49 protein-coding genes, 2 tRNA genes and 1 pseudogene (2 of these 52 only partly in view) are annotated in these 57,671 nt (G+C 60.1%); 12 read left to right on the top strand and 40 right to left on the bottom strand.

What is annotated here, in order from left to right; genetic code table 11:
• The 4 genes from AR306_RS05190 to AR306_RS05175 all read left to right on the top strand — a co-directional run.
• Window positions 1–318, top strand: the final stretch of a protein-coding gene (locus tag AR306_RS05190) for a phosphoadenylyl-sulfate reductase (protein WP_101496473.1). The gene continues 417 nt to the left of window position 1, outside the view; the window shows 318 of its 735 coding nt (coding positions 418–735); its start codon lies beyond the left edge, outside the window; it ends in the stop codon at window positions 316–318.
• A 64-nt stretch (window positions 319–382) separates the two neighbouring features.
• A tRNA-Met gene (locus tag AR306_RS05185) sits at window positions 383–459 on the top strand.
• Window positions 460–531: 72 nt separating this feature from the next.
• A complete protein-coding gene (locus tag AR306_RS05180; protein ID WP_206167964.1) occupies window positions 532–1,461 on the top strand; it encodes a 1,4-dihydroxy-2-naphthoate polyprenyltransferase in 930 nt (309 codons plus the stop codon).
• 9 nt (window positions 1,462–1,470) lie between these two features.
• Window positions 1,471–2,325 carry a bile acid:sodium symporter family protein gene (locus tag AR306_RS05175; protein ID WP_101496472.1) on the top strand — a complete coding sequence of 285 codons (855 nt, stop codon included), beginning with the start codon at window positions 1,471–1,473 and terminating at the stop codon, window positions 2,323–2,325.
• 3 nt (window positions 2,326–2,328) lie between these two features.
• On the opposite strand, the gene AR306_RS05170 is transcribed toward AR306_RS05175, so the two are convergent.
• From AR306_RS05170 to AR306_RS05155, 4 genes are all read right to left on the bottom strand, one after another.
• Window positions 2,329–2,868, bottom strand: coding sequence for a cytochrome b (locus tag AR306_RS05170; RefSeq protein ID WP_101496471.1), 540 nt, complete (start codon window positions 2,866–2,868; stop codon window positions 2,329–2,331).
• Window positions 2,869–2,993: 125 nt separating this feature from the next.
• Window positions 2,994–6,068 (bottom strand): efflux RND transporter permease subunit, encoded by a 3,075-nt coding sequence (locus AR306_RS05165; protein WP_101496470.1) that lies wholly within the window; start codon window positions 6,066–6,068, stop codon window positions 2,994–2,996.
• A complete protein-coding gene (locus AR306_RS05160) occupies window positions 6,065–9,133 on the bottom strand; it encodes an MdtB/MuxB family multidrug efflux RND transporter permease subunit (protein ID WP_101496469.1) in 3,069 nt (1,022 codons plus the stop codon). Before AR306_RS05160 ends, AR306_RS05165 begins: the two co-directional genes overlap by 4 nt.
• Window positions 9,134–9,139: 6 nt before the next feature.
• A complete protein-coding gene (locus tag AR306_RS05155; RefSeq protein WP_133539725.1) occupies window positions 9,140–10,348 on the bottom strand; it encodes an efflux RND transporter periplasmic adaptor subunit in 1,209 nt (402 codons plus the stop codon).
• A gap of 112 nt (window positions 10,349–10,460) precedes the next feature.
• On the opposite strand from AR306_RS05155, the gene AR306_RS05150 reads away from it, so the two are divergent.
• Window positions 10,461–11,054 carry a type I restriction endonuclease subunit R, EcoR124 family gene (locus tag AR306_RS05150; RefSeq protein ID WP_206167963.1) on the top strand — a complete coding sequence of 198 codons (594 nt, stop codon included), beginning with the start codon at window positions 10,461–10,463 and terminating at the stop codon, window positions 11,052–11,054.
• A gap of 88 nt (window positions 11,055–11,142) precedes the next feature.
• On the opposite strand, the pseudogene AR306_RS13710 reads toward AR306_RS05150, so the two are convergent.
• Window positions 11,143–11,301: pseudogene (locus tag AR306_RS13710) on the bottom strand (integrase); the annotation flags it as partial.
• A 182-nt stretch (window positions 11,302–11,483) separates the two neighbouring features.
• Window positions 11,484–11,570: transfer RNA gene (locus AR306_RS05140), tRNA-Leu, on the bottom strand.
• A 298-nt stretch (window positions 11,571–11,868) separates the two neighbouring features.
• Between AR306_RS05140 and AR306_RS05135 the strand changes: the two genes are divergently transcribed.
• Window positions 11,869–12,117, top strand: coding sequence for an Lpp/OprI family alanine-zipper lipoprotein (locus AR306_RS05135; protein ID WP_101496467.1), 249 nt, complete (start codon window positions 11,869–11,871; stop codon window positions 12,115–12,117).
• Between the two features lie 65 nt (window positions 12,118–12,182).
• Here AR306_RS05135 and AR306_RS05130 read toward each other — a convergent pair whose 3' ends face one another.
• The 18 genes from AR306_RS05130 to AR306_RS05045 all read right to left on the bottom strand — a co-directional run bounded on the left by AR306_RS05130 (window position 12,183) and on the right by AR306_RS05045 (window position 34,156).
• The gene (locus AR306_RS05130; RefSeq protein ID WP_101496466.1) at window positions 12,183–12,575 is read right to left on the bottom strand and encodes a DUF2802 domain-containing protein; all 393 of its coding nucleotides are present in this window, start codon (window positions 12,573–12,575) and stop codon (window positions 12,183–12,185) included.
• On the bottom strand, window positions 12,575–13,054 hold the full coding sequence (locus AR306_RS05125) for a chemotaxis protein CheW (RefSeq protein ID WP_101496465.1): 480 nt from the start codon (window positions 13,052–13,054) through the stop codon (window positions 12,575–12,577). Before AR306_RS05125 ends, AR306_RS05130 begins: the two co-directional genes overlap by 1 nt.
• Window positions 13,055–13,142: 88 nt before the next feature.
• A complete protein-coding gene (locus AR306_RS05120; RefSeq protein ID WP_101496464.1) occupies window positions 13,143–13,832 on the bottom strand; it encodes a chemotaxis protein CheW in 690 nt (229 codons plus the stop codon).
• Window positions 13,833–13,952: 120 nt separating this feature from the next.
• Window positions 13,953–14,744: a ParA family protein gene (locus AR306_RS05115; protein WP_101496463.1), complete on the bottom strand. Its 792-nt coding sequence runs from the start codon at window positions 14,742–14,744 to the stop codon at window positions 13,953–13,955.
• Between the two features lie 233 nt (window positions 14,745–14,977).
• Complete coding sequence (gene motD / locus AR306_RS05110; protein WP_101496462.1) at window positions 14,978–15,727, bottom strand: flagellar motor protein MotD; 750 nt, start codon at window positions 15,725–15,727, stop codon at window positions 14,978–14,980.
• A 3-nt stretch (window positions 15,728–15,730) separates the two neighbouring features.
• Window positions 15,731–16,471: a flagellar motor protein gene (locus AR306_RS05105; RefSeq protein WP_101496461.1), complete on the bottom strand. Its 741-nt coding sequence runs from the start codon at window positions 16,469–16,471 to the stop codon at window positions 15,731–15,733.
• The gene (locus AR306_RS05100) at window positions 16,471–17,646 is read right to left on the bottom strand and encodes a protein-glutamate methylesterase/protein-glutamine glutaminase (protein WP_101496460.1); all 1,176 of its coding nucleotides are present in this window, start codon (window positions 17,644–17,646) and stop codon (window positions 16,471–16,473) included. The genes AR306_RS05105 and AR306_RS05100 overlap by 1 nt, the downstream gene beginning before the upstream one ends.
• A gap of 29 nt (window positions 17,647–17,675) precedes the next feature.
• Entirely contained in the window at window positions 17,676–19,808 is a 2,133-nt protein-coding gene (locus AR306_RS05095) for a chemotaxis protein CheA (RefSeq protein WP_101496459.1), read from the bottom strand.
• A 12-nt stretch (window positions 19,809–19,820) separates the two neighbouring features.
• Window positions 19,821–20,609, bottom strand: coding sequence for a protein phosphatase CheZ (locus tag AR306_RS05090; protein ID WP_240622481.1), 789 nt, complete (start codon window positions 20,607–20,609; stop codon window positions 19,821–19,823).
• 23 nt (window positions 20,610–20,632) lie between these two features.
• On the bottom strand, window positions 20,633–21,007 hold the full coding sequence (locus AR306_RS05085; protein ID WP_206167962.1) for a chemotaxis response regulator CheY: 375 nt from the start codon (window positions 21,005–21,007) through the stop codon (window positions 20,633–20,635).
• Between the two features lie 157 nt (window positions 21,008–21,164).
• Window positions 21,165–21,902 (bottom strand): RNA polymerase sigma factor FliA, encoded by a 738-nt coding sequence (locus tag AR306_RS05080; RefSeq protein WP_169926748.1) that lies wholly within the window; start codon window positions 21,900–21,902, stop codon window positions 21,165–21,167.
• A gap of 23 nt (window positions 21,903–21,925) precedes the next feature.
• Window positions 21,926–22,741 carry a MinD/ParA family protein gene (locus tag AR306_RS05075; RefSeq protein ID WP_101496456.1) on the bottom strand — a complete coding sequence of 272 codons (816 nt, stop codon included), beginning with the start codon at window positions 22,739–22,741 and terminating at the stop codon, window positions 21,926–21,928.
• A 45-nt stretch (window positions 22,742–22,786) separates the two neighbouring features.
• Window positions 22,787–24,085: a flagellar biosynthesis protein FlhF gene (flhF, locus tag AR306_RS05070; protein ID WP_101496516.1), complete on the bottom strand. Its 1,299-nt coding sequence runs from the start codon at window positions 24,083–24,085 to the stop codon at window positions 22,787–22,789.
• 21 nt (window positions 24,086–24,106) lie between these two features.
• Entirely contained in the window at window positions 24,107–26,215 is a 2,109-nt protein-coding gene (gene flhA, locus AR306_RS05065) for a flagellar biosynthesis protein FlhA (protein ID WP_407071180.1), read from the bottom strand.
• A gap of 115 nt (window positions 26,216–26,330) precedes the next feature.
• The gene (locus AR306_RS05060) at window positions 26,331–27,608 is read right to left on the bottom strand and encodes an MgtC/SapB family protein (RefSeq protein WP_101496454.1); all 1,278 of its coding nucleotides are present in this window, start codon (window positions 27,606–27,608) and stop codon (window positions 26,331–26,333) included.
• 89 nt (window positions 27,609–27,697) lie between these two features.
• Window positions 27,698–27,985, bottom strand: coding sequence for a DUF1330 domain-containing protein (locus tag AR306_RS05055; RefSeq protein ID WP_101496453.1), 288 nt, complete (start codon window positions 27,983–27,985; stop codon window positions 27,698–27,700).
• A 302-nt stretch (window positions 27,986–28,287) separates the two neighbouring features.
• Window positions 28,288–32,211, bottom strand: coding sequence for an ATP-dependent RNA helicase HrpA (gene hrpA / locus AR306_RS05050; protein ID WP_101496452.1), 3,924 nt, complete (start codon window positions 32,209–32,211; stop codon window positions 28,288–28,290).
• Window positions 32,212–32,764: 553 nt separating this feature from the next.
• A complete protein-coding gene (locus AR306_RS05045; protein ID WP_338066586.1) occupies window positions 32,765–34,156 on the bottom strand; it encodes an efflux transporter outer membrane subunit in 1,392 nt (463 codons plus the stop codon).
• A 519-nt stretch (window positions 34,157–34,675) separates the two neighbouring features.
• Between AR306_RS05045 and yghU the strand changes: the two genes are divergently transcribed.
• Window positions 34,676–35,509 (top strand): glutathione-dependent disulfide-bond oxidoreductase, encoded by an 834-nt coding sequence (gene yghU / locus AR306_RS05040; protein WP_407071178.1) that lies wholly within the window; start codon window positions 34,676–34,678, stop codon window positions 35,507–35,509.
• Window positions 35,510–35,628: 119 nt separating this feature from the next.
• Here the strand turns inward: yghU and lipA are convergent, their stop codons facing one another.
• The 15 genes from lipA to rmuC all read right to left on the bottom strand — a co-directional run bounded on the left by lipA (window position 35,629) and on the right by rmuC (window position 49,511).
• The gene (gene lipA / locus AR306_RS05035) at window positions 35,629–36,609 is read right to left on the bottom strand and encodes a lipoyl synthase (RefSeq protein ID WP_101496449.1); all 981 of its coding nucleotides are present in this window, start codon (window positions 36,607–36,609) and stop codon (window positions 35,629–35,631) included.
• Window positions 36,575–37,261: a lipoyl(octanoyl) transferase LipB gene (gene lipB, locus AR306_RS05030; protein ID WP_101496448.1), complete on the bottom strand. Its 687-nt coding sequence runs from the start codon at window positions 37,259–37,261 to the stop codon at window positions 36,575–36,577. The genes lipA and lipB overlap by 35 nt, the downstream gene beginning before the upstream one ends.
• Window positions 37,261–37,560, bottom strand: coding sequence for a YbeD family protein (locus AR306_RS05025; protein WP_101496447.1), 300 nt, complete (start codon window positions 37,558–37,560; stop codon window positions 37,261–37,263). Before AR306_RS05025 ends, lipB begins: the two co-directional genes overlap by 1 nt.
• A 10-nt stretch (window positions 37,561–37,570) precedes the next feature.
• Window positions 37,571–38,734 (bottom strand): D-alanyl-D-alanine carboxypeptidase family protein, encoded by a 1,164-nt coding sequence (locus AR306_RS05020; protein WP_101496446.1) that lies wholly within the window; start codon window positions 38,732–38,734, stop codon window positions 37,571–37,573.
• A gap of 51 nt (window positions 38,735–38,785) precedes the next feature.
• Window positions 38,786–39,754 (bottom strand): septal ring lytic transglycosylase RlpA family protein, encoded by a 969-nt coding sequence (locus AR306_RS05015; RefSeq protein ID WP_101496445.1) that lies wholly within the window; start codon window positions 39,752–39,754, stop codon window positions 38,786–38,788.
• Window positions 39,754–40,755, bottom strand: coding sequence for a lytic murein transglycosylase B (mltB, locus tag AR306_RS05010; RefSeq protein WP_101496444.1), 1,002 nt, complete (start codon window positions 40,753–40,755; stop codon window positions 39,754–39,756). Before mltB ends, AR306_RS05015 begins: the two co-directional genes overlap by 1 nt.
• Before the next feature lie 14 nt (window positions 40,756–40,769).
• Complete coding sequence (gene rodA, locus AR306_RS05005) at window positions 40,770–41,912, bottom strand: rod shape-determining protein RodA (RefSeq protein ID WP_101496443.1); 1,143 nt, start codon at window positions 41,910–41,912, stop codon at window positions 40,770–40,772.
• A complete protein-coding gene (gene mrdA, locus AR306_RS05000) occupies window positions 41,909–43,813 on the bottom strand; it encodes a penicillin-binding protein 2 (protein WP_101496442.1) in 1,905 nt (634 codons plus the stop codon). The genes rodA and mrdA overlap by 4 nt, the downstream gene beginning before the upstream one ends.
• A gap of 11 nt (window positions 43,814–43,824) precedes the next feature.
• Window positions 43,825–44,292: a 23S rRNA (pseudouridine(1915)-N(3))-methyltransferase RlmH gene (gene rlmH, locus AR306_RS04995; protein ID WP_101496441.1), complete on the bottom strand. Its 468-nt coding sequence runs from the start codon at window positions 44,290–44,292 to the stop codon at window positions 43,825–43,827.
• A complete protein-coding gene (rsfS, locus tag AR306_RS04990) occupies window positions 44,293–44,643 on the bottom strand; it encodes a ribosome silencing factor (RefSeq protein WP_101496440.1) in 351 nt (116 codons plus the stop codon).
• 14 nt (window positions 44,644–44,657) lie between these two features.
• Window positions 44,658–45,308 (bottom strand): nicotinate-nucleotide adenylyltransferase, encoded by a 651-nt coding sequence (gene nadD / locus AR306_RS04985; RefSeq protein WP_101496439.1) that lies wholly within the window; start codon window positions 45,306–45,308, stop codon window positions 44,658–44,660.
• A complete protein-coding gene (locus AR306_RS04980; RefSeq protein WP_101496438.1) occupies window positions 45,301–46,566 on the bottom strand; it encodes a glutamate-5-semialdehyde dehydrogenase in 1,266 nt (421 codons plus the stop codon). Before AR306_RS04980 ends, nadD begins: the two co-directional genes overlap by 8 nt.
• Before the next feature lie 86 nt (window positions 46,567–46,652).
• Entirely contained in the window at window positions 46,653–47,408 is a 756-nt protein-coding gene (locus AR306_RS04975; protein WP_206167961.1) for a TSUP family transporter, read from the bottom strand.
• 130 nt (window positions 47,409–47,538) lie between these two features.
• On the bottom strand, window positions 47,539–47,793 hold the full coding sequence (locus tag AR306_RS04970; RefSeq protein WP_101496437.1) for a DUF2789 domain-containing protein: 255 nt from the start codon (window positions 47,791–47,793) through the stop codon (window positions 47,539–47,541).
• Window positions 47,794–47,972: 179 nt separating this feature from the next.
• Window positions 47,973–49,511, bottom strand: coding sequence for a DNA recombination protein RmuC (gene rmuC / locus AR306_RS04965; protein ID WP_240622480.1), 1,539 nt, complete (start codon window positions 49,509–49,511; stop codon window positions 47,973–47,975).
• A gap of 298 nt (window positions 49,512–49,809) precedes the next feature.
• On the opposite strand from rmuC, the gene AR306_RS04960 reads away from it, so the two are divergent.
• The 5 genes from AR306_RS04960 (at window position 49,810) to nhaD (ending at window position 55,925) form a co-directional block, all read left to right on the top strand.
• Window positions 49,810–50,832: an ABC transporter substrate-binding protein gene (locus AR306_RS04960; RefSeq protein ID WP_101496436.1), complete on the top strand. Its 1,023-nt coding sequence runs from the start codon at window positions 49,810–49,812 to the stop codon at window positions 50,830–50,832.
• 565 nt (window positions 50,833–51,397) lie between these two features.
• The gene (locus AR306_RS04955; protein WP_101496435.1) at window positions 51,398–52,195 is read left to right on the top strand and encodes an ABC transporter permease; all 798 of its coding nucleotides are present in this window, start codon (window positions 51,398–51,400) and stop codon (window positions 52,193–52,195) included.
• Complete coding sequence (locus AR306_RS04950) at window positions 52,192–52,989, top strand: ABC transporter ATP-binding protein (RefSeq protein ID WP_101496434.1); 798 nt, start codon at window positions 52,192–52,194, stop codon at window positions 52,987–52,989. The genes AR306_RS04955 and AR306_RS04950 overlap by 4 nt, the downstream gene beginning before the upstream one ends.
• Window positions 52,986–54,233, top strand: coding sequence for an NnrS family protein (locus tag AR306_RS04945; protein WP_101496433.1), 1,248 nt, complete (start codon window positions 52,986–52,988; stop codon window positions 54,231–54,233). Before AR306_RS04950 ends, AR306_RS04945 begins: the two co-directional genes overlap by 4 nt.
• A 258-nt stretch (window positions 54,234–54,491) precedes the next feature.
• Window positions 54,492–55,925, top strand: coding sequence for a sodium:proton antiporter NhaD (nhaD, locus tag AR306_RS04940; protein WP_101496432.1), 1,434 nt, complete (start codon window positions 54,492–54,494; stop codon window positions 55,923–55,925).
• Between the two features lie 71 nt (window positions 55,926–55,996).
• Here the strand turns inward: nhaD and AR306_RS04935 are convergent, their stop codons facing one another.
• On the bottom strand, window positions 55,997–57,671 hold the 3' portion of the coding sequence (locus AR306_RS04935; protein WP_101496431.1) for a TonB-dependent receptor plug domain-containing protein. 371 nt of this gene lie beyond the right edge of the window; the window shows 1,675 of its 2,046 coding nt (coding positions 372–2,046); its start codon lies beyond the right edge, outside the window; it ends in the stop codon at window positions 55,997–55,999.

The following is a 57,671-nucleotide window of genomic DNA, read 5'->3' as shown; positions in this document are numbered from 1 at the left end:
CGCCGCGACCAGAGCCCCGGCACCCGCAGCCAGGTAGCCGAAGTTGAGCTGGATACCACTTTTGCGTCCAGCGAGCGGCCGCTATACAAATTCAACCCGCTGGCCAACATGACCAGTGAGGAAATCTGGGCCTATATCCGCATGCTCGAACTGCCCTACAACAAGCTGCACGAGCAGGGCTATATCAGCATCGGCTGCGAACCCTGCACCCGCCCGGTGCTGCCCAACCAGCACGAACGTGAAGGTCGCTGGTGGTGGGAAGAAGCCACGCACAAGGAGTGCGGGCTGCATGCCGGCAACCTTGAAAGCGATCGCTGAAAGCATTTTCAGTCAGGGGCTTGACAGCCCGAAAACGCATCATTAGAATGCGCGTCCATTGATTGGCTACATAGCTCAGTTGGTTAGAGCGCAGCATTCATAATGCTGATGTCCCAGGTTCAAGTCCCGGTGTAGCCACCATATATTTAAAAGGGCCAGCATTAATTTGCTGGCCCTTTTTTTATGGTTTGAATTCTGAGTCGCCCCGAGCCAATGAGATCCATAAGCAGCACTGTATGCCCCTGGCTGGATGCCTGCCGCCCGAAAACCCTGCCTCTGGCCTGCATGTCGATACTGGTCGGCGGCGCCCTGGCCTTGTCTGCCGGTTCGTTTTCCTGGCCGGTGCTGGCACTTTCATTCTGGACTGCCGGCCTGTTGCAGGTTCTGTCGAACCTTGCCAATGACTATGGTGACGGCTTACGCGGAGTGGATGACAGTAATCGTCTGGGGCCGGTACGCGCCCTGCAAAGCGGTATGCTGACCCCGGCCCAGCTCCGGCTGTCGCTGTTTGTCGTAGCGGTTCTGGCCGTGGCCAGCGGGTTGTGGCTGATCCGTGTTGCCGGTCTGGATACTGCCGACCTGCTGGTTTTCACCCTGCTGGGCGTACTGTCCATCATCGCCGCGCTCACCTATACCCTGGGCCGCAAGCCTTATGGCTATGCCGGGCTGGGTGATGTCTCGGTATGGCTGTTCTTTGGCTGCCTGGGTGTGCTGGGCAGTTACTACCTGCATGGAGCCCCGTTGCATGCCGGGCTACTTTTGCCCGCCAGTGCCTGCGGCTTTCTCGCCGTAGCGGTGTTGAACGTGAACAACATGCGTGACATCGACAACGACCGGCGTCATGGCAAGTACACACTGGCCGTACGTCTGGGGCTGCCAAAAGCCCGCCTGTACCACCAGGCCCTGCTGCTGTCAGCCGTTGCGCTGTTTTTGGGTTACCTGGCCAACAACCGCATGGCGGCTTTCTATCCGCTTATGTTTCTGCTGATATCGGTTCCGGCTTACCGGCATGCCCGGGCCGTCCGCCGTGCCCCCACGCCCGGCCACATGGCCCCCCTGTTGCCAGCGATGGTGGGCTGCAGCGTGCTGGTCAACAGCGGCTTCAGCCTGATCCTGCTGGTACAGGCCCTGCTGGCCGCATAAGGAAAAACAATGCCGATCAATACCATTCTGCTGCCGCTGTGCCTTGCGCTGATGATGCTGGTGGTCGGCAGTGGCCTGGAGCCGGGGCATTTCAGGCCGCTCTGGCACAAACCCAAAGCCGCGCTCAGCGGCCTGCTGGCCCAGTTGCTGCTATTGCCGGCGCTGGCCTGGTTGCTGATCGTCCTGTTTAAGCTGCACGGTGCTCTGGCAATCGGCCTGCTGCTGGTGGCGGCAGCACCCGGCGGAGCCACCTCCAACCTGTTCAGCCATCTGGCACGTGGTGACGTGGCGCTGTCAGTCGCCCTGACTGCCTGCATGGGTCTGCTGGCCCCGTTCTGGATGCCATGGGCGGTACAGCTGCAACTGGGCTGGTTGGGCAGCAGTGCGGCATTCAAACTGTCTCTGCAGCAATCGGTGATGCAGCTGTTGCTGGTGACTGCCCTGCCCCTGTTGCTGGGCATGCTGTGGCGGCACATGGCCAAAAGCTGGGTCAGCCGTCACGAGCAACACCTCAAGAGGTTTGCCCTGCTGGTGTTATTGCTGATGATTTCCGCACTGGTGGCCGGCAACCTTCCAGCCCTGTCGACTGGCGCAACCCTGCAGGCAGCCATGCTGGTGACCCTGCTGGCAATGATGGCCCTGCTGATGGGCTTTTTGTTTGCCCGGTTACTGCGGCTTGATACGACGCAGGCCCGCACGCTGAGTTTTGAAACCGGCGTACAGAACGCCGGCATTGCCATGCTGGTGGCCTTCTCCCAGCTGCAACTGCCCGAAGCAGGGATGGTCGCCCTGCTCTACGGCTTGCTGATGAATATTCCTGCATTGCTGGCGCTGCTGGCGTTCAGCCGCAGCACCAGCCAATAACAGTCAGCCTCTCCGCGGCCACATGCTTTCAAACACACCATCATGGTCAAGCCACTTGTGCTTGAGCGCCATCAGGATGTGGCCGGCAATCATGGCACCACAAAACCAGGCCAGGCCAACGTGCAGCCATTTGGCTGCGTCATACAAGTCCGGCGCAGGCGCAACCAGCGGCGGCATCTGGAACAACCACAGGAACATCACAGGCTTGTCTGCCACCGAGCTCCACAACCAACCCGACAGGGGCAGGGCTACCAGCGCCACCACATAGATGGCCAGATGTCCCAGCTTGGCGGCCTGCTGCATTGCCGGGCTAATGCTGTCTGGCAATCCGGGAGAACCATGCAACAATCGCCAGACAATGCGCAGCGGCACCAGAACCACCAGCGTGATGGCCAGCGCCTTGTGTGTGATCGTCAAACCATGCTCCGGATTGATCCAGTCCCTGGCATATACCGCCAGCATGCCCGCCGACCACACCGCCAGCCAGATGGCAGCTGTCAGCCAGTGCAGAACCCGTGCCGGCTTGTTGTAGCTGTGATGCATTGTGTATTCTCCCGCTATCAAAATGTGCGGCCAGTCTACACAGCGCATCAATGAATGATTATCCGGGCAAAAAGGAATCAATGGTGCATCAGGACAACAATAGACATTAAGCCGGGCATGGCAACTCAGTCAGCCGTTGCCGACTCTGCCAGGCCTTTCCTGCGCTCAAAGCGCCGGCCCAGCCGGTCAAAGAACAGATAAACCGCAGGCGTGCTGTACAGCGTCAACAACTGGCTGAGCAGCAAACCGCCGACAATGGCCAGCCCCAGCGGCTGGCGCGTTTCACTGCCCTCGGCACCGCCGATCAGCAAGGGCAAGGCTCCCAGGATGGCAGCCAGAGTGGTCATCATGATCGGCCGGAAGCGCTGCACCGCCGCCAGCACAATCGCCTCCCGCGGTGCCTTGCCATCATCGCGTTGCAGATGCAGGGCAAAGTCGATCATCAGGATGGCGTTTTTCTTGACGATACCGATCAGCAGGAACAACCCCAGCAACGAAATCAGGCTGAACTGCCCGCCGGTCAGCTGGATGGCCAGCAATGCCCCCACGCCGGCCGACGGCAGGGTCGAGAGAATCGTCAGCGGATGCACATAGCTTTCATAGAGCACCCCCAGCACCAGGTACACAATGACGATGGCGATCAGCAACATGTAGCCCTGGCTGTTCTGCGACTGACTGAAAAAACCGGCGGTGCCGCCCAGCTTGCCCTGCACTTCGGTCGGCAGGGCTATCCGCGCCATGGCCTGCTCAATCGCCGCACTGGCCTGATCCAGACTGACACCTTCAGCCAGGGCAAAGCCGATGCTTTCCACCGCAAACTGGCCGTCATGCTGGACACTGTCGTTTTGCAAGCTGGCCTCCCAGCGGGTGAAGGCCGACAGTGGGATACGCTCCCCGTCGCTGCCAATGACCATGATCTGTTCCAGCACCTTGGGCGAGCCGGCAAACTCGGGATCGATCTCCAGCACCACGCTGTACTGGTTCAGCGTTTCATAAATGGTCGAGACCTGCCGCTGGCTGAAGGCGTTGTTGAGCAGCGCGGTCACCGTGGCCATATCCACGCCCAGACGGGCCGCCTGCGCACGGTCAATATCCAGGGTCAGCTGCTGGGCTCCGCGCCCTTCGCGGCTGTCAATGTCGGTCAGTTCCGGCAGGGCACGCAAGGCATCGCGCACTTTTGGCTGCCACTCGCGCAGGTCCTCCAGCTCGCTGGCCAGCAGTACGTATTCGTGCTGGGTATTGCCGCCCTCACGCCCGCCCAGCCACAGGTCCTGCTCGGGTGACAGGAACAGTCGCGAGCCGGGAATTTTCGGTATCTGATTGCGCAGGCGGTTGACCACGGCCTGCGCATCCGCCCGCTCGGCCACCGGGTTCAGGCGCACGATCAGGAAGGCATTGCTGCCGCCGCTGATGAAGCCGGCCACACTCTGCACATCCTTGTCCTTGAGCAACGCCTGGCGGTATTGCTCCATTTTCGGGCGCATGGTGTGGTAGGACAGGCCATCATCGCCACGGATATGGCCACGCAGCTGGCCGGTATCCTGTTGCGGCATGAAGGTTTTCGGCACCGCCATAAACAGCCAGACATTGGCCGCCAGCGTCAGCAGCAGGCCCAGCAGCATCCAGCGCTGATAGTTCAGCGTCCACATCAGGCTGCGCCGATAAGCAGCGAGCACCCGCGCGCCCCAGCGCTGCAGGGCATTGGGTGCTGGCTGCTGCTCTTCCACCCGCAGCCAGCGGGCACACATCATGGGTGTCAGGGTCACCGACACCAATAGCGAGATCAGGATGGCAGCCGTCAGGGTGATGGAAAACTCGCGAAACAGCCGCTCGACAATGCCGCCCATGAACAGGATGGATACAAATACCACCACCAGCGACAGGTTCATCGACAGCAGGGTAAAGCCGACCTCTTTGGCACCCAGCAATGCCGCCTGCATGGGTTTGAGGCCCAGCCGGATGTGCCGGGCGATATTCTCCAGCACCACAATCGCGTCATCCACCACCAGCCCGGTGGCGATGATCAGCGCCATCAGCGACAGGTTGTTGAGGGAAAAGCCCAACAGGTACATCACGGAAAAGCTGCCGATCAGCGATACCGGCACGGCAAAGGCCGGAATCACCGCCGCACGCCAGTGTCCCAAAAACAGCAGCACCACCACAATCACCAGCGCCGTGGCGATCAGCAACGAGCGTTCGGCCTCATGCAGGGTCGCGGTAATCACCGGCGAGCGGTCCATCGCCACCTGCAGCTGCACCGCAGCCGGCAGCACCGCCTGCAAGCCGGGAAGCTCGGCCTTGATGTCATCAATGGTGGCAATGATGTTGGCATTGGCCTGACGGTTGATCACCAGCAGCACCGCACTCTGATCATTGAAAAAACCGTTGTTGTAGCGGTTTTCGACATCATCGGAAATTCGCGCCACATCACTCAGACGCAGAATGGCACCATCACGCTCACGGATGATCAGTGGCGCATAGTCGGCGGCCTGATACAACTGGTCATTGGCCTGGATCTGCCAGTGCCGGCTGCCCTGCTCCACCTGGCCCTTGGGGCGCTGCTGGTTGGCGCTGGCAATGGCATCACGCACTTCGTCCAGCGCCACGCCATAATGTTCCAGCAAACGCGGTTCCAGCTCGACACGCACGGCCGGCAGCGATGCACCACCGACCTGCACATCACCCACCCCCTGCACCTGCAACAGTTTCTGTCCAACGATCGACTCGGCCAGGTCATACAGCTCGCCGCGCCCCAGTACGTCACTGGTCAGCGCCAGCACCATGATCGGCGACTGGGTCGGGTTGACCTTGCGGTAGGTCGGCATGCTGCGCATGCCGCTGGGCAACAGCTCGCGGGCGGCATTGATCGCTGCCTGCACCTCGCGGGCGGCAGCATTGATGTCACGGTCCAGATCGAACTGGATCATCACCCGGGTGCTGCCCTGGGAGCTGCGGCTGCTCATCTGGGTGATGCCGGCAATGCTGCCCAGCGCCCGCTCCAGCGGCGTCGCCACGGTGGCCGCCATCACCTGCGGGCTGGCCCCCGGCAGGCTGGCCTGCACGGTTATCACCGGAAAGTCCATGTCCGGCAGCGGTGCGACCGGCAACAGGCGAAAGCCGAGAATGCCCGCCAGCACAATCGCCACACTCAGCAGCATGGTCGCTACCGGGCGGCGGATGAAAGGCGCGGACAGGTTCACGCCAGCTGCTCCTGCGCCTGCTTGTTGGCCGGGCTGATGCGGTCAAAGAACAGGTAGATGACCGGCGTAGTATAGAGCGTCAGCACCTGGCTCAGCAGCAAACCACCGACCATCACCAGCCCCAGCGGCTGGCGCAGCTCGGCACCAGAGCCGGTGGCCAGCATCAGCGGCACGGCGGCAAACAGCGCCGCCAGGGTGGTCATCAAAATCGGCCGGAAACGCAACATGGCCGCCTGATAGATCGCCTCTTCGGCACTCATGCCCTGATGCCGCTCGGCCTCCAGCGCAAAGTCGATCATCATGATGGCGTTTTTCTTGACGATGCCGATCAGCAAGATGATGCCGATCACCGCGATCATGCTCAGGTCATTGCCGGTCAGCACCAGCGCCAGCAAGGCACCGATCGCCGCTGACGGCAAGGTCGAGAGAATGGTCACCGGGTGGATGTAGCTCTCATAGAGCACGCCCAGCACCAGATACATGGTCACCACCGCCGCCAGAATCAACCACAGCGTACTGGACAGCGAGGCGCGAAAGGCAGCCGCCGCCCCCTGAAAATGGCTCTGGATGGCCTCGGGCATTTCCAGTTGCTGCTGGGCCTGCTCGATCACCGTGACAGCGTCACCCAATGACACACCGGGCGCCAGGTTGAACGACACGGTAATCGCCGGAAACTGTCCAATGTGGTTGAGCACCAGCGGCGCGGACTTTTCTTCAATGCGCACCAGGCTGGCCAGTCGCACTGCCTGTCCGGCGCTGCCACGCACATGCACGTCCTGCAGGCGCGCCTGCGCATCGGCCGGGTCACCCATTGCTTCCAGCACCACACGGTACTGGCTGGTCTGCGTGAAGATGGTGGATATCTGCCGCTGCCCGAACGCATCGTACAGAGCATCGGTAATGGTACTGACGCTGATGCCCAGACGTCCGGCCTGGTCGCGATCAATGTCCAGATAATATTGCAACCCGTCGGCCAGCTGGTCGCTGGCTACGTCACGCAATTGCGGTTGCTGCTGCAGATGCTCGACCAATTGCGGCGTCCAGCTTTCCAGCAACTGCGGATCGGCCGACTCCAGGCTGAACTGGAACTGGGTACGGCTGACCCGGTCTTCGATGCTCAGGTCCTGCACCGGCTGCAGATACAGCTGGATGCCCATCACCCGGTCCAGCTGCGGGCGCAGGCGTTCGATGATCTGGCCGGCGCTCTCGCTACGTTCGGCAAAAGGCACCAGATTGATCAGCAAACGACCGGTATTCAGCGTCGGATTGTTGCCGTCCACGCCGATCTGGGTCGAAACGGACTGCACCGCCGGGTCCTGCAACAGCACTTCAGTCAGGCGCTGCTGGCGCTCGCTCATGGCGGCAAAGGAAATGCTCTGCGGCGCTTCGGAAATGCCCTGAATCACACCGGTGTCCTGCTCGGGGAAAAACCCCTTGGGCACGGCAATCCACAGCAGCGCGGTCACGATAAAAGTCGCTACCGCCACCAGCAGCGTCAACGCCTGATGCCGCAACACCCAGCCAAGGCTTTTGCCATAAGCGGCAATGATGCGGGTCAACCAGTCTTCCTGCGCTTGCTCCTGTTTGCCAGGCTTGAGCAGACGGGCACACATCATTGGCGTCAGCGTCAGGGAAATGACCAGCGAAATCAGGATCGCCACCGCCAGTGTGATGGCGAATTCGCGAAACAGCCGCCCGACCACATCCTGCATGAACAACAGGGGAATCAGTACCGCAATCAGCGAAAACGTCAGCGAAATCAGGGTAAAGGTGATCTGCTTGGCGCCCTTGAGCGCAGCATTCAGCGGCGTCTCGCCTTCTTCGATATGGCGGGCGATGTTTTCCAACATGACGATGGCGTCATCGACAACAAAACCGGTGGCGATGGTCAGCGCCATCAGTGTCAGGTTGTTCAGCGAAAAGCCGGCCAGATACATCACGCCAAAGGTGCCGATCAGCGACAGCGGCACGACAATCGACGGGATCAGCGTGGCGCTGAGTTTTTTCAGGAACAGGAAGGTCACCAACACCACCAGCACGATCGCCAGCACCAGCTCGAACTGCACATCTTTCACTGCCGCACGGATGGTTTGCGTGCGGTCGGTCAGTACGCTCACTTCGATGCCGGTCGGCATGCTGGCGACAATCGCCGGCAACAGGGCCTCAATACGTTCGACCACCTCGATCACATTGGCACCGGGCTGGCGCTGGATGTTGAGCAACACCGCCTGCTGCCGGTTGGCCCAGGCTGCCAGGCGCTCGTTTTCCGCGCCTTCGATGATGTTCGCCACATCGGCCAGACGCAGCACGCGGCCATCCTCATGTTTGAGGATCAGGCTGGCGTAATCCTCGGCACTGCGCAGCTGGTCATTGGCATCCAGCTGGGTAATGCGCGAAGGCCCGTCAATGCTGCCCTTGGGCTGGTTGACGTTGGCCCGGGTGATCAGGCTGCGCACTTCCGCCAGCGTCAGCCCGGCTGCAGCCAGCGCCTGCGGGTTGGCGCGGATACGCACGGCCGGGCGCTGGCCGCCGCCCAGACTGACCAGCCCCACCCCGCTGATCTGGGCGATTTTTTGCGCCATGCGCGTATCCACCAGGTCATTCACCTCCGGCAGCGGAATGCTGTCCGAGGTGATGGCCAGCGTCAGGATCGGGCTGTCTGCCGGGTTCACCTTGTTATACACCGGCGGTGCCGGCAGGTCGCCGGGCAGCAGGTTGGTGGCAGCATTGATCGCCGCCTGCACTTCCTGCTCGGCCACATCCAGCGACACCTCCAGGCTGAAGCGCAAGCTGATCACCGAAGCACCGCCCGAGCTGTTTGACGACATCTGTTCCAGCCCCGGCATCTGGCCGAACTGGCGTTCCAGTGGCGCGGTCACCGCGCTGTTCATGACCTGCGGGCTGGCACCCGGATACAGCGTCATCACCCGGATGGTCGGATAGTCCACCTGCGGCAACGCCGCCACCGGCAGTAATTGATAGGCAAGCACGCCCAACAGGAACAGCGCCACCATCGTCAATGTGGTGGCCACCGGACGCAGGATGAAAATACGGGAAAAATTCATGATGTGTTACTGCGGGCTGCGGCCGGCAGGATTATCCCGCCGGGCTGCCCCGTCCGGGCCATCTACGATTGGTGCCTGCGCTGCCGGTTCGCTGCTGCCATCGGCACGGATCACCTCGACCTTGCCGCCATCCTTGAGACGGTCAACCCCCTCAAGCACCACCCGCTCCCCCGCCTGCAAACCGCTGGTGACCAGGGTAAACTCGGCACCCCCCAGTCCCGTCTGCACCGGACGCATCCGCGCCTTGAGCTCCTCATCGACCACCCAGACAAAGCGTCCCTGGTTGCCAAACTGCAGCGCGTCATTGGGCACTTTCAGCACATTGTCATGCACCGCCAGTTGCAGGCGCACATTGACAAACTGCTGTGGAAACAGGCTGTTGTCTTCATTGGTGAAGCGGGCCTTGAGTCGCACGGTACCAGTATTGGCATCAACCTGGTTGTCCATGCTGTCAAACACGCCGGCAGCCAGCAGGCGCTGTTCGTCACGGCTCCAGGCCTCGACCGGTAACGGCTCTTCACTGCTGTCCAGAGCCTGCAACAGCTCCGGCAGGTATTGCTCGGCCAGGGTAAAACTGACCGCTATCGGCTGCTGCTGGGTGATGGTCGCCAGTACCGTGCTGCCCGCAGCCACGTTGTTGCCCACATCGACCGCGCGCAAGCCCAGACGGCCGGCAATCGGTGCGGTAATGCGACTGTATTCAACGTCCAGCCTGGCAGCATCACGCTGGGCTTCGCGCACCTTGAGCGTACCGCGCAACTGGCTGACCTGGGCCTGTTGCTGCTCAAGGGTCTGCTTGGCGATCGACTCATCCCTGATCAGGTTCTGATAGCGGCGCAGGTCCTGTTCGGCCTGCTGCAACTGGGCAGCGGTTTCCTGCAACGCCCCCTCCGCCTGCAACAATGCCGCCTGATAACTGCGGTCATCCAGCCGCGCCAGCACATCGCCCTGCTGCACCTGTTGCCCCTCGGCAAACAGCACCTCACGCAAAATACCGCTAACCTGGCTGGTGAGCTCGGTGCTGTTCCAGGCCGTCACCGTGCCCAGCGCCTTGATGGTACGGGCAAATTCGCCCTGCTCCAGCTGGTGTACGCTGACAGGCACCGCCTCCATCATGAAACCGCCACGCATGCCCATGGCCGGACGCCCTGCCGGCTGGGCCTGTTGACCCGGGCCAAACTGCTGCCAGCCCCAGTACCCCCCGGCCGCAAGCATAATGAGCACCAGCCAGAAACCGAATTTACGCAACAAAGATGAAGAGGAAGCAGAAGTTCGAGACACAACAGTCCAGCCCGTCAAATGAAATGCTGTAGAAGATAGCAGGCCATTGAAAAATATTCAGTGTGTTTACACTGCATTTACCCGCCTGTCCGCCCGATATTTCCTGCAAACCCACGGCAGTTGCAAAGATCACATTGACTGGAACGATGTGGTGTTTGAGGTGGACTTGCTCAAGTCGCAGGAAATCAACCTAGACTACATCCTTGAGCTGATTTTCGAGAAAAACAAACAGAACAAGGACAAATCTGCCCTGCTGGATGAAGTGCGCCGCCTGATCCGCTCCAGCCTTGGCAACCGCGCCAAGGAAAGCCTGGTGGTAGATTTCATCAACCAGGCCGACCTGGACCAGATCCCCGACAAGCCGGCCATCATTGAAGCCTTCTTTAGCTTTGCCCAAACCGAGCAAAAACGCGAAGCCGAAGAGCTGATTGCCAGCGAAGGCCTCAACGAAGCCGCCGCCAAACGCTACCTGCTGAACTCGCTCAAGCGTGAATACGCCAGCGACCACGGCACCGAGCTGAACGAAGCCCTGCCCAAAATAAGCCCGCTGAACCCGCAATACCTGACCAAGAAGCAGACGGTGTTCGAGAAAATTGCGGCCTTTGTGGAGAAGTTTAAGGGCGTGGGTGGGGAGGTTTGACCGATTAAAGGCCATAAAGCCCATAAAAGGCCAACGGAAGGGCCTTAAGGGCAAAGGAGCTACCCTCAAAAGGCTGCATGGCAAAAAGCTATGCAGTCTCCTTCCAGAGTGCCGAAAACTCATAAGGCGTCATGTACTCAGCCCGGCTCTGGTCCAGGTAATCAGCCCACCACTGGCATATTTTCAATCGTTCCTCCCAGTGTTCGGCCTTGTGTATGTAAGCCGCACGCACGCCATTGCGCTCCTGAGGGTAAACTCATTTGTCGAACCGGCCCTACCCCTAAAACCACCCTTATTATCTCGGGCTGTCCAGACATTCCAAAAAAACCATCTGACACCACCGGACACAAAAAAGCCCCGTAGAGACAGGGCTTTGGCGGTATTCATGGTACATCCTGAGATGCCCTGACAGAGTATGCAGTAATAAAATGGTGCCCGAAACCGGAATCGAACCGGTACGAAGTTGCCTTCGAGGGATTTTAAGTCCCTTGCGTCTACCTATTCCGCCATTCGGGCTGAATGACGCGCCATGCTGATGAATGGCAACAGGCGCAAAAATATATAGTGTTTGCCCGACAAGTTCAAGCTGATCGGCAAACAAGCAGTTAGCGGGCCCGGCAATGCTGCCATCTGCACATGGCAACATCGTGGAAAAACCGGCTGCATGCCGTTTTATCGGCTGCATCACAAACCGCTTCTGTTTGCTCAGGAACCAGTTTACTTACGCATGCAAAAGGGTAATATACGCAGTAGTCAGTCTGCATTGATGCGGACTGCTTTCCATGGAAAAACCCAACTCTCAAAGGGGAAAAAAATGAAAACAGCTCTGAAACTTTCTGCTCTGGCCCTGGCTGGCGTTCTGGCTACCGGTTGCTCCCTGACCAAAGAAGCCGATGCCCGCATCACTGCTTCTGAAGATGCAGCTGCCCGCGCCCAGGCTCGTGCTGACGAAGCGTACAACAAGGCCAACGAAGCCCTGTCCGCTGCCCAGCGCGCTCAGCAAACCGCTGACGAAGCCAACGAGCGTGCACTGCGCATGCTGGAAAAAGCCAGCCGCAAGTAATATTGCAGCCAGCAAAAAAGCCGACTTTCGAGTCGGCTTTTTTATGTCTGCGATAAACCGGCCTGTTACTTCTTGCCGTGAATCCGCTGCAGCAGTTCCGCTTCGGAATGCGACAGGCCGCAGGCCTGCTGCAAATCTTCGGTGGTGGCGCCCAGCCCTACCAGCCGGGCCGCTTCGATAAACGATAAGCTGCCCGGATCGCGCTGTTCGAGTTGCAACAGCTTGTCCGGCATCGGTGCAAACTGTTCGCGCAACTCATGCAGCTCCTTGCCCATTTGCATGCTGCCGGACAGGTAGTTGTCCAGACGACGGGCCAGGTTATCCTGCTGTCGCTCCTGCTTGTGCAGCGACTGTGCCAGCTGTTCCTGCAATGCCTGTATTTTCCGGTTTTGCCAATACAGGGCATAACCGCCAGCCAGCGCCAGCAGCAGGATCGTCACCAGCAGGCCGTACAGCATCAGAAATCATCCAGCTCCGCCCACTCCTGTGCGGTCATCATCTTTTCCAGATCAACCAGGATGAGCAGTTCGTCATTTTTGTTACAGACGCCCTGAATGAACTTGGCCGCCTCTTCATTGCCGACATTGGGTGTGGTTTCAATTTCGGACTGACGCAGATAAACCACCTCAGCCACGCTATCAACCAGGATGCCGACCACTTGTCTGTCCGCTTCAATGATGACAATGCGCGTATTGTCGGTGACCCCCGCTGACGGCAGGCCGAAGCGCTGCCGGGTATCAATCACGGTCACCACATTACCGCGCAGGTTGATGATGCCCAGCACATAGCCGGGAGCACCGGGGACCGGCGCTATTTCGGAATAGCGCAAGACTTCCTGCACTTGCATGACATTGATGCCATAGGTTTCCTCTTCCAGACGGAAGGTAACCCACTGCAAGACAGGATCTTCAGAACTGTTCGCAGATGTAATGTTCATTCATTTCTACCCTTGTCTCAAACCGGCTGCCTTGAATGACAGGCCGTAGTATTGGTTGTTATCGGCTGTTTGTACAGTAGCTTGATAGTCAGTCTGTCGTTGCCTGTGCGTTTTCCCTTGCACTGACCTGCTGCGCCAATGCCTGGACATCCAGCAGTGCGCACATGTGTTCGATAATGGTACCGGCCAGCCATTGCCGCCCTGTCCGGCGAGTGCGCCATTTGACCGCATCCGGCTGCAGGCGGACTGATTCATAAACCGCATTGACGGCCAGCCCCCAGGAATGGCCATCAATGGAAATGACAAAACGAAAACCGTCCCTCAGCTTGTCGTGATAGCGCTCCGGCATGACCCAGCGCGCCGTATCCAGCACTTTCAGATTGCCGACCGGCGTCGGCATCATACCGATAAACCAGTCGGGCTGGGCAAAAATGGGCGTAATTTCCTCTCCCTCCAGCGGGTAAATGCTACCCAGGCATACCAGGGGGACGGCCAGTTTCAAGCCGGCAACCTCAAACAGCAGGCATTCGAAGGGCTGGTCTGTCCATTCGGGCAGAGCCTCGGCCGGGGATGCCGCCGGAACAGCCGCCGGCATTTCGTCCGGTTCTGGCACCACCGGAGTGGTCAACGTCGGCAAAATGACGATCTGTTCTTCACGTTCTTGCAACAGCAATGACGGCGAATGCTCGGCCGGTTCTTCCTGCAGCACGGTCTGTACCTCCTGGAGCAGGCCGTCAAGGTAGTTTTGCAGTGCCGTTTGCGACTTGTGCGGCTTCATCACTCTGTTCCTGATTGCATATCGGTTCGCTGTATTTTATTGCATGGGCATTCCCGTTGGCCGCCATGCATTACCCCTGCGTTAACAGGGGATAGCGGTGAAATCACGGCCTGCACCGGCTCAAGCGCTCTGTTCAATCTGCATCGACTGCTGCAGCAAATGCTTGAGCAGCACCCGGTAGGCCAGTACGCCCCGGCTGTTCTTGTCCTGCACCGAAGGCACCAGGCCGGCGCGGCTGGCATCACGCAGCCGCGTATCAATCGGAATGTACGCCTGCCACAGATGTTCGTTGTACTGGTTGCGCAGATAGCGCAGCGTTGACAGGGACGCCTGAGTACGGCGGTCGAACATGGTGGGCACAATGCTGTAAGGCAACGGCTGCCGGCGCGAGCGGTTGACCATGTGCAGGGTGTTGATCATGCTCTCCAGGCCCTTGATGGCCAGAAACTCGGTCTGCACCGGGATGACCAGCAGCTCGCTGGCGGCCAGTGCATTGACCATCAGCACGCCCAGCAACGGCGGGTTGTCGAGCAGGGCAAAGTCAAACTCGCCGGACAGATGCTCCAGCGCCTTGCTGACCACCAGTCCCAGCCCGCCCTGGCCCAGTGACTGGCGCTCGAGCACTGCTACTGCGGTACTCGAAGGCATCAGGCTGATCCGCTCGTGGCTGGTTTCCAGCAGCAGGCTGCGCGGCAGTTCGGGGTCCACTTTGCCGCCGGCGGTAAACAGGTCATAGCAGCTGTTTTCCAGGGTATCGGGGTCATAGCCGAAATAGCTGGTCAGTGACCCGTGCGGGTCAAGATCAACCACCAGCACCCGGCGTCCGGCATCAGCCAGCAAGCCGGCCAGCGCGACGGTGGTGGTGGTCTTGCCGACGCCACCTTTCTGGTTTGCCACGGCCCAAACTTTCATACTTCATCTCCAGCGCAACAGGTACGGCGTCATGTTTATGACGTTACCTTCCTGTCATGATCCCATTGAGCCATCTCAAGCAAGCTGCATGCCAACTGCATGGGCAGCCGCCATGCCGTCAATGTCGGGCTGATGCGAAAAAGGGGCATTCCAGCACGGCAGGTCCGGCCTGGCAGCCGCCGGCATAGCTCCCTCCACGCCATGGTAAAGCGGCTGGTAACCGGTGCCGGACATCACTCAGACGCAAAGCCTCGCATATGCCGGCCTTCGGTGTTGCGCGAAATGATCAGGACCACCCGGCGGTTTTTGGCCCGCCCTTCGGCGGTGCTGTTATCGGCAACCGGCTGAAACTCGCCATAGCCGACAGCTGCCAGGCGCTCGGGAGCCACTCCATCCAGCGCCAGCATGCGCACGATACTGGCTGCACGTGCCGCTGACAGCTCCCAGTTGGTCGGATACAGGGCAGTACGAATGGGCAGGTTGTCGGTGAAGCCCTCAACCTGGATGGGGTTGTCATAAGGTGCCAGGATCTTTGCTATTTTTTCGACAATATCAAAGCCTTCCTGACGGGGAACAGCATCTGCCAAGGGGAACAGCAGGTTCGAGCTGAGTTCAAGCTCCAGCCAGAGCTCGTTGGCACGGACGTGCAACTGTCCGTCGCCGAGCAGGCTGGAAAACTCTTCCCGGATCTCGTCGGCAATCCGCGCCAGAGGCTCCTTTTCGGTTTCCCCTTCCTGCTCCCCTCCTTCGGCATCGACACCACGCACATTTTCCTGGCCGATCGGAATCGGTTTGATCGATTTGTCCTGCTGGCTGAAAATCCCTTCCATTGCTTCAGATAGTACTTTGTACTTGCCTTCGTTGACCGAAGAGATCGAGTACATCACGACAAAGAATGCAAACAGCAGGGTGATGAAGTCCGCATAGGACACCAGCCAGCGCTCATGGCTGGGCGGATCATCCTGGCGTCTTCTGCGTGCCATGGCCTACTCCAGAAAACCCTGGAGCTTCATTTCAATGGAGCGCGGGTTCTCCCCGTCGGCAATCGACAGCAACCCTTCCAGCATCATTTCCCGGTAACGTGACTGGCGCAATACGACTGTCTTGATCTTCCCCGCCAGCGGCAGCAGGATCAGGTTGGCTACCGCCACGCCATAAATAGTCGCGACAAAGGCAACGGCGATGCCGGTGCCCAGCTGCGAAGGGTCGGCCAGGTTGCCCATGACATGGATCAGCCCCATGACGGCACCGATGATGCCGACGGTGGGTGCATATCCGCCCATGCTTTCATAGATCCTGGCTGCCTGCAGGTCACGGCTTTCCTGGGTGTAGAAATCCACCTCGAGCACACTGCGGATGTTTTCCGGCTCGGCTCCGTCGACCAACAGCTGAAGCCCCTTGCGGGCATAGGGATCAGGCTCCGCGTCGGCGATTGACTCAAGCCCGAGCAAACCGTCCTTGCGCGCCACCATACTCCAGCCAATGATGCTGTTGATGCCGCGCTGCATGTCGGTGACCGGAGGGAAAAAAGCCCAGCGCAGCAACTGCAAACCACGCTTGAAATGGCTGACGGGAGTTTGCAACAGCGCCGCGCCCAGGGTGCCACCAAATACAATCAGCGCTGCCGGACCGTTGATCAGTGCGCCTATGTGGCCACCTTCAAGGAAATTGCCGCCAATGATGGCAATGAATGCCATGGCCAGTCCGATCAGGCTGAGAATATCCATCAGATGCAAGCCTCTGCCAGGGACGGGCCGACGTCGTTGAGTGAAACTATCTGGTCAGCCAGGCCGGCCTTGACCACGGCCATCGGCATGCCATAGATCACACAGCTGGCTTCGTCCTGTGCCCAGACCTGGCTGCCGGCCGCTTTCAGCAAGCGGGCACCTTCGCGTCCGTCCGAACCCATGCCGGTCAGCACCACTGCCAGTACCTTGTCCTGGTAAACCTTGGCCGCCGAGCCAAAGGTGACATCGACGCTGGGCTTGTAATTGAGGCGCTCGTCACCGGGCAGGATGCGCACCTGGCCACGGGTATCAATCATCATCTGCTTGCCGCCAGGTGCCAGCAAGGCAAGCCCCGGTCGCAGGATATCGCCGTCTTCGGCTTCCTTCACGCTGATGTTGCACAGCTTGTCGAGCCGGTCGGCAAACGCCCGGGTAAAGGTACCGGGCATGTGCTGGACCAGTACGATCGGGGCGGGAAAACTGGCCGGCAAGGCTGTCAACACCTGTTGCAAGGCAACCGGGCCACCTGTCGAGGTTCCGATGGCCACCAGTTTGTAGGCCCGGCGCTGGGCTTTAACCGCAGCGCCGGCAGCGGGCCCCGCTGCCGGTACGTCCGCAGCCGGCATGTCTGCGAGCGGTGTGCGGGTGGTGCGCAGGCTCCGGGCAGTGCCCGCGCTTGCCGTCACCGCTGCCGCAGCGGGACGCGCCACAGACGGTGTTGTCACCGGAGCCGTGCTGCGTAGCGACGACAACGTCCGCTGGCCAAGCCCCCCGCGATTGGTTCGTGCCAGTGCCTGGACCTTGTCACACAGCATCTGCCGGACTTTTTGCGGATTGCGGGAAATATCCTCGAAATTTTTCGGCAGATAATCAACCGCGCCCGCTTCCAGCGCATCCAGGGTTACTCGCGCCCCCTCATGGGTCAGCGAAGAAAACATCAATACCGGGGTCGGACAACGCTGCATGATCTGCCGTACGGCGGAAATTCCGTCCATGACCGGCATTTCGTAGTCCATGGTGATCACGTCCGGGCGCAACTCAAGAGTTTTGTCGATCGCCTCCTGGCCATTGCTGGCAGTGCCCACCACCTCGATACGGGAGTCGGCCGCCAGGATCTCGCTCAACCGGCGACGGAAAAAACCCGAATCATCAACAATCAAGACTTTTACAGCCATTCACCTTTTCCTTAAAACTGGACCAGCATTCAGGCGTAGTGTTTCAGCACCCCGGGCACATCCAGGATCAGGGCAATGCGGCCGTCACCGGTAATGGTTGCACCGGACATGCCGGGGGTTCCCTGCAAACCACGCCCCAGCGGCTTGATCACCACTTCTTCCTGCCCGATCAGCTGATCGACGACAAAGCCGACGCGCTTGTCACCGACACTGACCAGCACCACATGGCCATCTTTTTGCTGTTCGTGCCGACGCTCCGGCTGCAGCCAGCGGCTGAGATAAAACAGCGGCAGCGCCTTGTTGCGCACAATCACCACTTCCTGGCCGTCAACAATGTTGGTGCGCGACAGGTCCAGATGGAAGATTTCATTGACGTTGACCAGCGGGAAGGCAAAGGCATGCTCATTCAGCATCACCATCAGGGTCGGCATGATCGCCAGCGTCAAGGGAACCTTGATGACCACCTGCGAGCCTTCGCCCGGCTTGGAATACACATTGACGCTGCCGTTGAGCTGGGCAATCTTGGTGTTGACCACATCCATGCCCACGCCACGTCCGGACACGTCGGAGATTTCCGTCTTGGTGGAGAAACCCGGTGCAAAAATCAGGTTATAGCACTCCAGCTCGGTCAGGCGGTCGGCCGCATCCTTGTCCAGCATGCCCTTTTCCACTGCTTTGGCACGTAGCACATCGGCATTCATGCCCTTGCCGTCATCGGTGATCATCAGCAGGATATGATCGCCCTCCTGGGCAGCGGACAACACCACCTTGCCGGTACGGCTCTTGCCGGCGGCTTCGCGCTCGTCCGGCATTTCAATACCGTGGTCCACGGAGTTGCGCACCAGGTGCACCAGCGGGTCGGCCAGTGCTTCAACCAGGTTTTTATCGAGGTCGGTATCTTCACCCACCAGCTCCAGGCTGATTTCCTTTTTCAGGCTGCGCGCCATGTCACGCACCAGTCGCGGAAAGCGGCCAAACACCTTCTTGATCGGCTGCATGCGTGTTTTCATCACGGCAGATTGCAGATCAGCCGTGACCACATCCAGGTTGGACACGGCCTTGGCCATGTCCTCGTCTTCACTGTCCAGGCCGAGGCGAACCAGCCGGTTACGCACCAGCACCAGCTCGCCAACCATGTTCATGATGTCATCAAGGCGGGCAGTATCGACCCGTACAGTGGTCTCTTCAACCGGAGCTGACGAAGAGTTGCGTGTCGCGGCAGGAGCTGCCGAAGAGTTGCGTGTCGCGACAGGAGCTGCCGGCGCTGCCTTGGCAACCGGTGCGGCAGACTTTTGCTGGCTGGCAGCCGGGGTGGCAGCGCCATCATTTGCCATGGGGCGCACCTGGAAGCGACCCTTGCCATGCAGCTGGTCAAGCAGGGACTCAAATTCGTCATCAGTGATTTCATCACTGTCTGGCTTCTGCTCCTCGCCGGCGCTGGCTGCGGCGGTATCCGCTACGTTTTCCACTCCGCCGAACTTGCCTTCGCCGTGGAGCTGGTCGAGCAATGCCTCAAATTCATCTTCGGTAATTTCATCGCCCGTGGCAGCCTCTGTAGCGGCCGGGGCAACAGCTGTGGCCGCCGGCCCGCGACCCTCGCCATGCAGCTGGTCGAGCAGCGCCTCGAACTCATCTTCACTGATAATGTCACTGGCATCACCGGGAGCCGGCTCCGGCGGTTCCGGAGAACTCATGGCCAGCATCTGTTCGAATTCGCGATCGGCTTCGTCGACTTCTTCTGCCGTCTCCTCGGCCACGGCAGGCTGGGCAGACTCGGGCTCGGCCAGAATGGCCAGCTGCTCCAGCAGCGCGGCCGGAGCCGGGGTAACCTCGGTACGCTCGCGCACCTGATGAAACATGCTGTTGACGTTGTCGAGCGCTTCCAGCACCACATCCATCAGCTCCGCGCTGACCCGGCGCTCACCCTTGCGCAGGATGTCAAATACGTTTTCAGCCACATGACAACACTCAACCAGCTCGTTGAGCTGCAAAAAGCCGGCACCGCCCTTGACCGTATGAAAGCCACGGAAGATCGCATTCAGCAAGTTCATGTCGTCCGGGGAACTCTCCAGTTCAACCAGCTGCTCGGACAACAGCTCGAGAATTTCTCCGGCTTCCACCAAAAAATCCTGGAGAATTTCTTCATCGGCTTCGAAGCTCATCGCAAGCTCTCCTTACAGCCCTAAGCTGGATAATAAATCGTCGACATCAACCTGATTAGATACGACATCTTCTCCTTTATCGGCACGAATCTGCGGACCTTCACCCCTGGAGTCACTTTGTCGGGGCTGACTGCTTTTTTGCAGGGTTTCCGGGTCGTGCTCTATGCCAGCAACCAGATCAACGGTTCTGGCCATGCCGCCCATGCGGGCTAGGCTGTCTTCCACATAGCCAATCAGCTCGGTGACACGCTTGATCACCTGGCCGGTCAGGTCCTGAAAGCTCTGGGCTGTCAGTATGTCATTGAGATGGGCCGACATCTGGTCACTGTCGTGCAGGCTGCGCAGCAAAAAGGCCTCGACACGGCGCGCCAGGTCCCTGAATTCGTCCAGCGGCATTTCGCGCCGGGTAAATCGCTGCCAGTCAGCGGTCAGGCTTTGTGCTTCATAACTGATGTAGTTGACCAGCGGAGCGCTGGCCTCAACCAGGTCCATCGTGTCATTGGCTGCTTTTTCCGTCATGTTCATGACATAGTTCAGCCGTTCGTTGACATCGTTGATCTGCGACATTTCCTGTGCATGGGGAGTGCCGCTCTCGATCTGCAGATCCAGAATGGCGCTGTGCAACTCTCGCGTCAGCTTGGCCACTTCCTCGTACAGGCTCTGGTTGCGGATGTCATTGATTTGGTCAACCAGCTGTGCTGCGGCCGCCCAGTCACCGGCAGCCAGGTGCTCTTGCAGGCGCCCGGCATGCTGTTCTACGGCCTGTTGCAAACGGGCCTGTATGCTCTCGTATTGTGTCACGGCCAACCCCGAATCGGACCGCATCAACCGTTGACGCGCTCAAAAATCTTCTCGATCTTGTCCTGCAACGCTTGTGCAGTAAAAGGCTTGACCACATATCCGTTGACGCCGGCCTGGGCCGCTTCGATGATCTGGTCCCGCTTGGCTTCGGCCGTAACCATCAGCACCGGCAAATGCTTGAGACGCTCATCGGCCCGGACTGCGCGCAGCAGGTCGATGCCGGTCATCTGCGGCATGTTCCAGTCGGTCACCAGAAAATCGAAGTTGCCGCTTTGCAGCATAGGCAATGCGGTGGAACCGTCATCGGCTTCCTCGGTATTGGTAAAGCCGAGGTCACGCAAGAGGTTCTTGATGATCCGCCTCATTGTTGAAAAGTCATCAACAATCAGGATTTTCATGTTCTTGTTCAAGCAAACCTCCAAATGTTTAATCTGCCGGCAGTGTCCGACGTATATATATCATTGGTATCCATTAACAGCCTTGATCCCTGTTGGTTTTCCACCCGGCGGCACTGCCTGCCATTCCGGCCCCCTTGCAACCATCAGCCAGAGAAATCTAGGAGCCGGAGCGCCAGTCTGACAGGCGGCTGCGCAAACGCGCCGCGCACTGGCTGTGCAGCTGGCTCACCCGGGATTCGCTGACACCCAGTACCTGGCCGATTTCCTTCAGGTTCAGTTCTTCGTTGTAATACAACGAAAGCACCAGACGCTCCCGCTCCGGCAACCCGTCAATCGCTTCGGCCAGCGCCTCACGAAAGCGCTCATCTTCCGTGGCGTAACCCGGTTCATGACTCTGCCCATACTTGGGCTCCGGCGCGCCATCTTCCATCAGATCATCGAAGCTGAACAGCCGGCTTCCCCTTGTATCGGCCAACATCCGATAATATTCATCCAGATCGACACCCAGTTCTTTGGCCACCTCGCGATCGGTCGCATCGCGCCCGGTGCGCTTCTCCACTTCCCTGACTGCATCACCGACCATACGGGTGTTGCGGTGCACCGAACGTGGTGCCCAGTCGCCCTTGCGCACCTCGTCGAGCATGGCACCACGGATGCGGATGCCGACAAAGGTTTCAAAGCTGGCACCCTTGCTGGCGTCAAATTTCCTGGCCGCTTCCAGCAGGCCGATCATGCCGGCCTGGATCAAATCTTCGACCTGGACGCTGGCCGGCAGACGGGCCAGCATGTGGTAGGCAATGCGCTTGACCAGAGTAGCGTGCTGCTCAAGCAGGCGGGATTGCTCATCCCCTCCGCTTGCCCGGTTGTACATCTGCAGTCCGCTGGAAAATGCCATTACCTTACCTTGCTTCCATATATTTACGAGCCGATCAGCCGGTCGACAAAAAACTCCAGATGCCCCCGCGGCGTATCTGTCAGCGGCCAGGCATCGACCTTTTGTGCAATGGCGCGAAACGCCTGGGACGCCTTGCTGCGCGGATAGGCCTCGTACACGGGACGCTGGCGCTGAACGGCCTTGCGCACCATCTCGTCATAGGGCACGGCACCCAGATACTGCAAGGCCACATCATCAAGAAAACGTTCGGTCACATTCACCAGCTTGTTGTACAGGTTGCGCCCTTCCTGGGGAGTATGCGTCATATTCGCCAGCACCCGGAACCGGGTGATGCCAAACTGCTTGTTGAGCAATTTGATCAGCGCATAGGCATCGGTGATCGACGTCGGCTCGTCACACACCACCAGAACGACTTCCTGGGCTGCGCGGACAAAGCTGAGGACGGAATCGCCAATGCCGGCGGCGGTATCAATCACCAGCACATCCAGATTGTCACCCAGCTCACTGAAGGCCTGAATCAGCCCGGCATGCTGCAAGGGTGTCATCGAGACCAGGTCCTGCGTTCCGGAGGACGCCGGTACAATCTTGATGCCACCCGGCCCTGTCAGCAATACATCACGCAGGTCGCACTCACCGGCCATGACTTCGCTCAGGGTCCGCTTGGGCTCGAGGCCGAGCAGTACGTCAACGTTGGCCAGGCCAAAGTCGGCATCCAGCAGGATGACCCGGCGACCCAGCCCGGCCAGGGCCACGGACAGGTTGACGGAAACGTTGGTTTTACCCACGCCGCCCTTGCCTCCGGTTACTGCAATTACTTGAACAGGGTTCTTGTTTGACATCTACTCTGTACCTTAAAAACATTCAGTCAGTTGGCGGCCGGCTGTTCAGACCACATGACGTGCCTTTTGGCAAACACCCGCATACAGTTCGGCCATGACCTCCTCACCGGGTTCGTCCGGGTTTTGCATGCGTACCGCCCGGCTGACCAGCTGATGACTTCGAGAGACTTGAATGTCATCAGGAATTTTAGGACCGTCGGTAGTATAAGCTACTGCGAGGCCTTGGCCAATTGCCATGCCCAGCACTTCACCCATGCTGACGGCTTCATCCAGCTTGGTGATGATGCAGCCGGCCAGTCCGCAACGCTTGTAGGCATGCCAGGCAGCCTTCAGCACTTGCGCCTGGCTGGTGGCCGCCAGTACCAGATAATTGCGGATCGGCAGCTTGCGGCTGGTCAGATTGTCCAGCTGCAGCGTCAGTTGCGGATCACTGGCCGGCAGCCCGGCGGTGTCGACCAGCACGATCCGTTTTTTCGCCAGCGGCAACAGTGCCTGTTCCAGCGACTGACCGGCCTCGACATGGCTGACCGGCACATTGAGGATGCGGCCAAGAGTCTTCAGTTGCTCTTGCGCACCAATACGGTAACTGTCCATGCTGACGATCGCGATGTTCTGCGCACCATGTTCCAGCACATAGCGCGCTGCCAGCTTGGCCAGCGTGGTGGTCTTGCCCATACCGGCCGGGCCGACCAGGGCAATCACCCCGCCCTGCATGACCGGTTCGTCCTTTGGTGTCTGCACGGAGCGGGCCAGCAACGCCAACACCATCTTCCAGGCCTGACGCGGCTGCAGATCCTGCGGAATTTTTTTCATGAGGCTGCTGATGACATCTGCAGGCAGGCCCATCTGCTGCAGCTTGCGCCATAGCGCGGCCTGCCCCGGCTGCTGCTGACGCAAACCCTGCCAGCCCATGTTGCCCATTTGTAGCTCGATCAGTTCGCGCAGCCCCATCAGCTCGGAGCGCATTTGCGCCAGCTCCTGCTGATCGGCAGCGCTGCGTGACTGCGCCGGGTTTTCGTCCGGGCGCAAGCGCGCAACCTCGGCGGTATGCTCCAGCACGCTGTCAAGCAGTTGACGGTCACGACCACCGGCAGCGATCTGCGCCCGCTGTTCAAAGTCGGTTTTGGCACTGAGGATTTTCTGGCTGGTTTTGCGCAATTCGGCTTCCAGCTCGGGGTTGGCACGGGCCGGCAACGGCTGGGCACTGTAATCCAGTGCCGCAGTCAACTCGACACCACCGGCCAGACGGCGCGTGGACAGGATGGCGGCGTCAGCCCCCAGTTCTTCCTTCACGCGGTTCATTGCCTGACGCATGTCGGCGGCAAAAAAACGTTTGACTTGCATGGCCATGATTGTGCCCCTTGTTTAGTTCTGGCCTACCGTCGCAACGATAGTGACCTGTTTGTTGTCCGGAATCTCCTGGTAGGCCAGTACATGCATATTGGGTACGGCCATACGGGCAAAGCGCGACATCATGGCCCTGATCTGGCCGGCGACCAGCAAAATAACCGGCTGGCCCTGCATTTCCTGACGTTGCGCCGCCTCTACCAGAGACTGCTGCAGTTTCTCGGCCATGCCAGGTTCCAGCAAAATTCCGCCTTCGCCACCCTGACCAGCCTGCTGCAAACTATTAAGCAATATTTGTTCCAACCTTGGCTCAAGGGTGATCACCGGCAGCTCGGAGTCAAGCCCGACAATGCTTTGCACGATGGCACGGGATAAAGACACCCGTACTGCCGCAACCATGGCGGCGGGATCTTGACTCTTGGCCGAAGCATTGGCGATCGCCTCGGCAATGGTACGAATGTCGCGCACCGGCACTTGTTCCTGCAGCAGGTTCTGCAGGATCTTCAACAAAGTCGACAGGGATACCATGCCCGGCACCAGTTCCTCCGCCAGCTTGGGCGAGCTCTTGGCCAGCACCTGCATCAGTTGTTGCACCTCTTCATGGCCGATCAGCTCGTGGGAATGCTTGCCCAACACCTGATTGAGATGGGTTGCCACCACCGTGCTGGCATCGACCACGGTATAGCCGAGCGACTGTGCCTGGTCACGCTGGTTCGGCTCGATCCACACGGCCTCCAGGCCAAACGCCGGATCAACGGTCGCCAAACCATTGACGGTGCCAAATACCTGACCGGGGTTGATCGCCAGCTCTCGCTCCGGGTACACCTCCGCCTCGGCCACAGTGACGCCCATCAGCGTCAGGCGATAGGCATTGGGGTTGAGGTCAAGGTTGTCACGGATGTGCACCGACGGCATCAGGAAGCCCAGGTCCTGCGACAGCTTCTTGCGCACGCCCTTGATGCGGGTCAGCAGCTGGCCACCCTGGTTGCGGTCCACCAGCGGAATCAGCCGGTAACCGACCTCAAGACCCACCATGTCCACCGGCGTCACATCATCCCAGCCCAGCTCACGCTGCTCAGGCTGTACTGCCGCAGGCAACTGATCAGCCTGCTGGGCTGCCTGCAATTCCTTGCTACCGCCCTCTTCCGCCTTGCCGCGACGCCAGATCCAGTAAGCACCACCGGCAGCCAGCAGGCCCAGACCGATGAAGGACACATGCGGCATGCCCGGCACGGCACCCATCGCCATGAGGATCGCGGCCGAAATGGCCAGCGCCTTGGGCGAACTGAACATCTGGCGCTGGATCTGCTGGCCCATGTCTTCGGCGGTGGTCACGCGGGTCACCATCACCGCTGCCGCCGTGGACAACAACAGGCCGGGGATCTGCGCCACCAGACCGTCACCGATAGTCAGCAGCGAGTACACCACGCCGGCGTCCTTGAATGCCATGGAGTGCTGGGCCATGCCGATGGCAATGCCGCCAAGCAGGTTGATGAACAGGATCAACAAACCGGCAATGGCGTCACCGCGCACAAACTTGCTGGCACCATCCATCGAGCCGTAAAAGTCGGCCTCCTGGGCCACCTCGGCACGGCGGGTCTTGGCTTCGTTCTGGTCGATAATGCCGGCGTTGAGGTCGGCGTCGATGGCCATCTGCTTGCCGGGCATGGCATCCAGGGTAAAACGGGCGCTGACTTCGGAAATACGCCCGGCACCCTTGGTCACCACCACAAAGTTGATGATCATCAGGATGGCAAACACCACGGCACCGACCACATAGTTGCCGCCGACCACCACGTCGCCAAAGGCCTGAATCACCTTGCCCGCCGCGTCACCGCCCTGGTGGCCATGCAGCAGCACCACCCGGGTCGAGGCCACGTTGAGCGCCAGCCGCATCAGGGTGGCGACCAGCAAAATGGTCGGGAAAGCGGCAAAATCCAGCGGACGCATGGCGTACACACACACCAGCAGCACCACAATGGCCAGCGCGATGTTGAAGGTGAAGAAAACGTCGAGCAAAAACGGCGGAATGGGCAGCGTCATCATGCCCAGGATTACCAGCAACAGTACCGGAACCCCCAGGTTGCCCTGCCTGAGTATCGATACGCCACTGCGCATGCCTGTCATCACCTGTGTACGATCCACGCTTCACTCTCCAAAAAAACAGCGCCAACTAACTGGCGGATTGTCATCATGGATATGCAAAGCAAGAAGTGTTCCAGAGACAGCCCTGTTGTTCAGGCTAACCGAAAAATAGCCCAACCCCTGCCGCCAGCATGGCCAGAACCAGCACCAGACTGGCGCGGCGTGCCAGTGGCCAGCCGCCAACCACCAACACAATACCGGCCTTGACCGCCGTGTTGGTCATCGCAGCCAACAGGATGCCGCGCACGGCAACCTCGCTGGCCAGCCCGTCCCGGGCCTGCTGTGCCAGCGCAATGGTGATTGCATCGACATCGGCAATGCCGGCAAACAGTGCCAGCACATAGACCCCCTCATTGCCAAACCACTGCTCGGCTCCGCGTGACAGCATGAAGACAAGTGTCAGCACCAGCGCCATGACGATGGCTTGCTGCAAATCCATCGGGTTGCTGAGCGCCGGCTGGCCGCATTCCGTTTGTTCGCCCTTGTGCCTCCACAGCAGCCAGCACACCGCCAGCAAAGGCACCAAACCCAGCCCGATGATGCCGGGTAACAGGGGTAACAGCAGCGCCCGGTTGACCACAGCCACTTCCAGCAACAAGCGCGGAGCCATGGTGCCACATGCCAGCACAATACCTGCGGCCAGCAAGGTGGTACGCCCGCTACCCAGTCGCGCCATGCGTGAAAAAGCCAGGGTCAGGGCCGTGCTGGAGGTCAGGCCGCCAAGTAGCGCTGTCAACACCAGACCAACCCGGTCACCCAGCACCCGCACGGCAAAATAGCCGACAAAACTGATGCCGGCAATCAACAGCACCAGCCAGCCAATCACCTGCGGATTAAGGCTGTCCCACGGCCCCATCGCCTCGTTGGGTAACAGCGGCAAAACCACCAGCACAATTACCAGCATTTGCAGCGAAGCGTTCAGCTCCAGGCGGGTCAGGCTGCGTAGCAGGGCATGAATATGCTCCTTGGTTCCGAGCAGAACGGCGGTAATAACGGCGGCAACAGCGGCCTCCAGATAAAAGCCGTATACCGCCAGGGCACCAAGCAGAAAAGCCAGCAACGCCGCCACTTCGGTGGTTGCACCCAGGTCGCCGGTGGCCTTGCTGGTGTGGATGTAGCCGACAATCAACAACGCCGCCACACCCAGCAATGCTGCCGCCAGAAATAGCGGCGAGGACAGGATTGCCAGCTGCGCCACCACCCCTCCGGCCAGTCCGAGCAAACCAAAGGTGCGAATGCCGGTTACGGTCTGGTCATCGATTTCTTCGTGGCGCTCCTCATCCAGGTTCTGCGAACGCCAGCCACGCTCAAAGCCGATGACCAACCCGACCGCCAGCGCGATCAGCATGCCAACCAGTTCAGTGCCGTAATTCATTGGCAATGTCCTTTGTCAAAAACCCGATAGCGATGTGGTTTCAGGCATCCTATTGAAGTGCTGGCAGAAGTCATGCAAAAACTGGAAAGCTACGCTTCATAGGATAGCAAAAGCACTTCCGCCGCCTGCTGTCGAAGCGGAATAAGCGATTGATAGGCTGTCGAAGAAAACCAGCTGTCGAGCGCAGCAAGATCCGGAAACCTGATGACGACAATGTCCGGGTGCGGGCTTTCGCCGGCAAGTGCAGCCACCTGTTTGCCACGAAAGACAAGCTCGCCTCCCCAGGGGGCCACTGTCGCGGGGACTTTACTGCAATATTCAGCCCACAGCTCAGGGTTCTTCACCGTGATTTGCCCAACGATATATGCGTTACTCATATGCGGAGATTCCAGGGGGATTGAGTAAAGAGAGGCAGCGCCGCACTCTGTGGCAAATAGTGAGCGCAACGAGAAACTTATCCTAGACCAGTCCGGTTTAGCCGGTCCATCCCTCCAAAGCAGCAAGCAGCTATCAGGGCTGGCCAAGGTCTGTGCCAGGCATCAGCACCTGTGACGCAGCATGCTTCGGTGCGGGTGGCCATTGTGCGAATAAATTCGCACCTACGATTGTGCCCAGTCAGCCGCAGCACAGACCTTGACCGGCCCCAACCACCGCCCTGCAAACCGCTCCCCCAAAAACATCAAGCCCCAACTTCAGCCCACTGCTTCGCCAATCTCTTATCCGACACCGGCAAACGCGTCCCCAACTGCTGCGCAAACAACGACACCCGATATTCCTCCAGCATCCAGCGATACAGCTGCAGGGCAGGATCGTATTTGCCTTCTTTCTGGTGCTTGTCCAGCCGGTCGCGGTATTGCTGCTGGTAGCCGTTCAGCTCCAGCGTCCATACGCGGTCTTTTTGCAACTGGCTGCCGAGCTTGTCGAGGCGCTGTTCGATGCCCTTGAGGTAGCGCGGGTATTCCTGCAGCCACTGGGCGGGCACTTCGCGCACAAAGCCGGGGTAAATCAGCGCCGCCAACTGGCTTTTGATGTCGTTGAGAGCAACTGCCATTTGCAGGTCGATACGACCCTTGAAGCGCTTTTTCAGCTCGTGCCAGCGCTGCAAAATGTCACGCAGGCGCTTGATTAGCTGTTCGGCCTGCTCGACTACCGATCCCCTGTGCTGTTCGGCCAGTTGCTGCACTGCACCGGCGTTACGTGGCAACTGCTTGAGGTCGGCCAGCGCCAGCTGTTCGGCACAGGCCAGCAGCACGTCTTCGGCCAAGGCATCGATGCGGCCCAGATCGCGATACAGCAAGGTGAGCTGATTGTCGCGCTGCAACAGTTCACGCACATAGTTGCCCGGTTCGCTCCACTGCTGCACCAGCAGGCGTTGCAGGGCGCGGCGGTGTTCGTGATCGGCCTGCGCCTGACTGGCAAACTGGCCTTCCTGCACCTCGCCGTCACGGTCGATCAGCGCCGGGAATACGGTCATTTCCAGTCCGGCGACTTTCTGCTGTTTGAAACTGTCCAGCTCGAAGCTTTTGGTATCCAGTTCCTGCGCCTGCCGCTGTTGCTGCTGCTCGCGCAACTGCCCCAGCGCCTGCTGGCTGGCGGTGCCGAAACGCCCCAGCAGTTCACTCAGGTCGCGGCTCTCGCCCATGCGTTTGCCCTTGGCATCCAGCACCTCGATGTTCATTTTCAAATGCCGTTCGATGCCGTGCCAGGCTTCATCCCAGGCGTCATCCGATATGCGCACGCCGGTCATACGCAAGAGCTGATGCCCCAAGGCAGCGGTCAGGTCGCCCTCGCCAAAGGGCATTTTTTCCAGTGCGGCACGGACAAAGTCCGGCACTGGCACAAAGTTCTTGCGCAGCGCCTTGGGCAGCTGGCGCACCAGCGCGATACACAACTGTTCCAGCAGGCCGGGCACCAGCCATTGCAAGCGTGCCGGCGGGATCTGCAACAACACAGGTACCGGCACGCTGAGGGTGACACCGTCACGCGGGTGGCCCGGTTCGAATTCATAGCTGAGCGGCAGTTTCAGGCCGTCCCAGTTCAGGTGATCCGGATACTGCTCTTCGGTGACTTCACTGGCTTCACGCTGCAGCACGTCCTCGGCGGTCATGTGCAGCAGCTTGGGCTGTTTGGCACTTTCGCGCTTGTACCAGCGCTCAAAACTGGCGGTCTGGTAGATGTCGGCCGGCAGGTGACGCTCATAGAAGGCGAACAGCACTTCTTCGTCGGCAAGGATGTCGCGGCGACGTGCCTTGGCTTCCAGCTCGTCCAGTTGCTCCAGCAGTTTGCGGTTGGCAGCCAGACAGGCAGCACGGCTGAGGATTTCGCCACCGACCAGTCCTTCACGAATCAGCAGTTCCCGCGCCAGCTCCGGCTCTATGGGACCGTAATGCACGGCGCGGCGACCGACCAGAATCAGTCCGTACAGGGTGATCTGCTCATAGGCCACCGCCTGCCCGCGCTTTTTCTCCCAGTGCGGCTCCAGATATGTGCGCTTGAGCAGGTGCGGCGCGGCCTGCTCCGCCCACAGCGGATCGATACGCGCCACCAGCCGGGCATACAGGCGGGTGGTTTCCACCAACTCGGCAGCCATGATCCATTGCGGTTTCTTGCGGCCAAGACCGGTGGACGGGTGAATCAGAAAGCGTTTTTGCCGTGCGCCGAGATAGTCGTTGTCTTCGCTTTTCTGGCCGATATGACTGAGCAGGCCGGTCAGCAGAGCCTTGTGCAGGCCGTCGTAACTGGCCGGCTCGTCATTGAAGGCCAGCTGCAACTCGCGGCAGATCAGCAACAGCTGGCGGTGGGCATCGCGCCACTCCAGCATGCGCAGGAAATTGACATAGTTCTGGCGACACCAGCGCCGCGCACCGCTGCTGCCCTGCTCCTGGCGCTGTTGTTCAAACTCGCGCCACAGGTTGATCAGGGCGGCAAAGTCGGAATCCGGGTCCTTCCATTGCGCATGGGCCTGATCGGCGGCCTGCTGTTTGTCCGCCGGACGCACTCGCGCATCTTGCGTAGAGAGCGCACTGGCGACAATCAGCACCTCGCGCAAACTGCCCTGCTCGGCCGCGGCCAGCAGCATGCGCCCGACCCTCGGGTCGATCGGCAGCCGCGCCAATTGGCGGCCCAGCGGGGTCAGCTCGTTGGCGCTGGTGACGGCCTGCAATTCCTGCAAGGTGGTGAAGCCGTCGGTGATGGCACGGCCTTCCGGCGGTTCGATAAAAGGAAAGTCTTCAATGGCACCCAGACGCAAATGCAGCATCTGCAAAATCACTGCCGCCAGATTGGTGCGCAGGATTTCCGGATCGGTGAATTCCGCACGCGACAGGTAATCGCTCTCGCTGTACAGACGGATGCAGATACCGGCCTCGACCCGTCCGCAGCGCCCCTGACGCTGGTTGGCGCTGGCTTGCGAAACGGCTTCAACCGGCAGGCGCTGCACTTTGGCGCGGTAGCTGTAGCGGCTGATGCGGGCCGTGCCGCTGTCGATCACATAGCGGATACCGGGCACGGTCAGCGAGGTTTCCGCCACGTTGGTAGCCAATACGATTTTGCGGCCCGACTGCGGCTGAAAGATTTTTTGCTGCTCGGCAGGCGACAGCCGCGCATACAGCGGCAGCACCATGCTGTGCTTAAGTTGCGCCTTGCGCAGCACCTCGGCGCAATCGCGGATTTCGCGCTCGCCGGGCAGAAACACCAGCACATCGCCGGGCAGGCGTTTCTGGCTGCGCTCATGCTGTCCGATTTCCTCCAGCGCACGCAGAATGCCCTGCTCCACGCTGAGGTCTTCTTCCAGTGCCTGCCCTTCGGCATCACGCTCGCCGAGCAGCGGGCGATACCAGGTCTCCACCGGATAGGTACGCCCCGACACCTCGATGATCGGCGCATCGTCAAAGTGCTTCGAGAAGCGCTCAAGGTCGATGGTGGCCGAGGTGATGATGACTTTCAGATCCGGTCGCTTGGGCAGGATCTGTTTGATATAGCCGAGCAGAAAGTCGATGTTGAGGCTGCGTTCGTGCGCCTCGTCGATGATCAATGTGTCGTAGCGTTGCAGAAAGCGGTCATGGGCAGTTTCCGCCAGCAGGATGCCGTCGGTCATCAGCTTGACCAGCGTCTGCTCGTTACTGTAATCCTCGTGACGGACCTGAAAACCCACCAGTCCGCCCAGCGGCGTGTGCAATTCTTCGGCAATCCGTGTGGCGACGCTGCGCGCCGCCAATCGTCGTGGCTGGGTGTGGCCTATTAGCCCCTGCACGCCACGCCCCAGCTCCAGACAGAGCTTGGGCAGCTGGGTGGTCTTGCCCGAGCCGGTCTCGCCGGCAATCACCAGTACCTGATGCTGTTCCAGTGCTTTTTTAATACTGTCGCGGTGTTCGGCAATCGGCAGCTGGTCGTCATAGTCGATACGCGGCAGGCTGGCGCGGCGGCGTTCGGCCAGAGCTACCGAATCAAGCAGGCGCTGCTGCAGTTGTTGTTCGCGTTGGGCATCCGGTTTTTTGCGTAACTGCTGCCATTGGCGGCGCAACGGAAACTGGTCGCGCAGCATGGCGTTAGGCAGCAATTGGTTGAAATCCCTGGAACGGCTTGGGCTATCGGTTTGGGGCATGGAATGGAAAGACCGGACAACTGAAAAGGGGCTATTGTCGCAGAAAGTGGCGGCAACGGGAAAACTGCTGCTACAAACAACTGTGCGAAGGGGCTTACCCCTGAGGCTGCATCAAAGCATATCGCTCCCGTCTGCGAATTCATTCGCACATGACGCTCATCACCTAGGTTTCCCAACAGCTGTCCGAATAAATTCGGACCTACACTGAGGCACCGGAGAGAGTAGCTCAGTCTGCTACTAGTAAATCAGCAATCCACAATAGCTGTGGATAACCCTGTGGATGATCTGATGAAAAGTCCGGCTGGTGACCTGAACTCAAGGCCGTTAAACAATCTGGCTATTTTCTGATCACCCGCATCTATTTATTGCAAATCAATGACTTACATCAGCATGACAACTGCAAATAAAAAATCCGGAAGTCAAGCCCTGACCGCTCAGCCACTTTATAATGGGTGTGCACAACAATAAGCATGCTGCTGAAAAAACATCGCACAACGCCCATATTCAGGCGGTTTCAAAGCGGTTTAATAACCCCGGAGACAAGCTAAAGCTGCTATTGCGCCGTGGGAGTATCAGCAGCATCCCAGCCACCGCCCAGCGCGCTGATCAGTTGCACGCTGGCGGTCAGGCGGCTGGCCTGCAAGCCAAGCAAGGTACGCTCGGCACTGTGGGCAGTGGTCATGGCATTGCTGACCACCGTAAAGTCGACCAGACCGGCGGCATACTGGTTTTCGATCAGGCGCAAGGCATCGCGGGCCGATTCCAGCGCTTCGGCCTGAACGGCATATTCCTGCTCCAGGCTGGCCAGTTGCACCAGGGTATCTTCAACTTCGGCAATGGCTTCCAGGGTGGCCTGGCGATAGCCGGCAACCTGCTGGTCATAGGCCGCCTCGGCCTGCTGCAGTTTGGCCCGCCGGGCACCGGCATCAAACAGGCGCAGGTCAAGCTGCGGCCCCAAGGACCAGAAGCGGTTGGGCGTGCTGATCAGACCCGACCAGGCATCGGCACGGTAGCCGCCGCTGGCACTGAAGCCGAAGGTGGGAAAATAGGCGGTTTTGGCCACGCCGATCTCGGCATTGGCGGCCATCACCCGCTGCTCGGCGGCGGCAATGTCCGGGCGGCGCTCAAGCAGGCTGGACGGCAGGGTTTGCGGCAGCGCCGGCATGGCCGGCAACCCGTCAACAGCTGCCAGCCCGAAGCCGCTGGCCGGCCGGCCGAGCAGCACGGCAATGGCATGGGCGCTGCGTGCCCGCTGGCTGTGCAGGTCGAGCTGCTGAGCCTCGGTGCTTTTCAGCTGGGTCAGCGCCTGGCTGACATCGGCACGGGTTACCATGCCCGCCTGGTAGCGATTTTCACTGATGCGCAGCACCCGCTGGTAGGCATCGATATTGGCAGCGGTAATGCGCAGCTGCTCATCCAGGCTGCGCAGCTGGATGTAGTTTTGCGCCAGCAGACTTTGCTGGCTCAACCGCAGTGCCGCCCAGTCGGCAGCACTGGCGTCCAGCCGGGCCTGGCCGGCTTCCACCTGGCGGCGTACTTGCCCCCATACATCCAGTTGCCAGCCCAGGCCGAGCTGGACATTACGATTGTTGCCGATGTCGCCACCGGCCTGTTGCGCGCGGGTATCACCGGCTTGCGCGTCCAGCTGCGGATACAGCGCCGAGCGGCTGCCGCCCAGCGCGGCCCGCGCTTCGCGCCAGGCCGCTTCGGCGGCGATCAGGTTCTGGTTGTCCTGTTCCAGTTGCTGCAACAGTGCGGCCAGTACCGGATCATCAAAGTTTGCCCACCAGTTGCCGGCATCGGCCCGGCCCGGCTGGGCGACTTTCCAGCCGTCCGCTGCCGCAAAGGCTTCCGGCACTGCCTGCTCCGGCCGTACGTAATCCGGGCCGAGCATGCAGCCTGACACGGCCAGCATGACCACCAATGCAACACCTGTTTTCAACACCTGGTTTCTCCCGTACCTGCCTGTGCAAATGCGGCATAGCATAGCGGATTACGGCCAGCGGGCCGTACCGTTTACCGCTACTTTACCTATCAGGACATTGGCGGCCATCAGGCAGCTAGTGGCCTGTACGACTAATTTCATTAGTCAATTTCGGCGTCTGAGGCTCCGATGCTGCGTTGCTGTTCCTCGCCATAGCCCCGCTATGACTCGTCACAGCGCCTTGCCTCGAAACCTCAGCCATCCGAACTTGAGTTAACGAACTAGCCGTTCAGGCCACTAGAAGCTGCAGCCAAGGCACTGCCACAAACTCCATGCAATCAGCCGGTTTCGTTTGTGCCATGTCATCACAACAAGCATGGCTGTTAGCATCTTTGCATTATGTCCGGACGGGCGGCTCTGCTAGTCTTGATGCATGCACTGTTGGACAGGCGTGGGGGCACCCGCCTGCGAAATCACTACAAGCAGTAGCGATGGCAACATCTCCGCATCCTGCTTGCCCACTACAAGGAGCACCGAATCATGAACACAGCCTACACCCCGCCCCGGATCTGGCAGCATGAAGAGAAGGACGACAACAAGTATGCCAGCATCAACCGCCCCACGGCCGGTGCGCGTTTTGAACAGGAACTGCCGGTTGGCCAGCACCCGCTGCAGCTGTATTCGCTGGCCACGCCCAACGGCCAGAAAGCGGCCATCATGCTGGAAGAGCTGCTGGAACTGGGCGTTACCGGAGCCGAATATGATGCCTGGCTGATCGATATCGGCAAGGGCGACCAGTTCGGCAGTGACTTTGTCGCCATCAACCCCAACTCGAAGATCCCTGCCCTGCTGGACCGAAGTGTCAACCCGGCGCTGCCGGTGTTCGAGTCCGGCTCGATCCTGCTGTATCTGGCGGAGAAGTTCGGCCATTTCATCCCTGCGGACCATGCCGGACGCACCCGTTGCCTGAACTGGCTGTTCTGGCAGATGGGCGCGGCACCCTATCTGGGTGGCGGCTTTGGTCATTTCTATGTCTATGCCGGCGAAAAATACGAATACGCCATCAACCGCTTCACCATGGAAGCCAAGCGCCAGCTGGACGTGCTGAACCGGCATCTGGCCGACAACCGCTACATGGCCGGCGACGAATACAGCATTGCCGACATGGCAATCTGGCCCTGGTACGGTGGTGTGGCGACCGGTGCGGTGTACGATGCGGCCGAGTTTCTGCAGGCCCACGAATACACCCATGTATTGCGCTGGCAGGAGCAGATCGCCAAACGCCCTGGAGTACAGCGTGGCCGGCTGGTCAACCGTGGCGAAGGCGGACTGCGCGAGCGCCACAGCGCGGCAGATTTTGACGGTTTGGTTTGATCCACCCCGGCAGCCAAGGCCCGGACAAGACGAAGCCCGCAAATTTGCGGGCTTCGTCTTGTGGCACTGATCAAAATCGGGACTCGCAGAGCGCAAGCCCCGCCTATCGGAAAGGCCGGTCAGCCTTCCTGCAGCAGATCTCCGGATTGCTGGTCGGCATGGTACGAGGAGCGTACCAGCGGGCCGGAGGCGACATTCTTGAAGCCCATTTTCATGCCTTCGTCGGCAAACCAGGCAAAGGTGTCCGGGTGTACATAGCGCTGCACCGGCATGTGGTCACGCGAGGGCTGCAGATACTGACCGAGCGTCAGCATGTCGATGTTGTGCTCGCGCATGCGCTGCATGACCTCGATCACTTCCTCGTCGGTCTCGCCCAGCCCCAGCATCAGGCCGGACTTGGTCGGCACATGCGGCACCAGCTGCTTGAAGCGCTCCAGTAAATCCAGCGACCATTCGAAGTCGGAACCGGGTCGCGCCGCACGGTACAGACGGGGCACGGTTTCCAGGTTGTGATTGAACACGTCCGGCGGCGTGGCGGCGGTGATTTCCAGCGCGATATCCATGCGGCCACGGTAGTCGGGCACCAGCGTCTCGATCTGGATTGTCGGTGACAGGGCGCGAATTTCGCGTACGCAATCGGCAAAGTGCTGGGCACCGCCATCACGCAGGTCGTCACGGTCCACCGAGGTGATCACCACATAGCGCAGACGCATGTCGGCAATTGCACGGGCCAGGTTGACCGGCTCGTTGACATCCAGCGGATTCGGGCGGCCATGACCGACGTCGCAGAACGGACAGCGGCGGGTGCAGATGTCGCCCATGATCATGAAGGTTGCCGTACCGCTGGAGAAACACTCGCCCAGGTTCGGGCAGGAAGCTTCCTCGCATACGCTGTGCAACTTGTGCTTGCGCAAGGTTTGCTTGATACCTTCGACTTCCGGAGACACCGGTACCTTGACGCGAATCCAGTCCGGCTTGCGCAGCACTTCATCGGCAGGGATCACCTTGACCGGAATGCGCGCCAGCTTGTCGGCACCACGGAGTTTGACGCCGGTTTCTACAGCACTACGGCGGGTTGCCGCTGCAGGTTGTTCGCTCATGACTGTCTATTTCACCTGTTAAAAATTCATGGGTTGAATGCCCCAGGGCGCCGGCCAGGATAGTGGCCAGCTCGCGTCCCGCCTGTTCAACACTTGTCGCGATACCGGTTTCGTCAGCCAGTTGCGTCATGCGCAGGCCCTGATAGCCGCAGGGATTGATGCGGCGAAACGGCTCAAGATCCATGGCGACATTGAGCGCCAGGCCATGAAAGGAACAGCCGCGACGGATACGCAGGCCAAGCGAGGCAATCTTGGCATCATTCACATAGACGCCCGGTGCGTCGGCTTTGGCACGGGATGTCACATTATAGCCGGCCAGCAGCTGCACCAGGCTGTTTTCAATCAAGCTGACCAGATCCCTCACGCCGACGCCCTGCCGGCGCACGTCGATCAGGATATAGGCAACCAGCTGGCCCGGACCATGGTAGGTGACCTGGCCGCCACGGTCCACCTGCACCACCGGAATATCGCCAGGAAACAGCAGGTGCTCGGCCTTGCCGGCCTGCCCCTGGGTGAAAACCGGCGGGTGCTCCAGCAGCCAGATCTCGTCGGGTGTTTCGGCGTCACGCCGGTCGGTGAAGTCCTGCATGGCATGCCAGGCCGGCTCGTAGTCGACCCGGCCCAGCCAGCGCACCCGCAGCGGATGCTCCATCACAGCACCATGCGGACTTTGCCGGTCTGGCGCAGGGCCTCGTTGAGGCCGCTCAGATGTTCTTCACTGTGTGCCGTGATGCGCACCCGTACCGAGCAGAAGCGGCCGTTGCTGCTCAGCTGCTGGTCGGCGGTGGCCGGGTCGAACTCCGGCGCATGGGCACACACCACATCCAGCACGGTCTGCACATAGTCGTCGCCGTGATCGCCGATGATCTTGACCGGATACTGTTCGCAGGGAAATTCGATTTTGGGCTGCTCTTCTGCCGTCGCGCCCAGGTCGGTGATGTTGACTTGCATGCCGGGTTCCTCAGTTGAACAGGTTGAAGATGAACAGGCGCAGGCTGTCCCAGATACGCTTGAAGATGCCGCCCTGCTCCACGTCATTGAGGGCGACCAGATCAGCACTGTGCAGCAGCTCGCCATCAAGACGGATTTCCACCTTGCCCAGCGGCTGGCCGGCCCGGACCGGAGCGACAAGACGGTCGTTCATGACCGCTTCGGCTGTCATCTTGTCCGCCTTGCCACGCGGCACCACCAGTGACAGGTCGCTGGCCAGGCCGGCATCCACCTGGGCCTGTTTGCCTTTCCAGACCTGTCCGGACGTCAGGGCCACACCCTTCTTGTAAAAGGTGCGGCTTTCAAAGAAACGGAAACCGTAGGTCAGCAATTTCTGCGTCTCGGCAGCGCGGCTGGCTTCATCACGCGCACCAAACACCACCGAAATCAGGCGCATGTTATCGCGTACCGCCGAAGCCACGAGGCAATAGCCGGCTTCTTCGGTATGGCCGGTTTTCAGGCCGTCCACGGTGCTGTCACGCCACAGCAGCAGGTTGCGGTTCTGCTGGCGGATGCCATTCCAGAGAAATTCCTTTTGCGCGTAGATGGCGTAATGCTCGGGATCTTCGTCAATGATGGCGCGGGCCAGCCGGGCCATATCATGGGCCGAGGAATAATGCTCCGGGTCCGGCAGGCCGGTGGCATTGCGAAACGAGCTGTTGTGCAGCTGCAGGCTGCGTGCCTGCTGGTTCATCATGTCGGCGAAGGCTTCTTCGCTGCCGGCGATATATTCGGCCATGGCCACGCTGGCGTCATTGCCGGACTGGATGATGATGCCATGCAGCAGGTCATCGACCGAGACCTGCTTGCCCACCTCGATGAACATGCGCGAACCGCCGGTGCGCCAGGCTTTCTCGCTGACGGTGACCAGATCCTGTTCGCCGATCTGGCCGTTGCGGATTTCCTTGGTGGCGATGTAGGCCGTCATCAGCTTGGTCAGACTGGCCGGGGGCAGCGCTTCGTCGGCATTATGCTCAACCAGAACCTGGCCCGTGGCCGCATCCATCAGTACATAAGACTTGGCCGCCAAGGGCGGCATGGCCGGAATGGCAGCCTGCGCTGCAGCCACCGAGCCGGTAAACACCACGGAAGCGGTAACCAGTGCGACACGTGCCAGTTGTTTCAAATCGATCATTTTTTACACACCACATCCTGAAATTCTTGAAGTTCTTTGTCTGACTGCCAGTCAGTCGATATTGACCAGTGTCGGGCTGCCCAGCCCGGCCAGCTGGACCTGCTGGCGGATGGTGTCAGCCTGTTTTGCATCCGATAGCGGCCCGATACGCACCCGGTGCAGCACCTGCTGGTCACGCACCACCGAACTGACCTTGACCTGCGATGCCGTCACGGCACCGAGCTTGTCACGCAGCAGCTGGGCGGCGTCCGGGTTGGCAAAGGCGCCCACCTGCAAATAGATGCCACGGCTTTCCGCCTGCGGCGTCACGTCCAGCGGCAGCAACGCGCCGGCATGCTGCTGAACTGGTGGCACATAAACCTCGACAGCAGTTTGCCGTACAGGTTCAGGTGCTTTTTGTGCGGTTCCCGTCACCACCGGCGGTTTCTGTCCGCGCTCGGCCCACCACTGCTCCGGGTTGATGCCCTCGACCTTGACCCGGGCCACGCCCTGTTCGGCGTAACCGAGCTTCTTGGCGGCGGCAAACGACAGGTCGATGATGCGGTCGGAGTAGAACGGCCCGCGGTCATTGACGCGCAGGGTGACACTGCGGCCATTGTCCAGATTGGTCACCTTGACGTAGCTGGGCAGCGGCAGGGTCTTGTGCGCGGCGGTCATGCCGTAGAGATCATAGGTTTCGCCGTTGGCGGTATGCAGGCCATGGAACTTGGTGCCATACCAGGATGCCGTACCGCTCTCCCGGTAATTGTGCGCGCTTTGTATCGGATAGTACTTCTTGCCCAGCACCACATAGGGCGAAGCCTTGACCGGCCCGTAATGCGGCATCGGCGTGGCATCCGGAATACCGGATACGTCCTTGTCCCACCAGGGGGCGCCGTCATTCTTCGACTGTTTGTAAGGTGCCGATGGTGCCGGTTTGGTGGCAACGGTCTCACGCTTGGCCGGCTTGCTGCCGCAGCCGTGCAACGCCAGCCCGGCAGCCAGCAACAAGCTGCCGGTCAGCAAACGGATGGAAGTCATTATCGGGTTTCCTTGAATTCACTGGCCAGTGTTTCGGCCAGCTGGGTCACGGCCATGGCATACATTTCGCTACGATTATAGCGGGTTATTGCCTGGAAGTTGGGCAAACCCAGCCAGTATTCAACCCCGGATTCGCCATCGAAGCGAAATGCCGTCACGCGGGTTTTCCCCGCAACCTTCTGCTGTGCCTGCCAGCCCAATGCCTTGAGTTCTTTCATGCTATGCTTCGGGTCCAGCCCGCCGGTCAGCCCCTGTTCGGCCTGTTCATTCTTCAGGGTGGCCGGTACTGCCACTTTCTGCCCCGGCTGCCAGCCGTGCTCGATGAAATAGTTGGCCACGCTGCCAATGGCATCTTCGGCATCGGTCCAGATATTGATACGGCCATCGCCGTTGAAGTCCACGGCATAGGCGCGGAAGCTGCCCGGCATGAACTGCGGCAGGCCCATGGCGCCGGCGTAGGAGCCTTTCAGGCTGGCCGGTTCAAGCTGTTCCTCACGGGTCAGCAGCAGGAACTGCTTGAGCTGGCCACGGAAGAATGGTGCCCGAGGCGGGTAATCGAAGGCCAGTGTGGACAGCGCATCCAGCACGGAGTAACGCCCGGTGTTGCCGCCATAGAAGGTCTCGACACCGATGATGGCAACGATGAACTCGGCCGGCACGCCGTATTCTTTTTCGGCACGTGCCAGGGCCTCTTCATTTTCCGCCCAGAACTGCAAACCCTTGTCGATGCGCTGGCGCGTCAAGAAAATCGGCCGGTATTCCTTCCAGGGCTTGACCCGTTCGGCGGGGCGGGAAATGGCATCAAGAATGCCCTGCTGTTTGTGCGCAAGGGCAAATACCTGTTGCAGACGTTCTTCCGTGAAGCCGAACTCATCGCGCATTTCGGCCATTAGCTCCAGCGCCAGCGGATGCCGCGCATAGTCTGCCGCCTGTGCACCGGCCAGCATGCCGGCCGAAACCAGCACAGCGGCCAGCAGTTTTTTTCCGGTTGTAAAAACCATGGGTCAAAAAGCTCCTAAGTCTGGGCGATCCACTTGCGATGGGTGTGGACAGCCATGAGAATGCCAAAACTGGATAACAGGGTGACAATCGAGGTGCCACCATAGCTGATGAACGGCAAGGGGATGCCAACCACCGGCAACAAGCCGCTGACCATGCCGATATTGACAAATACATAGATGAAAAACGTCAGCGTCAGCGAGCCGGCCAGCAACTTGCCGAATACCGTCTGCGCATGCAGCGTGATGTAGAGTGCGCGAAACACCAGCAACAGATAACCCAGCAGCAGCAGGCAGACGCCGACCAGGCCGAACTCTTCAGCCAGCACGGCGATGATGAAGTCGGTATGGCTTTCCGGCAGAAAGTCCAGATGCGACTGGGTACCGAGCAACCAGCCCTTGCCCAGTACACCACCGGAGCCGATCGCCGCCTTGGACTGGATGATATTCCAGCCGCTGCCCAGCGGGTCACTTTCCGGGTTGAGAAAGGTCAGCACGCGCTGCTTCTGGTACGAGCGCATGAAGAAATTCCACATGACAAAACCGGCCGGCACCACCGCCGCCAGCGCCGCCAGAATCCAGCGCCAGCGCAAGCCACCGAGAAACAGCACAAACAGGCCGGACATCAGCACCAACAGCGCGGTACCCAGGTCCGGCTGGCGGGCAATCAGCAAAAAGGGTACGACAATCAGCACCAGGCTAATGGCGATATGCTTGAAACTGGGCGGCAAATTGTGGCGTGCCACATACCAGGCCAGCGTCAACGGCATGAAAATCTTCATCAGTTCGGCCGGCTGAAAGCGCATCACCCCGGGAATGTTGATCCAGCGGGTAGCACCCATGGCCTTGTGCCCCATGATTTCCACCACCAGCAACAGCCCGACCCCGACCAGGTAGGCCGGTGCCGCCCAGCGGGCCATCAGGCGTGGATCGATCTGGGCTATCACCATCATCGCCAAACAACCGATGCCAAACGAGCTGAGCTGTTTGGTCAGCAGGGCCTCGCTTTTACTGCCGGCCGAATACAGGATGAAGATGCCACCGGCACCCACCAGCAGCAACAACAGCACCAGCCAGCCATCGATATGGATGCGCTGCAAGAAAGGCGTGCGTGCCTGGAACACGTCGCCCTGGCTGAGTGTCCGGTCAAAGCGGCTCATTGTCCTGCCTCCTGCCCGGCCAGCGCCGGCGCATCCGCGTTGGTCTCTGCCTCTTGTGCAGCGTCCGTTTCTTCCGGCAGCAGCCAGGCATCCAGTACCGCCCGGGCCACCGGCGCGGCAACAGACGAGCCGGACTCACCATTTTCCACCATCACGGAAACCGCAATCTCCGGCTTGTCGGCCGGCGCATAGGCAACGAACAGGGCATGGTCACGATGGCGCTCCTGGACCTTGTTGCGGTCGTACCTTTCACCCTGCTTGATCGCCACCACCTGGGCAGTGCCGCTTTTGCCGGCAATCCGGTAGGGTGAGTCCTTGCCGGTAGCGCGCGCGGTACCCCGTTCTCCATGCATCACCGCCTCCATTGCCTGGCGGGCATGCTCCCAGTGCAACGGGTTGGCCAGCTGGATGTCCGGATACGGATCTTCATCCACCACCGGCTCACCACCCACCGTGCGCGCCAGATGGGGCTTTGCCCACTTGCCGCGGGATGCAACCAGCGCGGTGGCCTGCGCCAGCTGCAACGGCGTGCTTTGCATGTAACCCTGGCCAATGCCGAGAATCAGCGTCTCGCCCGGGTACCAGACCTGCCGGTAACGGTCGCGCTTCCACTGGCGCGACGGCATCAGGCCGGCGCTTTCCTCGAACATGTCCAGCGCAACCCGGCGGCCGAAACCGAACAGGGTCATGTATTCGTGCAGCCGGTCGACGCCCAGCTTGTGGGCCAGGTCGTAAAAATAGGTATCGTTGGAACGTGCCACAGCCAGCTCCAGTCCGACCCAGCCGTCGCCGTTACGGTTCCAGTTGCGGTATTTGTGGCTGTTGTTGGGCAGCTGGTAATAGCCGGGGTCATAGACCCGTGTTGCCGGCGTGATCACCCCGGCATCCAGCCCGGCCAGCACCACCATCGGCTTGATGGTGGAACCGGGCGGATAAAGCCCGCGCAACACCCGGTTATACAGCGGCTGGTCGATCGAGTCGCGCAGCTCGGCATAGGCCTTGAAACCGATACCGGTGACAAAGGGGTTGGGGTCGTAGCTGGGCTCGCTGACCATCGCCAGCACCTCGCCGTTGTTGGGGTCCAGCGCGACAATGGCACCACGCCGGCCGGCCAGCGCGTTCTTGGCAGCCTGCTGCAGCTTGATGTCGAGCGACAGATAGATATCCTGCCCGCTTTGCGGCTCGACCCGCTTCAACACCCGCAAAACACGGCCACGGGCATTGGTTTCCACTTCTTCGTAACCGACCTTGCCATGCAGCTGGTCTTCATAGAAGCGCTCGACACCGAGCTTGCCGGTATGGTGGGTACCGCTGTACTGGACAGTATCGAGACGTTTCAGGTCATTTTCATTGATGCGCCCGACATAGCCGACGGTGTGGGCAAACTGCTCGCCAAACGGGTAGTGGCGCACCATTTGCGCCTCCACCTCGACACCCGGCAGGCGGTACTGGTTGACGGCAATACGGGCTATCTGCTCTTCCGTCAGCTCGAACAGCACCGGCACCGGCTCGAAGGGACGACGACCCTGTTCGACCCGCTTGACGAAGGCATCCAGCTCCTGTTCGTCCAGCTCCAGGATATCGATGATGTCGGCCAGCACCTGTTTCCAGCTGCCGGCGCGTTCGCGGGTCAGGGTCAGACTGAAACTCGGCCGGTTGTCGGCCAGCACCACGCCATTGCGGTCATAGATCAGGCCCCGGGTCGGCGGCAGCGACTGCACATGGATGCGATTGTTCTCGGCCAGGGTCGAATGGTGCTCGTACTGCATCACCTGCAGAAAGTACATCCGCGCAATCAGCACTGCAGTCAACAGCAAGACAAAGGCTGCCGTCACCACCAGGCGGCGGCGAATCAGCCGCTGGTCGCGTTGATGGTCTTTGAGGCGGATGGCTGGCGGCATTGGTTCAGTACTTATTTGTGATAGGGATGACCACTGAGAATGGTACAGGCACGGTACAGTTGCTCGCCGACCACGATGCGCACCAGCGGATGCGGCAAGGTCAGCGGCGACAGTGACCACTGCTGCTCGCTGCGCGCCTGCACCTGCGGCGCCAGTCCTTCCGGGCCACCGATCATCAGGTTGACGGTGCGGGCATCCAGTCGCCAGCGATCCAGCTCGGCCGCCAGCTGCTCGGAGCTCCAGGGTTTGCCATTGACCTCAAGCGTGACAATCCGTTCCCCGGGCAGCACTTTGCCCAGCATGGCATCCCCTTCCTGCTGGATCAGGCGCCGCACGTCAGCATTCTTCTTGCGGGTGACCAGCGGAATCTCAACCAGTTCCAGCTGGATCTCTGCCGGCAGCCGCTTGACGTACTCGCGCCAGCCTTCCTCTACCCAGCCCGGCATTTTGCTGCCCACGGCAATCAGGCGGATGCGCACTCAGATCGCATCCTGGCCACGGTTCTGCTCGGCTCCCTGCCACAGGCGCTCCAGGTCATAGAAGCTGCGGGTCTCTTCCTGCATGACATGCACCACCACCTCGTCCAGGTCAATCAGCGCCCACTCGCCGACGCTCAGGCCTTCATTGCCCAGCGGCTGGATACCGTTTTCCTTGGCTTTTTCAATAACCGCCTGTGCCAGCGCCTTGACGTGACGTCCGGACGTACCACTGGCAATCACCATGTAGTCAGTAATGCTGGTTTTGTCGCGGACATCAATCTGAACGATGTCTTTGGCCTTGCCTTCTTCCAGCTCGGCAATCAGGGTTGTCACCAGTTGTTCGATTTGCATAAAACTCACTTGATTCAAATGGAATGAATGGCCCCGTACAGGCCATGCTGCTGAATGTAATCCCGGACCGCATCCGGTACCAGAAAACGTATGTTGCGTTGCTCCGCCAGGGCACCGCGAATGGCTGTGGCCGAAACCGGCAGCGGCGGCTGCTCAAGCAGCGCAATCTGCCCGCCCGGCCCCTGCAGCCCGGAGTGGTGCGCCACCTGCCGCTGCTGCAACAGCTGTTGCAATGCATCCGGCAAGGCAGCCGGCATGTCGGGGCGCTGCAATACCAGCAGGTGGCAATGCAGCAGGACTTCCTGCCAGCGGTGCCAGCCCGGCAACCCGGCAAAGGCATCCTGCCCCAGAATGAAATACAGTTGCGCCTGTGACGGCAATTCCTCGCGTAGCGACACCAGAGTGTCAATGCTCCACGAAGGCCCTTCCCGCCTCAACTCACGATCATCCACGCTCAGGCCGGCAACGCCTTCGACGGCCAGCCGGACCATGTCCAGCCGCTGCTGCGCACCCACCATGGGCGTGGCACGGTGCGGCGGTACCGCACCCGGAATCAGGCGGACCTCATCCAGTTCACAGTCTTCCAGCACCTCGATGGCGCTGCGCAAATGACCTATGTGTACCGGATCGAAGGTTCCTCCCAGAATGCCGATTTTTTTAGCCACGAATGTGTCCGTCGCCAAACACCACGTATTTTTCACTGGTCAGGCCGAGCAGGCCGACAGGGCCCCGGGCGTGCAGCTTGTCGGTGGAAATGCCGATTTCTGCACCCAGGCCGTATTCGAAACCGTCGGCAAAACGGGTCGAGGCGTTGACCATCACCGAGCTGGAGTCCACTTCGGTGAGGAAGCGCCGTGCCGTGGTGAAGTTTTCGGTGATGATGCTGTCGGTATGCTGCGAGCCGTGGCGGTTGATATGGGCAATCGCCTCGTCAACCGAGTCCAGAATGCGGATCGCCAGCACCGGCGCATTGTATTCTTCGTCCCAGTCCTGCTCGGTGGCGGCAACCATGTCGCCGGCAAACAGTTCCAGGCAGCGCGGACAACCACGCAGTTCGACACCCTTGTCCTGCAGTACTTTCACCAGCGGGCGCAGCACGCTCTCAACCTGGGAGTTATGCACCAGCAGGGTTTCCATGGCGTTACAGGGCGCATAACGCTGGGTCTTGGCGTTGTCGGCAACACGAATGGCTTTTTCAGCATCGGCGTCCACGTCCACATAGACGTGGCAAACACCGTCCAGATGCTTGATCACCGGCACCTTGGCCTCACGCGAGATACGTTCGATCAGGCCCTTGCCGCCGCGCGGCACAATAACGTCCACGTACTCGGGCATGGTGATCAGCGCACCCACGGCGGCACGGTCGGTGGTTTCCACCACCTGCACGGCACTGGCCGGCAGGCCGGCAGTTTCCAGACCCCGGTCCAGGCATTCGGCAATGGCACGGTTGGAGTGGATGGCCTCGGAGCCGCCACGCAGAATGGTCGCGTTACCGGACTTCAGGCACAGGCTGGCCGCTTCGATGGTCACGTTCGGACGGGATTCGTAGATGATGCCGATCACGCCCAGCGGCACGCGCATCTTGCCCAGCTGGATGCCGGACGGCACATAACGCATGTCCTGGATCTCGCCGATCGGGTCCGGCAGGGTGGCGACCTGGCGCAGGCCCTCGATCATCTCGTCGATGCGCGCCGGGGTCAGTTCCAGGCGGTCAAGCATGGCATCATCCAGGCCATTGGCACGGCCGGCGTCCATGTCCTTGCCATTGGCCTCCAGCAGGCTGGCACGGGCGGCGTCCAGTTCATCGGCGGCAGCCAGCAGGGCCCGATTCTTCTGTGCGGTCGGCGCACTGGCCAGCACACGGGAAGCTTCACGGGCAGCCTGTCCCAGGCGCTGCATGTAGGCTAAAACGTCATCAGTCATGGAAATCCTCACCCTGCACATGAACAAATGCGGGATTATACCGTTGTGCGGCGCTAAACGCACCGCCGATGTCGCGCCCTGTCCGGCTACAGCAGGTCATACAGGTTTTTCAGGATCAGCACCGAAGTCACGGCAATGAACAGCATCCGCACAAAAGCCGTGCCCCGGCTCAGCGCCATGCGTGAACCGGCATAGGCTCCCGCCATCATGGCGGCAGCCATGATCAGCCCATAGACATAGTGGACACTGCCCAGCCACATGAAGGTCAGCATGGCGGCGGTGTTGCTGGTCAGGTTGAGCAGCTTCGAACTGCCGGCGGCGCGGACAAAGTCCATGCCCATGAACAACAGCGCCATGATCATGAACGAGCCGGTACCCGGGCCGAAAAAACCGTCATAGAAACCGAGCCCGACCACCAGCCCGCAGGCCAGCAGCTTGCGCCTGGGCGTCATCGCAACGGTTGACTGCAAACGCCCCAGGTCTTTCTTCCACAGACTGTACAACAGCACCACCACCAGCAGCACAATCACCAGCGGCTGCAGGATTTGCGGTGAAATCTGGTGTACCGCCACTGCACCACACATCGACGCCACGAATACCCAGGGCAGCACCGGCCACAGCAGGCGCCAGTCCACCTTGCCGGCACGCATGAAGGTCAGCATGCTGGTCAGGTTGCCGGTGGCCGCCGCCAGCTTGTTGGTACCGATGGCCACAGCCGGGGGCAGGCCAACCGCCAGCAGGGCCGGCACGGTAATCAGCCCGCCACCGCCGACAATGGCATTGATGAACGCGCCGAGAAAGCCGAATCCGACCAGCATCAGCACGGTATAAAAATCAGGCACCCGATCCTCTTCCTGCCGGCCAGCCGGCGATGATCCGCACAAACAAAACGGCCCCGCACACAGCAGGGCCGGAACAGCTCAATGGCAACGGACGAACGGCAAGGAACCGGCCTTGCTCCGCCCGTGCAGGTTACTTTTTACCTTCCTGGCACACGCAAGCACGCAGCGCTTCGCTGAGCTGGTCAACCACCAGCGACCAGTTGGCATCAGCACACAGCAGTTCACGCAGCAGTTCAACCTGGGACTCGCTCCAGAACGGAGCCTCCAGAATATGCACGTCCTCAGGCAGTTCATTTTCCAGCAAGAAGCGCTCGATTCCTTCCTGGCTCGAATCAAGACCCAGCTGCAAAAACAGGTTGGTCATGCGGGGAGTTGCGGTAATCATGGCGTCACCCTCTTTCTAGCAGGCTACTCTGATTGCAAACGCCCGACTGCAGGCGCTCGCTCCTGTCAAACCTCGGCCCCATGATACGCCAGCAGGCCCGACCAGCGTCAACCGATAAAATCCGTCCGTGTTTTCACGGGACAGCTGCAGCGCTGCCATGACATCCGGCAGCGGACTGCTCAGGACTCATCCAGCTGCAGACGGCCGGTTTCAAAATCCAGGTGACGCGGCTCCAGCCCGGGCATGTTCTTGTTGACCCGTGCCGACAGCTGCGCAAAACGCTCAACCTTGCCGTGCAGCCCCTGCTGCCCGGACAGTGAAGTCACCACGCTGTTGTAGTGATTGCTGACCGTACCCAGTGTATTGCCCAGCCGCATCAGCCGCTCGGCGACCAGACACACCTGATTGTAGATATCGCCGGCGCGGTCACTGATCTCCCGTGCCTCCTGCTGGCTGCGTTCCAGCATCCACAGGCTGGACACCGTGCGCAATACCGGAATCAGCGTGGTATGGGAAACCAGCACGACATTCTTGCGCACCCCGTACTCGAACAGCGTCCTGTCATGGCGCAGAGCCTCGATAAACGCCGGCTCGACCGGCATGAACATCAGGACAAATCCCGGGCTGTGTACACCAGGCAAGTTGCTATAGTCCTTGCCGGCCAAATCATCAATGTGGCGGCGCACGGCCTGCAAATGCGCCGACAGCGCCTGTTGCCCCTGCTCGGCATCCTGTGCCGCAACCAGTTGCTGGTACGCATTCAGCGTCACCTTGCTGTCAATGACCAGATGCTTGCCGTCCGGCAAGCGGATGAGAAAGTCCGTCTGTTTCAGACGCCCTTCAGCATCACGAAAACTGCGCTGCACTTCATAATGATCACCCGCGATCAGCCCGCCCAGCTCCAGGGTGCGCTGCAGCTGAGCCTCGCCCCAGGCACCGCGCTGCTGCGAATCCCCTTTCAGGGCAGACACCAGATTGTTGGCATCGGTGCTCATCTGCAGTCCGGCTTCCAGCACCTTGCGGATTTCCGTGCTCAGACTGGCGTTGCCCTGCAGCGCGGCATCATGCACTTCGTTGACCCGCCTCTGGAAACCGTCGATCTGTTCACGAAAGGGCTTGAGCAGGCTGTCGATACCGGCCTGGCTGGTTTGCGTAAACGCCTTGCCCTTTTCCTCGAAGATGCGGTTGGCCAGGTTTTCAAACTCCTTTGCCAGCAACTGGCGGCTGTCATCCAGCTGCTGCAGCTGTTGCTGGAAATGCTCTTCCCGCGCCTGCAGGCTGGTTTTCAGCTCGGCATGCTCGGTGGCCATCTGCTGCTGCCTGTCCTGCATGGCCTGACAGGCCTGCTGTTCCTGCTGCAGCTGTGAGCGTGTCTGTTCCAACTGGCCATATACTGCCCGATAGCGCTCGCGCAGCGCTTCCAGCTGTTTTTCGCTTGCGTGGTGCTGCTGCAGGTATTGCTGGCCCTGGCGCTGCTGGTGCTGCACCTGTTCGCGGGCTTCATCCAGCTCCCACTCCAGCCGCTCGACCTCGGCCGAGGCCCGGGCCAGCTGATGTTCGTGGCTGTTTGCCTGCAGGCGGCTGTCCTGCAGTTGCAGCAATAGCTGGCGCATGCGCCCACCCTGCAGCACCGCGCTTAGCAGCCCTGCCAGTACCGCAATACCGAGCCCGCCCGCCAGCAACATCCAGGCTTGCAGGGTCCATGATGTAGTGAGCAAAATCGTTTCCCGTGTGGATTTTCCAGGCCGTGCCTGCCAGTTGATCGAATGACGCCAGTTTACCAGCAGCCGGGGCTTTTGTTTGGTCTCTGCCGCACGGTTCATACAAACAGCTGGCTGCAGACACTTGCAGCCCGGCAGATGACCACCAGGGTGCTGCGTAAATGTAAAAGCCGGAACACCACACAAACAATAATCAATATCACTTGCAAAAAGTTGATCGGTATCATGCTATCCGCTTGCTAATTGTTTACCTGCCCATATACTGATGCAAACCGTTCTCAACAAGGAAGCAGCCATGGCTTTTTGGGCCCGTATCCATGTCATCCTTTGCGCCTGCCTGCTGTCTTCTTTTGCGTGGGCCCAGAGCGGGCTGCCGGTCAAGAAACTGACACTGGCCGGGCCGGCGGCCGGCGTTTCCAATGCACTGATCCACCTGGTTGCCAGCAACGGGCTGGCCGATATCGCCGAAGAGACCGAGTTTGTCCTGTGGAGCAACCCCGACCAGCTGCGCGCCCTGACCCTGTCCGGCAAGGCCGACTTTCTGGCCGCACCCACCAACGTGGCGGCCAACCTGTATAACCGTGGCGTCCCCCTGAAGCTGATCAACGTGTCGCAGTGGGGCGTGCTGTGGATGATCTCGCGTGATGCCGACAAGAAAACCCTGGCCGACTTCAAGGGCGAGGAAATCGCCATTCCGTTTCGCGCCGACATGCCGGACATCGTCTTCACCCATCTGGCAGAAAAACAGGGCATTGACCCCAGGCGGGACTTCAAGCTGAACTACAGCGCCACGCCGATGGATGCCATGCAGCTGCTGATCACCCGTCGCGTCAACCATGCCCTGCTGGCCGAGCCGGCGGTATCCATGGCGCTGCGCAAGACCAAATCTTTCCCGGTTTCCATCATCGCGCCCGAACTGCACCGCAGCGTCGACCTGCAACAGGAATGGGGCCGCCTGATGAGCACCGAAGCACGCATTCCCCAGGCCGGCATCACCGTGCTGGGCGAGACGGCCAACAATGCGCAACTGGTCAGCGCCTTCGAAGCGGCCTATGCCCGTGCCAACCAGTGGTGCATCGACAACGCCGAAGCCTGCGGCAAGGAAGTGGCAGCCCAGATCAAACTGCTGATGCCCGAAGCCGTGGCCGATGCCCTGCAGCACCAAAACAACCATTACGCCACCGCCTCTGCAGCCCGTAGCGAGCTGGAGGCTTTTTATCAGGTATTGCTGAAACGCCAGCCGGCATCGGTGGGTGGCAAACTGCCGGATGAGGGGTTTTATTTTTCAGCCAGCAAAACGCAACAGGTAACTGAATAATGTGCTGGTGTTGTCAGGCCGGGTTACGCAAAGTCGCTGCAAGTACATCCATGTAAGCTCCATGGCGGCATCCCTGCCGCCAAGGCTTTGCTCCACCCGGCCTGACAACACCCCAAACTCCGTGCCCGCCGCGTTTTGCTGGCTGGTGCGAAGGGGAAGAAAAGCATGGCCCGGCTTTGCCGGGCTTTGTCCGGATAAATCCGGACCTACAATTAACGGGAGTGTTGGCTGAAATGCACAAAACTGCCGCAAACACATGTAGGTGCGAATTTATTCGCACAAGGGACACTCAATGGCCCGAGCCTACCGGACGGTGCAGGCGCAGCCTGCGCCACTTCCTCCTCCAACCTTTTGGGGCGTAATATCACCACCGTAAAACCGGCAAGCAACACAAATGTATACAAAGCGGTTCGGGTTACAGTGGAGCAAAGCGTGGGCGACATGGATGTCGCCCTCGAGCCTACATGGATGTACTCGCGGCGTCTTTGCGCAACTGTAACCCGATCCGCCAAACACAAATCCAGCAGCCAACACGATTCAAGCCCCAAAAAAAGAAAACCCCTCCATGTTTAATTACTTTCTCCGCTCCCTCTCTGCCACGCTCTCTTATCTCTGGAGCGGCTGGGGCGCCATTGCCAGTTTGCTGCTATTCTGCGCCGCCTGGGAGCTTGCCGGGCTCTACTACGGCAGCCTGATCCTGCCCGGTCCGGTCGAGACACTGAAACAACTGGGCACATTGTTTGACCAGGGCGAGCTGCTGCCCGAGCTGCTCATTTCAGCCCGCCGGGCCCTGTACGGCCTGCTGCTGGCACTGGCCGCCGGTACTTTTCTCGGCATGCTGGCCGGGTTTTCCGTTACCGCCTCAATCCTGTCCCGTCCGCTGGTCACCCTGTTTCTCGGCATGCCGCCGATTGCCTGGCTGGTGTTGGCCATGCTCTGGTTCGGCCTGGGCGATGCCACACCTGTCTTTACCGTATTCATCGCCTGTCTGCCGATCGTGTTTGCCGGTGCCATGCAGGGCACCCGCACGCTGGACAACCAGCTCAAGGCGGTCGCCGATGTCTACGGCCTGCCACCATTGATGCGCCTTACCGATGTCTACCTCCCACACCTTGCGTCCTATGTGTTTCCTGCCTGGATCACCGCACTGGGCACCTCCTGGAAGGTGGTGGTGATGGCCGAACTGCTGAGCAGCTCCGACGGGGTCGGTGCGGCACTGGCGGTAACCCGCGCCCAGCTGGATACCTCTGGCACCCTGGCCTGGGTGGTGGCCGTGCTGGCTGCGCTGCTGGCTACCGAGTATCTACTGCTGGAGCCGATCAAGCGGCATGTCGAACGCTGGCGACAGGAGGAAAATGCATGAGCATGAAGCAGCTGAAAGTCGACAACCTGTTCCACAAATACGGCATCGTCGAAGTCCTCAACAACATCAGCCTGAGCGTCAGCAGCGGCCAGACCCTGGCGCTGGTCGGGCCGTCCGGCTGCGGCAAAAGCACATTGCTGCACATCATTGCCGGACTGCTGACCCACAGCGAAGGCCATCTTGAACAGCCCTTCGAACAACTGGCCTGCATGTTCCAGTCGCCGCGCCTGCTGCCCTGGAAAACCGCACTGGACAACATCGCCCTGGGCCTGAAAGCACGAAAAATCAGCCGCCTGGAGCGCCAGCAACGCGCCATTGAGCTGGCCGGCCAGCTCGGGCTGACCCGTGATGATCTGGACAAATACCCCCACGAGCTGTCCGGCGGCATGCAAAGCCGGGTTGCACTGGCCCGCGCCCTGCTGGTCAGCCCCGAGCTGCTGTTGCTGGACGAGCCTTTTTCCGCGCTGGACATCGGCCTCAAGCTTGAGCTGTATCAGCTTCTGCGCCGCCATGTCGAAGAGCATGGCACCACCGTCATCATGATCACCCACGATCTGATGGAGGCCGTACGGCTGGCAGACAGCATCCTGATGATGGCTCCCGAGCCGGGCCGTATTCTGGCGGAATTCCCCATGGCACAACCCCATGCTCTGCGTGACGACAACTGGATCTACCGCACCAGTGTCGAGCTGATGCAGCAACCGCTGGTACGGCTCGGTTTTCAACTGGACGGTGTCGGCATCAATCACGAAGACATGCCGCAACCTGTTGCCCACGGAGGCTGCGCACCATGAGTCTGCATCAGCGTTGTCTGCATTCCCCGGTGCTGCTGTGCAGTTTCCGGCCATTTTTCATCTTTACCGCCGCCAGTGCGGTGCTGTTCATGGGCCTCTGGTTACTCGCCCTGCAAGGCTGGTTGCCGGCACTGGACATTGCCGGCGGCTGGACCCTGTGGCACGCTCACGAGCTGTTGTTCGGCTTTGCCGCTGCCGCCACCGCAGGCTTCGCCCTGACCGCCATTCCCGAGTTCACCCGTACCGGCTTCATGGCTGCACGCCCCCTGCTGCACATGAGCCTGCTGTGGCTGGCCGCACGGCTGGCCTATCTGCTGGCCGGCTGGCTGACGCCCTGGCCGGCCCTGTTGCTCAACCTTGCGTTCTGGGCATTTCTGCTCTGGCGTATCGTCCCGCCGACCTGGCAAGACCCTGACCGCAGGCATATCAGTTTTCCGCTGGCCGTCCTGATGCTGGCCGGCATCCAGACCGGTTTTTTCATCAGCCTGGCCCATGGCGGACAGGCAATGGCCTGGCTGTATGCCGCTGCCCACCTGTTCATGGTGCTGATCATCCTCGCGGCCAGCCGGGTCTCGATGAGCGTGGTCAACAACCTGGTCGAATCCGACACCAGCATCAGCGATCCGGATGCAGCGGTGTATCTGGCCCGCCCGCCCCGGCGTAACCTGGCCATTGCCAGCATCCTGCTGTGCGCCGTCACCGAGTTGCTGCTGGGCAACAGCCCGGTTACCGGCTGGACCGCGTTGGCAGCCATGGCAGCCATCCTGCACCTGCTCAATGACTGGCATATCGGCAAGCCCCTGTTCAGCCGTCTGGCCCTGATGCTGTATGGCAGCTACTGGCTGATGGCACTGGGTTATGGCGCGCTGGGCGCAGCCTGGATGGGTGCGCCCATCCTGCCATCGGCAGCGCGCCACCTGTTGCTGGCCGGCAGCATGGGGCTGGTGATCTTTACCATCATGTGCATCGTTTCGCGCATCCACTCCGGGCTCTGGCTCGACCGCCGCCGCTGGCTGCCACTGGCGGCCCTGCTGCTGGCTGCTGCCGGAGTGGTACGGACACTGGCCGGTGTATACAGCCTGCTACCCCTTTACAGCACCCTGCTGATCGTCGCGGGCCTGCTGTGGATAGCGGCTTTTGCCCTGTTTGCCCTGCATTTCTTCGGCATTTTGTGCAGCCCGCGCAGCGATGGCCAGGCCGGTTGCGCCGAGCCCCTGCCCGACTTGCCAAAAAACCCTGCCTGAACAACAGTCAAAATTGTCCAGAATGAAGTTTTGTTGAAATGATTACCGGGCACTTCTGCGCCCCCACAACTCGACACAACCACAACCCATTGTTATTCATGAGAATAATTTTCAACAAAAAAGAAAAGTGTAACCTGTGGTAACCCCCGCACCGGGGGCACCCCATGCATTGCTCTGCACATCCTGATACAATTTGTCGCCGTCCGCAGTACCTGTCCTGGCTCTGCACTCCCTTTGGTCAACCTGAAGAAGAATCCCATGCTACGTAAACTATCCATGTTGCTTGCTACCGGGTTGTTCGCAACTCCTGTGTTTGCTAACGAAGTACAAAACCTCGATGCCACCAACACCCTGTGGGGCTATCTGGCGGTCTTTGTTTTCGTCATCGCTTACCTGGTGGTAGTCGGTGAGGAAAAACTGCAGCTGCGCAAATCCAAGCCCATGCTGATCGGCGCCGGCCTGATCTGGCTGCTGGTCGGAATCGTAAGCACAGATGCTGTCGCAACCAAAGAGGCGTTCAGCGTCAACTTCCTCGATTTTACCGAGTTGATGCTATTCCTGCTGGTGGCGATGACCTACATCAACGCCATGGAAGAGCGCCGCACCTTTGATGCACTGCGTGCCTGGATGGTAAAAAAGGGTTTCAGCTACCGTACACTGTTCTGGCTGACAGGTGTCATGTCCTTCTTCATTTCTCCAGTAGCCGACAACCTGACCACCGCCCTGCTGATGTGTGCAGTGGTACTCAAGGTAGCCGAAGGCCAGGGCAAGTTCATTGCCATTGCCTGTATTAACATCGTAGTAGCATCCAACGCTGGTGGCGCATTCAGTCCTTTTGGCGACATCACCACACTGATGGTATGGCAAGCTGGTCGCGTCGAGTTCCTCGAATTCTTCGACCTGTTCCTGCCTTCAGTGCTGAACTTCGGTGTTCCCGCGCTGATCATGAACTTCTTCATTCCTGCCGGCAAGCCTGCTGCCGTCACCGAAACAGTGGTCCTCAAGCGTGGTGCCCGCCGCATCATCGCCCTGTTCCTGCTCACCATCGTTACTGCGGTTCTGGGCCACCAGTTCCTGGGTCTGCCACCGGTATTCGGCATGATGGTCGGTCTGGGCTACCTGCAGTTCTTCGGTTACTTCCTGCGCATGACCCTGCCCAAGTCCCTGGACAAGAAGCGCAAGCGTGCCGAAGCCAAGCACGACGAGGAAGCCCTCAAGTATCTGGGTGGCGTGGTTCCGTTTGACGTGTTCAGCCCTGTTGCCAAGGCCGAGTGGGACACCTTGCTGTTCTTCTACGGCGTGGTCATGTGTGTAGGCGGTCTGGGCTACCTGGGCTACCTGCAACTGGTATCCGTTGTACTGTTTGAAGATCTGGGTGCCACCTGGGCTGCCGTCGGCATCGGTATCATCTCTGCCGTGGTGGACAACATCCCCGTAATGTTCGCCGTACTGGAAATGAACCCTGCGATCAGCCACGGCCACTGGCTGCTGGTGACCCTGACCGCCGGTGTCGGTGGCAGCCTGCTGTCAGTCGGTTCCGCTGCCGGTGTTGCCCTGATGGGTGCCGCCCGCGGCCACTACACCTTCATGAGTCACCTGCGCTGGCTGCCCGCCATTGCACTGGGCTATGTCGCCAGTATCCTGTGTCACCTGTGGCTGGGTACGCTGTTGGGTGTGTTTGAACGCTTCTAAGAAAACACAAAGAGCTGCAAACAAAGAAGGGTGCCAATTGGCTCCCTTCTTTATTTCTGCGCAAAAGACCATCAAAAGCTGCCGCTGACCGCCAGTGTCACACCGCGGCCCGGAGCCTTCAGCTCGTAGCCGCTGAGGCCGTCGGTCAGGTGTTCGTGATACTTCTTGTTGGTCAGGTTGCTCAGTTGCAGGTCAACCCGGCTGGACTTGAGACCGGCAACACTGCCAAAGCCGTAACCCAGGTTGATATCGGCAGTGACAAAGCCGGAGGTCTTGTCTTCGGTGCCATTACTGAACTTCTTGGCAATGCGGGTCTGCCTGGCCACGGCACGCACGCCTGTATGCCAGGAGAAGCCAACATCAGCCGGCTGACCGATGCCCAGACGCAGCTCGCTGGCCGGAGTCTGGTACAGGGGCTCGTTATCCTGCTTGTTCTTGCCGCGCAGCCAGGTGAAGCCGGCATCGACGATGAAGTCGCCGACCGGCTGCTCCAGGCTGCCCTCCAGACCGAAAATGACGACCTTGTCGAGGTTCTCAGTACGTTTGATGGGCTGATTGTTGGGCTGGTTTGTCTCACCGGTTATCCGGCCAGCGATGTAATCATCAATACGGGTATAGAAGGCGGCCAACTGGTAGTTCTGCAGGCCGTCACGACCCTTCAGCCCCAGCTCGTAACTGGTGGAGCGCTCGGCTTTCAGCTTGGGGTTGCCGATATGGAAATAGCCATCACCACGCTCGGCATCCTCGAAACGTTCACGCATATCCGGTGAACGATAGGCCTGGCCGACATTGGCATACAGGTTCAGCGTATCGGTCAATGGCTGCAGCGCACCCAGCGACCAAGAGAAGCTGTTGTCACTGCGGGTCAGGCCGCTAGTCATCAGCCTTGTGCCCATGCCCTTCTGCTTGGCTGTACCCTTGTTGCGGTCAAAACGCGCGCCAGCGGTCAGCTCGGTGCTGCCCAGGGTAAATTCATCTTGGACGAAAACACCATAGGAGGTCAGCTTGCCGTCCTTGAACGGGTCGGTCCGGGTCGCTGCAAACGCCGGCGGCTGGTAGTTGTAACGCTCCGGGTCGCCAGTCATCTGCCAGGCTTCGCCACCAACGGTCAGCCAGTGGCTACCCACTGCACCATTCCACTGGCTGCGCAGGCCGTGGGTGATGAAACTGACATCGTTACTGACCATGTTGCGACGCTGCCCGGACGACCAGCCACGAATCTCGCGATAGACTTCTTGACGATAAACATCAGTTGAAAGGGTCCCTCCCAGCAAAGCCGCATCCAGCCCCAGGCCATAGAGTTCACGGGTCTGCTTCGGTGAGTGGATGGTCAAACTGCCAACGGCAGCACTCGGGCCAGGCTTGGTTGACCCCGGATACCAGACATCCTCATCCTGGTGATACTGCGCATAAGCCCGCAGCACATAGCCGTCGGCCAGCCGGTACTGATACTTCAGCAAGGCGGTACCTGAGTCGTAACCGGTGCGCTTTTCACGGCGGTCGGGGCTTTTGTAGTTGCCGACGTCACGCCCGGAAATGCCGGCGACCAGGCCATGATCGCTGTTGCTGGCCTCCACCAGCAGGGCACCGGCGACACCACGGTCGACGCTGCTGGCCGAGAGACCAAAGCGGCCGCCCATGCGGGCCTCGTCGCTAAAGCGCGGCTCAGGTGTCAGCAGGTTGACCACGCCACCCATGGCACCGCTGCCATAGAGCACCGAACCCGGCCCCTTGACCACCTCGACG

Origin of the sequence: Thiopseudomonas denitrificans (assembly GCF_002866065.1) — a bacterium.
Classification (GTDB): Bacteria; Pseudomonadota; Gammaproteobacteria; order Pseudomonadales; family Pseudomonadaceae; genus Thiopseudomonas; species Thiopseudomonas denitrificans.
This window is presented reverse-complemented; position numbering and strand designations above follow the sequence as displayed.

Excerpts from the sequence above, each read along its gene's own strand:
- AR306_RS05180 (WP_206167964.1), top strand. The coding sequence starts at position 532 with ATGAGATCCATAAGCAGCACTGTATGCCCCTGGCTGGATGCCTGCCGC.
- AR306_RS05175 (WP_101496472.1), top strand. The coding sequence starts at position 1,471 with ATGCCGATCAATACCATTCTGCTGCCGCTGTGCCTTGCGCTGATGATG.
- AR306_RS05170 (WP_101496471.1), bottom strand. The coding sequence starts at position 2,868 with ATGCATCACAGCTACAACAAGCCGGCACGGGTTCTGCACTGGCTGACA.
- AR306_RS05160 (WP_101496469.1), bottom strand. The coding sequence starts at position 9,133 with ATGAATTTTTCCCGTATTTTCATCCTGCGTCCGGTGGCCACCACATTG.
- AR306_RS05155 (WP_133539725.1), bottom strand. The coding sequence starts at position 10,348 with ATGCTTGCGGCCGGGGGGTACTGGGGCTGGCAGCAGTTTGGCCCGGGT.
- AR306_RS05135 (WP_101496467.1), top strand. The coding sequence starts at position 11,869 with ATGAAAACAGCTCTGAAACTTTCTGCTCTGGCCCTGGCTGGCGTTCTG.
- AR306_RS05130 (WP_101496466.1), bottom strand. The coding sequence starts at position 12,575 with ATGCTGTACGGCCTGCTGGTGACGATCCTGCTGCTGGCGCTGGCTGGC.
- AR306_RS05125 (WP_101496465.1), bottom strand. The coding sequence starts at position 13,054 with ATGAACATTACATCTGCGAACAGTTCTGAAGATCCTGTCTTGCAGTGG.
- AR306_RS05120 (WP_101496464.1), bottom strand. The coding sequence starts at position 13,832 with ATGAAGCCGCACAAGTCGCAAACGGCACTGCAAAACTACCTTGACGGC.
- AR306_RS05115 (WP_101496463.1), bottom strand. The coding sequence starts at position 14,744 with ATGAAAGTTTGGGCCGTGGCAAACCAGAAAGGTGGCGTCGGCAAGACC.
- motD (WP_101496462.1), bottom strand. The coding sequence starts at position 15,727 with ATGGCACGCAGAAGACGCCAGGATGATCCGCCCAGCCATGAGCGCTGG.
- AR306_RS05105 (WP_101496461.1), bottom strand. The coding sequence starts at position 16,471 with ATGGATATTCTCAGCCTGATCGGACTGGCCATGGCATTCATTGCCATC.
- AR306_RS05100 (WP_101496460.1), bottom strand. The coding sequence starts at position 17,646 with ATGGCTGTAAAAGTCTTGATTGTTGATGATTCGGGTTTTTTCCGTCGC.
- AR306_RS05095 (WP_101496459.1), bottom strand. The coding sequence starts at position 19,808 with ATGAGCTTCGAAGCCGATGAAGAAATTCTCCAGGATTTTTTGGTGGAA.
- AR306_RS05085 (WP_206167962.1), bottom strand. The coding sequence starts at position 21,007 with ATGAAAATCCTGATTGTTGATGACTTTTCAACAATGAGGCGGATCATC.
- AR306_RS05080 (WP_169926748.1), bottom strand. The coding sequence starts at position 21,902 with ATGGCATTTTCCAGCGGACTGCAGATGTACAACCGGGCAAGCGGAGGG.
- AR306_RS05075 (WP_101496456.1), bottom strand. The coding sequence starts at position 22,741 with ATGTCAAACAAGAACCCTGTTCAAGTAATTGCAGTAACCGGAGGCAAG.
- flhF (WP_101496516.1), bottom strand. The coding sequence starts at position 24,085 with ATGCAAGTCAAACGTTTTTTTGCCGCCGACATGCGTCAGGCAATGAAC.
- flhA (WP_407071180.1), bottom strand. The coding sequence starts at position 26,215 with ATGACAGGCATGCGCAGTGGCGTATCGATACTCAGGCAGGGCAACCTG.
- AR306_RS05060 (WP_101496454.1), bottom strand. The coding sequence starts at position 27,608 with ATGAATTACGGCACTGAACTGGTTGGCATGCTGATCGCGCTGGCGGTC.
- AR306_RS05055 (WP_101496453.1), bottom strand. The coding sequence starts at position 27,985 with ATGAGTAACGCATATATCGTTGGGCAAATCACGGTGAAGAACCCTGAG.
- hrpA (WP_101496452.1), bottom strand. The coding sequence starts at position 32,211 with ATGCCCCAAACCGATAGCCCAAGCCGTTCCAGGGATTTCAACCAATTG.
- yghU (WP_407071178.1), top strand. The coding sequence starts at position 34,676 with ATGAACACAGCCTACACCCCGCCCCGGATCTGGCAGCATGAAGAGAAG.
- lipA (WP_101496449.1), bottom strand. The coding sequence starts at position 36,609 with ATGAGCGAACAACCTGCAGCGGCAACCCGCCGTAGTGCTGTAGAAACC.
- lipB (WP_101496448.1), bottom strand. The coding sequence starts at position 37,261 with ATGGAGCATCCGCTGCGGGTGCGCTGGCTGGGCCGGGTCGACTACGAG.
- AR306_RS05025 (WP_101496447.1), bottom strand. The coding sequence starts at position 37,560 with ATGCAAGTCAACATCACCGACCTGGGCGCGACGGCAGAAGAGCAGCCC.
- AR306_RS05020 (WP_101496446.1), bottom strand. The coding sequence starts at position 38,734 with ATGATCGATTTGAAACAACTGGCACGTGTCGCACTGGTTACCGCTTCC.
- AR306_RS05015 (WP_101496445.1), bottom strand. The coding sequence starts at position 39,754 with ATGACTTCCATCCGTTTGCTGACCGGCAGCTTGTTGCTGGCTGCCGGG.
- mltB (WP_101496444.1), bottom strand. The coding sequence starts at position 40,755 with ATGGTTTTTACAACCGGAAAAAAACTGCTGGCCGCTGTGCTGGTTTCG.
- rodA (WP_101496443.1), bottom strand. The coding sequence starts at position 41,912 with ATGAGCCGCTTTGACCGGACACTCAGCCAGGGCGACGTGTTCCAGGCA.
- mrdA (WP_101496442.1), bottom strand. The coding sequence starts at position 43,813 with ATGCCGCCAGCCATCCGCCTCAAAGACCATCAACGCGACCAGCGGCTG.
- rsfS (WP_101496440.1), bottom strand. The coding sequence starts at position 44,643 with ATGCAAATCGAACAACTGGTGACAACCCTGATTGCCGAGCTGGAAGAA.
- AR306_RS04980 (WP_101496438.1), bottom strand. The coding sequence starts at position 46,566 with ATGACTGATGACGTTTTAGCCTACATGCAGCGCCTGGGACAGGCTGCC.
- AR306_RS04970 (WP_101496437.1), bottom strand. The coding sequence starts at position 47,793 with ATGATTACCGCAACTCCCCGCATGACCAACCTGTTTTTGCAGCTGGGT.
- AR306_RS04960 (WP_101496436.1), top strand. The coding sequence starts at position 49,810 with ATGGCTTTTTGGGCCCGTATCCATGTCATCCTTTGCGCCTGCCTGCTG.
- AR306_RS04955 (WP_101496435.1), top strand. The coding sequence starts at position 51,398 with ATGTTTAATTACTTTCTCCGCTCCCTCTCTGCCACGCTCTCTTATCTC.
- AR306_RS04950 (WP_101496434.1), top strand. The coding sequence starts at position 52,192 with ATGAGCATGAAGCAGCTGAAAGTCGACAACCTGTTCCACAAATACGGC.
- AR306_RS04945 (WP_101496433.1), top strand. The coding sequence starts at position 52,986 with ATGAGTCTGCATCAGCGTTGTCTGCATTCCCCGGTGCTGCTGTGCAGT.
- nhaD (WP_101496432.1), top strand. The coding sequence starts at position 54,492 with ATGCTACGTAAACTATCCATGTTGCTTGCTACCGGGTTGTTCGCAACT.